This window comes from Streptococcus sp. 3167 (assembly GCF_013277175.1).
Lineage (GTDB): Bacteria > Bacillota > Bacilli > Lactobacillales > Streptococcaceae > Streptococcus > Streptococcus pseudopneumoniae.
Window position 1 is genome coordinate 1 of the sequence record NZ_VMML01000016.1, and the last position, 55,553, is coordinate 55,553.

Genomic DNA, 55,553 nt, shown 5'->3' on the forward strand with positions numbered 1-55,553 from the left:
TACATTTAGGAGAGAGAAAATAAGGAGTCTAAGACAAGCATTTCATTTGATAAGAGGCTTGGAGCTGTGAGGCTGGAGAGCCAAGGCTAAGACTAGCCTTGGTTTAGCTGAAAAAACAGCTTCAAGGGTTCCTCGTGTCAAATGAAAGCAAAATAATTGCCCTCAATCTCACCATTTTTTGGGGCATCATCACTTTCGATTGACACACCTTTTCCTATTTTTTTCATTTTTTTGCATTGCTTCTTACCGGCTACGGATGTCAAACTCTTTAAACACAATACGTAAGTCTCTTAACACTCTTTGACGCCCTCGGAATCGTTCATTTCTTAAAATGCGTTCTAGCTCTTCTTGTTTCTCTTTACTTTGTTTGTTTCTATAATCTCTTAGTGTTTCATAAAAGAGATAATAGTCATCTATCCACAGACCTCCCTCACTTATACGATGACTAATCTCACCTACTTCTTCATATGGTTCTTTATTATATCTTCGTTTGTGGCTTTCTTGCTTACGAAGATAATCTAAAATTCGATTCCGGAATTTTGTTTTGAAGTATTTACGTAAACGAGGAATATCTTCTGCCAGCTCTTCTTCTCTACTAATCAATTCATGTAGACATATCATTCCCTCTTGATCCCAATCCGACAATTCCCATAAATGAAGGTAATATTCATTTCTACACTTATACACAGTCCCTTGGACTTCTTCATACAATTCTTTAATCATAATTTTCCCCTTTCTAGATACAGTCTAACAGATTAGAAACACTTTTGGTACATTTCATCCATTCTGCACCCTTTAGCTCCTCAACTGCACAAAAAAGAGAGGTCTTGCCTCTCTTTGGGTTATTTTTCATCATTCATTTTTGACTTTACTTCATCATAAGATAATGCATGAGATTCCTCTTCTACTGCTTCAGGCATCTTTCCTGTTTCATAGAGAGATTTAATTTGTGTACTATCCAATGTTTCGTATTTCAATAGTGCTTCTGCAATCAACTTGTGAGTTTCACGATTTGACTGAATAATTTCAGCAGCTTTATTTCGTGCTTCATTCAATAATAAACGAACCTCTTCGTCAATTTCATAAGCTGTTTGTTCTGAAATTGATTTTTGAGGGCTTTGTGCACCAAACATAGCATGATTTCCTTCATATTGAACTGGACCAAGTTTTTCACTCATACCGTACTCTGTAACCATTGCACGCGCCATTTGTGTCGCCTGTTCAAAGTCGTTTGAAGCTCCTGTAGTTTGGACATTAAAGATAATTTCTTCAGCTACACGTCCACCCATTAAACCAGCCAATTGCTCTTTCATATCTTCTTTAGATAGAAGCATTTGATCTTCCTTAGGAAGTGCAATCATGTAACCCCCTGCACGACCTCTTGGTACAATTGTAACCTTATGAACAACGCGGGCATTCGATAAGACTAGGCCAACAATGGTATGTCCTGCCTCATGGTAGGCAACCAATTCACGTTCTTTTTGTGAAACTGTCTTATCTTTCTTAGAAGGTCCAGCAATCACTCTATCTTCTGCTTCATCAATATCTGAAGCATCAATTATCGATTTATTGCGACGAGCAGCAACCAAGGCTGCTTCATTCAAGACATTCTCTAAATCAGCACCAACAAAGCCTGGAGTTTGTTGAGCCACTAATTTCAAATCAACATCTTCTGCTAAAGGCTTGTTCTTAGCATGAACTTTCAAGATTGCTTCACGACCTTTAACATCAGGGCGACCAACCAATACTTTTCTATCAAAACGTCCTGGACGTAAAAGGGCCGGGTCTAGTACATCTGAACGGTTTGTCGCAGCAATGACGATAATCCCTTCATTTCCCTCAAAACCATCCATCTCAATCAATAGTTGGTTCAAGGTTTGCTCACGTTCATCATTTCCTCCACCGAGGCCGACACCACGTTGGCGACCAACAGCATCAATTTCATCGATAAAGATAATAGCTGGCGCTGCTTTTTTGGCATCTTCAAAAAGAGAACGAACACGACTAGCTCCAACTCCGACAAACATTTCTACAAAATCAGAACCTGAGATACTCAAGAATGGAACACCTGCTTCTCCGGCGACTGCTTTAGCAAGCAAAGTTTTACCTGTTCCCGGAGGTCCCTCCAGAAGGACACCTGCTGGAATACGAGCCCCAAGTTTTGTAAATCGTTTTGGATCTTTTAAGAATTCAACAACTTCAACTAGTTCTTGTTTTTCTTCCTCAGCTCCAGCAACATCTGAAAATCTTACTTTAATATCTTCTTTATTTGCAGCTTTAGCCTTACTACGTCCAAAACTCATTGGATTACGGCCATTTCCTCCTCCCATATTTCCCATCATAGAGAATAGGAAGAAGAATAAAATTCCAAATGGCACAATGGATACGAGTAGATTAATCCACATACCACTTGAACTTTCATGCTTAACAGTTACTTCTGCTTTATGGTCAGTAGCAAGTTTTTGCAATTCTGATACGGTAGTATCTGCAGGAAGAATAGTGCTGGTAAATTTCTCTACCTTAGTAACAGATGGCGTGAAAAACTGAATGCCTGTTTCTTCTCTACTTGTTTTAGGATTTTTATAAACACCCGAAACTTCGATAACACTGCCATTTGGTTGGTAGGTTAATTCTTTTACATTGTCATCGGTAATTTCTTTTACCAATTCTGTATAATTAATTTGCTCACTTTTCCCTGCAACACTACCTGTACTAAAATACTGGTAAGCTGTAACTAGGAAAAAAATAAGTAATAACCATAGAAATGGATTTTTAATTAAACCATTATTTTGTTTTTTCATTAAAAATTATTCTTTCTAATTTGAATACACGTCTTCTTTCAATACTCCAACATAAGGAAGATTACGATAATTTTCTTTGTAGTCTAAACCATAACCTACTACAAACTCATTTGGGATAGTAAAGCAGGTATAGTCTGCCTCAATTTCTACAACACGTCCTTCTGGTTTATCCAACAAGGTTGCAATCTTAACAGAAGCTGCTTCTCTTGCAATAAACATATCTCGCAAATTCTTCAAAGTTTGACCTGTATCAATGATATCTTCTACAAATAGAACATGTCTTCCTTTGATATCTTGAGTCACATCTTGTTTAATATTGATAACACCACTACTTGCTGTTCCACCATGGTAGCTAGAAACCATCATGAAGTCCATTTCAATATGTGTATCAATATGTTTAACCAATTCAGCCATAAAAGGAATAGATCCTTTTAAAATCCCGACTAAGATTGGATTTTTTCCTGCATAGTCTTTAGTGAGTTGAGCACCTAATTTTTTAGCAGCTTCTGTAATTTCATCGTGTGAAACGAGAATTTTTTTAATATCGTTTTCTAACATTTTTTTACCTATCTATTTTTTCTATATAAAGTACAGTGTTCATTATATCATTTTTCGTGTTTTTACTCAAATTACTGGTCGCAATTCCCAAAATTGAGACAATTTCACCAAATTGCTCAATAATCAGAGCAGATTTTCGCTTTTCCATAGGGATTTTCAAATCGATAAATAGACGTCTGAGTTTTTTTCTATGTCCATTTTGAATCAAAACATCTCCTGTTTTTCGATGACGAATGTGTATGGATGTTTCGCGTGAAACAGGTATTTGTTGAATTGATTCACCTTCTAAAGGAATTCCAAAGGAAAATGTGTATCCTTGATAAGATACCTGATTTTGATAGTGTAACACAAGTTCATCTTCCTTTTCATCAGCCTGCGGACTGATTTTACAAATCTGAAACTGTTGGTACTCTTTTATCAATTCATAACCATTTTTAAGCGGATGATGATACTGGCTTTTAGTTTTTAAAATTTGTCTAACTTCTTCAAACTGAGCTTTTGTAAGCTTCAAATCTGGAAAACGATTCAGATAAGTTTGAAGTAAAACTCTTTGTGTCGACTCAGAGTAAGACAATAGCTGATCTAAATTTTCTACATCAATATTGTTAGATAATTCAGCTATAGCTAAGTCATAATCTAAAATTTCATTTCCGATACTTAAGATTGCATCTCTAAATCGAGGATTTTCTTTTTCTAATTCTGGTAAATAAGCGTTTCGAATACGATTGCGAAAATAATGATTTTCCTGATTTGATGTATCTTCAAAGTGAAAAATTGATGGAAAGTCTTTTTTCTGAAAATGCAAGAAGGGACGAATGATTTCTATCTCTCCTACTACTTGCTTCTCCTTAATTCCTGATAGATAGCGCAAACGAGTGCCTCGAATCAAACGCATCAAAATCGTTTCCACCTGGTCATCAGCATGGTGGGCAGTAACTAAAGCTGTCGCACCTGTCTTTTTCATGACCTCTTGAAAAAAATCATAACGAAAATGTCGAGCACGCGCTTCTGAAAATTCTCCTGAAAAATCGCTGATATAAATAGGAAGCTCTGCTTCAGCAGCTAACTTCCTTAATTCCTGTTCTTCCCAATCTGATTCTACTCTCTGCTTATGATTCACATGAGCTAAGATCAATTCAATTTCTAACTCTTTTTGATAAGTAGACAATACCTTAAATAGAAACATAGAATCTAATCCACCAGAAAGAGCTAGCACCACCTTAGTATGCTTTTTAAAATATCCTCTCTTGAGAAAATGATTTAAAAAATCTTGTTCCCTCATTTTAGAACCTCATAAACATCCTTGGCTATCTGAGAAATTGTATCATAATCAGAATTCTTAGTGAAAATAGAAAGAATAAATGGAGAATCTGCGTAGACAACACCCGTATCATGCTTAAATTCGTCCGCATCCCCAATTTTATGAGCGACCTTCACAGAAACACCTTTGGCAATTCGCTGATTATCAAAATCTGTTTTAGTCAAAGACTCTAGCACAAATCCATTTTGATTATAAATGGCTTCCATAATCTTCCCAGCCATCTTGGAAGAAATCAATTTTTCTTTTAGATCCCAATCATCTCCCATAATGGCAGACATCTTGGATTTGAATGTGGCATCAGATTGGTTTGAAATGTAATAACCCAATAGATTATGAGCTACATTATCCGATTCTTTTGATACTTTTGTGATTAAGTCCTTGAGAGAATACTCTTTATTATCCTCTTTTTTAGGAAGACTACCACTTCCTTCTGGTTTATAAGAACCTGGAAAATCATTGACTGCTGATACGTATTTTACAGTCGTATCTAACTGATAAAGACCCTCATTTATTTTTTCTTGCGCATAATAGAGATAAGGGAGTTTCAAAATACTAGCTGCATACATCTTTTCATCTTGATTGATACCAGCTTCTTTTCCATTAGTCAGTTGCTTAACATAAATAGAGAATGAATTCTTCTGATATTTTTCAGATAACATTTCTTGAACTTTACTCATCCGATTATCTTCTTCAGAAGTTGATTCCTTATCTACCCATCCAGCCTGATCAATATGTAGAAATTCTTTTCCTTCTACAAACATGGTCTTATCGATTGATACTTGCGAATAAGCTGATGAGGATGATTTCACTTCTTTTAAATCATAAGGGCTATTATACAGTTTAAAGTCAGATTCTAACCATACTTGTTTTATTGTTGGAGTCACCTCTGACTGATCATATAAAAATCGTTTGTCTGCAGCAATAAATTGATGGTTGGATAGCTTAAATACCGGAATTCCTTGTTTATTTAAACGCCACTCGGTTATTTGAAAACTTGTTTTGGGAGTTAATTTTCCAGATTCCACTACTAAATCTTCATTCGCATAAACAGGAACCTCTCCATAAACCATAGGAGAACTTAATTTTTCTCTAAAATAAATACCAAAGTCAGATTGTGAAAGGTAATAAATTTCTTTCGAAGTATAGACGACTTCTTTTTCTGTGCTAACAACTTTTGAAATGGTCAAAAAACTTGGTAGCAACAAAATAATTAAGAATTTACGCATTCTTCCTTTCCTTTTCTTCTTGTAAACGCAATAATTGATTTTTATCAGCCAATTCTTCCAGCTTTTCATCTGACAAACTCAAAAATTGCTCTATTACGTCTAGTAAATTTTCCATTTTATCACCTTTGAAGCAAGTCAGGAATCGTATAAACTATTTCCCTCGACTTAGAATAATAGTACTTCGCTCGTGTATATTTGGCAGCATAATCCTCATCTTTCAACTTGGTAGCAAATGCTGTCTCCTTATCCTTTTCATCACTCAAAGTTTGATACTGAGTTTGCAATTCTGATAATTGCTGACGTCGTTGGAGTAATTGCTGATAACTCTGCGCTAAATTAAAAGTTGGCAAGATAAATAATAGCATAATCAAAATCAATACCCACCCCATAAAACGATTCCGTTTTTGTCGTTCTTTCATCAGGTAGCGACGACGTTGATATTCATTTTGGATAAAAGAATTATTCAATTGTACGATATTTTTAGACATTTTCTTCTACCCGTGTTTCACTGATAATTTCATACATGCCTGCTGCATCTTCTTTTTTTGTACTATCTTTCATCTCTAGTACTTTGACAAGTAGCAACTTATTGCCAAAGCGAATTTCAACTTGGTCATTAACTTTCAAGTCCGTTGAACTTTTGGCCAAGATTCCATTCACCTTGATTCTACCTTTATTTGCTACTTCCTTTGCGACTGTACGACGCTTGATAATTCGCGATACTTTTAAATATTTATCTAATCTCATCCTTATTACCTCAATTTATTATTGTACCATTTTTATCTATTTTATAGAAGAAAAATATCAAATGGAATTTTCTTTCTTAGACTCTTTTATCTCTAGTAAACTTTCTCCAAAAATCATCAGTCCTTCTAAAATTTCATAATCCTTCTTATTTCGAACATCAAATACAAGCTCCATTGATCCCTTATTCTCAGCGATGCCTGCTTTTAAGTTCGTTGCGGATAAAGCTTTAAAATAATCTTGAGCTAAAAACAGTCGTTGAGTGACTTTTTCAAATTGGATTGTAACTTTATTATCTTTTCTTTCCACACGTTGAACAAAGACCTTGTCCAAGTATGATTTGACCAAACCAATCTCTAAAAGATAGGCTACTACGTCTGGGTACTCTCCAAATCGGTCCATCAACTCTTCTTGTAACTCTTCATAGTTAACACGGTTGTCAATTTGACGAATTTTCTTGTAAATTTCAATCTTATGTCGTTGATCAGAAATATAAGTATCAGGAAGATAGGCATCAATTTGCAAAATCAACTCAGCATTCCCTTTGGTTCTTGTGTTAGCATTACCGTTTCGTTTAGCAATAGCTTCCTCTAATAACTGCGAATACAATTCAAAACCAACAGAATCAATGAAACCAGACTGGGATTTTCCTAGGAGATTCCCTGCTCCACGAATCGAAAGATCTCGCATAGCAATCTTAAATCCGGATCCCAATTCTGTAAATCCTTTAATCGCTTCTAATCTCTTTTCAGAGACTTCACTAATCGATTTTTCTGGACGATACATGAGATAGGCATAAGCAATACGATTACTACGGCCGACTCTTCCTCTTAACTGATACAAGGTTGACAAGCCCATATGGTCTGCATTTTCAATAAACAAAGTATTGGCATTTGGAATGTCCACCCCTGTCTCAATAATGGTAGTCGTCACCAAGATATCGTATTGTCCCTCAATAAAGTCTAGTAGAGTATTTTCCAACTGGATTTCACTCATTTGTCCGTGAACATAACCAATCGAAGCCTCTGGAATCAACTCCTGTAATTCTGAAACCTTCTGGTCAATCGTGTCAACTTTATTGTAAAGATAGTAAACTTGACCTCCACGCTCCATTTCACGCAAAACAGCATCACGAATGACACTATCATTCTTTTCCAAAACATAGGTCTGAACAGGATAACGATTAGTCGGCGGAGTTTCAATAACAGACAAATCTCTGATTCCCAACATAGACATATGGAGGGTACGAGGGATTGGCGTAGCGGTCAAAGTTAGGACATCCACTTGTTTCTTCAACTCTTTCAAGGTTTCCTTGTGCTTGACACCAAATCGTTGTTCTTCATCAATAATCATCAAGCCCAAATCAGAAAACACAACATCTTTTGACAGAACACGATGTGTTCCAATTAAAATATCGACTTGACCGTTTTTCAATTTTTCAAGTGTTTCAGTCTGCTCTTTTTTACTTCTAAAGCGACTCAACACATCAATATTAACTGCAAAATTTTGGAATCGTTCCTTAAAATTCGTATAGTGCTGTTGCGCTAAAACCGTCGTCGGAACTAGAACGACAACCTGTTTGTGATCATTGACAGCCTTAAAGGCTGCACGCATTGCAACTTCAGTCTTTCCAAAACCAACATCCCCAACCAATAGCCTATCCATTGGCTGAGAATCTTGCATATCCCTCTTGATTTCCTCAATACTACGAAGTTGATCATCCGTTTCAACATAAGGAAATGCATCATCAAAAGCATGTTGATCTTCATCATCAGCTGAAAAAGCAAAACCCTTCAACTGACTACGCTCAGAATAGAGTTTGATTAAATCGTCTGCTATATCCTCTACCTGGTTCTTAACTTTTTGCTTTGCTTTTTTAAAATGACCGTCATTTAATTTATTGAGTTTTGGAGCTTTCCCATCACTTGAAACATATTTAGACAGTAGATGAATCTGTTCTACTGGGATAGAGATTTGATCCCCGTTTTGGTATTGAACACTAACATAATCACGGTGAATCCCCTTGATTTCAATTGTTTCAATTCCTAGATATTGACCAATCCCATGAATATGGTGAACAACGTAATCTCCTTTTTCAAGTTCATTGTAATCTTTTAATCTCTCTGCGTTTGAAACATGCTGTCTTCGAAAACGACGTTTCAATTTCTTTTGAAAAATCTCATGTTCAGTTATCAATAAAATCTTTTCATCTACAAAATGAAAACCATGTCTTAGGTTACTCTCAATTAAGTTTACAGATTGTTGATAGATTCTTGACTTATCTCTGGAATCCAATTTAATCTGATATTCCTCTAACATATCCTCCAATGTTTTACTTCCCATTGAATTGCTAGATTGCAGGATAATAGTGTAATCCATTTTTTTGTATCGTTCAATTTCTTCTTTTAAAAAAGAAAATTGATTGAAAAACTCCTGCATAGGATATTGATTAAATTGATAAATTTGGTCAAACTTGAGATTTCCTAGTCCCTTTTGAAGATTAGAGAAAAAAGTCACCGGACTTTGTTTTTTATAGATTTGTTCAATATCAGCAAAATACTGCATATCAGAAAATGCTTTACTATTCTGTAATTCTTCTGTAAAGTACTGCGCTAATTCTCTTTCAAAGACTTCATACTGATTCATCAATTTTTGATAATCATCAAAGAATATTGGTATGTTTTTTTCAATATAATCAAATACAGTCCATGTCTTATCATAGCATAAAGATAAAAATTTCCGTGAATCAGAATGCATTTGTTTTTGGTGAAAACTTGAAAGAATTTCTTCTAAGTATGATTTTAAAATAGGTGATAACGTTTTTGAAATCTGTTTTTCTAAAGCTGACTGACCTCGTTGATAATCCTTTTCTCTCAAAATTATGTCGCTAGCTGGAAATATGGTGAGTTCTGTCTTATTTTCTTTCGATAATTGTGTTTCTACTTCAAATGACCTGATACCATCAATTTCATCACCAAAAAACTCAATTCGGCAAGGTTCTAACTGGGATATTTCAAAAATATCTAAAATATCTCCTCGAAGACTAAATTCGCCTTGAGTTTGTACTTGTGTAACTTTTCGATAGCCAATTTCCTTCAACTGATGGATAATCGCGTGTTGATCATATTCTTCACCGATTGAGATTTTTACAATACTATCTTTGAATACATTTGGAGACGGTAAAATCAATCGACTTGCTGCGATATTACAAACTAAAATCCCTTTCTTAGATGAATCAGTCAAAAAACGCAAGGCTTCAACCCGTGAAATGATTTTTTCTTGTGAAGACATCAAAAATTCTACCATAGGGGAGTCATCTACCAAAAATGGATAGACAAATTCCTCACCCAAGATAGATAGAAGATCACTAACAAGTCCTTCTGCTTCTCCATAAGTTGACGTCAATAACACAATCTTATCTTCCTGTCTCAAACTACTAGCTATTGCTAAAGCTTTTGTAGAAGTTGACAAACCTAACATTAATTGTCTTTTCTTATCTGTCAGATTTTGATGCCATTTTTTTATCTGATCATTTTCTGAGAATAAATCTAATAAGGTCACCATTTATCCGTTATACCTCTGCATCGTTTTTTCAAAGTTTTTCTCTTGTAAATAGTAGTTTACAGAGTCGTCAACTTTGTCAATAGACTGTAAAATACCGATATAATCATCCTTGTCAAAGGTACTCAAAACATGGTTAACAACTGACATGCCATTTTTAGGTCTTCCGATTCCAATCTTAACACGATTAAAGGTTTGGGTTCCAATATGTTGAATAATAGACTTGATACCATTATGACCACCTGCTGAACCTTTTGCTCTTAAACGAATCTTTCCAACTTCCATGTCAAGATCATCGTAAATGATGAGTAAATCTTCAATATCCAAACCATAATAAGTCAATAAAGCATGAACCGCTTTTCCACTTTCATTCATAAATGTCGTTGGTTTGACAAGATAAATTTTTTCTCCATTTAGGAAAAAGGATGCTAGGTCAGCTTGAAATATCTTATCATGTGTAAAAGTGACATTTTGTTTTTTCGCTAGTTGGTCAATCAACATAAATCCAACATTGTGTTTTGTTTCAAAATATTTATCTCCTGGATTTCCCAAGCCTACAAGTAATTTGGTCATTTATTTTTCCTTTCAAAAGCCAAAAGGGTTGGAATTTTTTTCCAACCTAATTGACACCATTTATTAATTTTTTAGACATTAAAGCGGAATTCCATGATATCGCCATCTTGAACGATATATTCTTTTCCTTCTTCACGCAAGCGTCCAGCTTCTTTTACGGCCTTTTCAGATCCGTATTTCACTAAATCCTCATATGACATGGTTACTGCACGAATAAATCCTTTTTCAAAGTCTGAGTGGATAATCCCAGCTGCTTGAGGAGCCTTCATACTACGTTTGAAAGTCCAAGCGCGAACTTCTTTTTCACCAGCTGTGAAGTAAGTTCCCAATCCAAGCAAGTGGTAAGCTGCACGCGTCAACTTATCTACACCTGATTCTGTCAAACCAATGGCTTCAAGAAACTCTTTTTTATCTTCATCGTCCAATTCAGAAATTTCTTCCTCAGCACGCGCAGAAATGACGACTACTTCAGCATTTTCTGTCGCTGCAAATTCACGAATTTGTTTGACATAGTCGATAGAGTCAGGTTCTGAAACCACATCCTCGTCAACATTAGCAACATAGAGCACTGGTTTAGTCGTCAAAAGGAAAAGACCTTTTACAACCTTTTGTTCCTCATCTGTAAATTCAATAGTTCGAGCTGATTTCCCATCTTCAAGGACTGGTTTAATCTTTTGAAGAACATTAAACTCAGCTACTGATTCTTTATCTTTTTGCGTACGTGCCATCTTTTCTACACGCGCATATCGTTTGTTCACCGATTCTAAGTCAGCAAGAATCAATTCTAGGTTAATGGTGTCAATATCGGCAAGTGGATCTACAAAGGCGTCTTCACGTCCTTGCTCGCGCATCACATTTTCATCATCAAAAGCACGAACTACGTGAACAATCGCATCTACTTCACGAATATTGGCCAAGAATTTATTCCCTAGCCCTTCTCCTTTTGAAGCTCCTTTTACAATCCCTGCAATATCTGTAAATTCAAATGTTGTTGGCACTGTCTTTTTAGGAGTAATCATTTCAGTTAGTTTTTGTAGGCGTTCATCTGGAACTTCAACCATTCCAACGTTTGGATCAATCGTCGCAAATGGGTAGTTTGCTGCCTCTGCTCCTGCTTTTGTAATTGCATTAAATAGTGTTGATTTACCAACGTTTGGCAAACCAACGATACCTGCTGTCAAAGCCATATTTCTCATTCTCCGTTTTCATTTCAATCCCTAATATTATAACACAAAAAGGGAAAACTTGCTAACCCTCTAACTAAGGGGGTTCAGTCAATAATTTTATTCATTTTTCGATCAAAATCATAGCGCCCCATCATGACAACATGGTCACAATTACTGCATTTGATTTTGATATCTGCTCCTACACGTGTAATTTCCCAACGATTGGCCTTTTTACCTGTTGACTTGATGGTGCAAGCATGTGGTTTTTTCATTTCAACAAAATTTCCAACTTGATACATACTATTCTCCTTTTCTTTTTCGATTATATCATAAAAGAGGCGAGCTAAGCTCAACCTCTTTCACTTAATTTGTACGAACTGGTGTAATGAGCTGCATGAAGTCTTCGTCAGTATCTGCTGGCACAAGAGTAAATGGACGAACAGCTGAGATAAAGCTAATGGTAACCTTTTCGCTATTTAAAGCTTTAAGAGAATCAATTAAGTAAGTTGGGTTGAAACTAATGGTCAAATCTTCACCAGTAACCTGATCAGTATCGATTTCTTCGTTTACTTTACCAACTTCTGGAGAGTGAACATGGGCGCTAACAATACCACCTTTAATTTCAAGTTTCACAGTACCATTTTGAGTCGCACTTGATAAAAGACGAGCACGCTCCATTGACTGGCGTAAGTTTACCACATCAAAAGTAATAGTAGTGTTAAAGTCTGTTGGAATCAAGCGATCTGTATCAGGATAGTTTCCTTCTAGGAGACGAGTATAGAAGCTAATATTTTCGCTTCTAAAGAGGATTTGGTTATTGGCAAAGAAAATCTCTACAGTTTCGATATCATCTGTAAATACCACTGAAAATTCGCGTAGAGAACGGCTAGGAATCACGACATCAAAATCATCACTATTTTTCTCAAGCATTAATTTTTTCTGGCTTAGACGATGAGAGTCTGTTGCCACTGTTTTTAGCTCCTTATGCTGACTCAATACAAAATGAACACCTGTTAAAATTGGACGACTTTCTTGTGTACTTGCAGCAAAAGCTGTTTCATTGATAATTTTCTTGAGCAATTTTGTTTCAAGAACCAAAGGAGTGCTTGCTGAAATTTCTTGGATTCGTGGATACTGTTCACTATCTTTTCCTTTTAAGGTAATTTCTGATTTGCCGCTGGTTAAAACAATTTGATTTTGTTCAATTTCTTTAAAATCAAGAGTTACATCAGGTAGGCTAGATACCACATTGATAAAGAAAGAAGCTTCAAGAAGGATCGAACCTAAAGAAGTAATTAATAGACCAGCATCTTCATTTTTTTGAGAAATAAAATTTTCAATTGAAATTTGACCATTTGAACCAATTAAAGTAACACCTTCATTGGTCACGTCAATTTTGACAGTTGATAAAATAGGAATGGCATTTTTAGAACTAATAGCTCTTTTAGTTGTATTTAAGGCTTGTAGAAATAAATTTTTATTAATTGAAAAATGAATCATGGATTCTCCTTTATTTATTTTTAGTATTAGAAGGATAATAGTAATAATAGAGTCTGTGAAATCTGTGGAAAACAGACTTTAAACAAGTCATATCAAGTTTTTTGGCTTGTTTAAAAAATGTGGATAAAAAAGATAATAAAGTAAAAGTTATCCACAACTTATTTGATTTTCTTTTTGATTGATTCAATTTCTAAGCGTAAATTATCGTCTTCATCAATCAAAGATTTAATTTTAGCATGGGCATGAATAACTGTTGTATGATCTTTTCCACCAAATTCCTTCCCAATTTTTGGAAGACTATTATCTGTTAGTTCTCTAGATAAATACATGGCTACTTGACGGGCTAACACAATGTTTTGAAGGCGTCTGCTTCCCTTCATTTCTTTGACACTAACTCCATAGAAGTTACCAACTTCATTTTGGATTTTGTCAATTGGGATGACGAGCATTTGGCTAACATCTTGTTTTCGAGCTCTAATAGCTTCTGCAGCAATATCAATAGTGATATCCTTGATATTTTTTACTCTGGCAATTAAAGTGATGTCGTTTATGGCTCCCTCAAGATCTCGAACATTTGAATCAAATTGCCCAGCTAGGTATTCTAGAGTATCACTTTGGAAATTGTAGCCTAAATGTTCCGTTTTACTTTGTAAAATGGCAATGCGTGTTTCAAAGTCAGGGGGTGTGATAGTTTGTGTCAATCCCCAACTAAAGCGCGTGACAAGCCTCTCCTCGAGCCCTTCTAAATGTTTTGGACTACGATCACTGGTTAGGACAATCTGTTTTTGCTTGTCATGAAGGGCGTTAAAGGTATTGAAAAATTCTTCCTGAGTTGCGACTTTTTTTCCGCTGAGTGACTGGATATCATCGATTAACAAAAGATCAAGACTACGATAGGTTTTTTTAAATTTTTCCATTTCCCCAAGTCTTAGGTGATCAAGAAAGTCATTAATAAAGCTTTCAGCAGGTATGTATTTGACACGTGCATTTGGAATATTTTTTAGAATTTCATTTCCAATAGCGTTTAATAAGTGAGTCTTACCAAGGCCTGGTCCTCCATAGATAAAAAGAGGGTTATAGGTCAGAGCCAAATCTTCAGAGACAGCTAAAGCGGCTGATACAGCCCAAACATTTCCATCCCCTTGAATAAAGTTATCAAAGGTATACTTTTCTTTTAATCCCGTATCTGAATAAGGAATAGATACTAACTTTGGACTATAGTCATAAAGAGTTAAATTTGTAGCTTCTTCAACTTGTGAGCTAGTCGTATCTTGAGGTTTGGTGAAAATATAGTGGGGAGTTATTTCAGCGTCATAAATTTCAAAACCAGCTACTACAATAATATCTTTTAGTTGTTTTTCCCAGACCATTTCCATTTCAGAGCGAGGTAGAAATATAGTGGCAACATTTTCCTCTACCTTGATGAGTTCAGCTTGAATAGCATAGAAATCATACATGGATCGAGTCAGTCTTTCTTGTGCAAATTCTAATATACGATTCCAAAATTGTTTTTCTTTCAATCTTTTCTCCTCCTTTACTATTTAAAAGTTTAATACTAGAGATATTTTACCATAGATAGCAAGAATTTTCCACAAGCTGTGAAAAATAATCCACAATGTTACCAAACTTTATCCACAGGTTGGGGATAAAAGAAGAAATTATTGATTTATTAAGCTTTTTATCGAAAAACATAGTGGATAACCTTGTGAGATAAAAAAATAAAAGAACAGCCTTATTTCAGGCTGTTGATAATTCTACTATATTCTTCTTGATTTGAAAAAGAAATAATGATTTTTCCACTGTCTTTTTTAGATAGTTTAATTTCTACATCTAATCCGAGTAGTTTTCTTAACTGTTTTTCTTCATTTTGTATGAAATGATTCGTTTTTTGCTGTTTCTTTTGTTTTTTCTCTGTCAGAAGAGCTTCTAACTTCCTTACAGAAATATCTTCTTCTATAATCCGTTGAAAGAAATAGTCTTGTTGTTCCTTATTTAACCCAACTAGGGAACGCGCATGGGCTTGTGATAGTTTGCCATTTTCTACTTCTGAGAGAATCTGTTCTGGCAAGGAAAGTAAACGAATGGAGTTGCTGATATATGGACGAGACTTGCCCATTTTATCTGCAATTTCAGCATGGGTGAATCCTTTCTCTACGAGAGATTCATAGGCGCGTGCTTCTTCTATTGGGTTTAAATTTTCTCTCTGTAAATTTTCAATAATGGACTGAACCATCATCTCTTGGTCTGAAATCTGTTTAACAACAGCTGGGATAGACCGTAGACCAGCTAAAAGTGAAGCCCGATAGCGTCTTTCTCCTGCAAGGATTTCATAACCAATAACAGGAGATTGACGAACAATAATCGGTTGAATGAGCCCATTTTCTTTGATAGACTGTGCTAGTTCATCTAGTTTTTCTCTATCAAATTCTTTTCGGGGTTGATAGGGATTTTTTTGTATATCTGTGATAGAAATCATTTCAAATTTTTCCATGATTCTACACTAACACATCTTTTCTCTTATGTAAAGCTTTCTTTACATAGATGTCAATTAAGATTCTAAATCACCTGAACTCTTGTCAAGTTTAATAGATGTAGTTTCTTCTTTACCGTTGCGATAGTAAGTGATCTTAATGGTGTCTCCGATAGAATGATTGTAAAGAGCACTTTGTAAGTCTGTTGATGAAGCAATCTCTTTGTCATCTACTTTTGTAATTACATCGTATTTTTCAAGGTGACCATTGGCAGGCATATTACTTTGTATCGAACGAACAACTACACCAGATGTAACATTACTTGGAATATTGAGTCTTCTGATGTCGCTTGTACTCACATTAGATAAATTAACCATCTGGATTCCCAAAGCTGGACGCGTCACTTTTCCGTTTTTTTCTAACTGTTCAATAATATTGATAGCATCATTTGCAGGGATTGCAAAACCAAGACCTTCTACAGATGTTCCTCCATTTGTGGCAATTTTACTTGAGGTAATTCCGATAACCTGTCCTTGGATATTGATCAGTGGGCCACCAGAGTTACCTGGATTAATAGCAGTATCAGTTTGGATGGCTTTTGTAGAAATGGCTTGTCCATCTTCAGATTTTAAAGATACATTTCGATTAAGACTAGATACGATACCTTGAGTGACAGTATTTGCATATTCAGAACCTAACGGACTACCAATGGCAATAGCAGTTTCTCCTACGGTTAACTTGCTAGAATCACCAAACTCAGCTACTGTTGTCACTTTTTCTGAAGAGATTTTGACGACAGCAATATCAGAGAAAGTATCCGCTCCGACAATTTCTCCAGGTACTTTAGTCCCATCTGATAATCGAATATCTACTTTGCTAGCGCCATTTATAACGTGATTGTTGGTGACGATGTAAGCTTCTTTATCATTCTTTTTATAAATAACGCCAGATCCCTCACTAGAGATTTGCTGAGAATCTGTATCAGTCTCATCATTGCCAAATACGCTATTTTGTCTATTTGCTGAATAAGTAATAACGGATACAACGGCATCTTTTACTTTATTAACAGCCTGTGTTGTTGAATTTTCGTTCTTATAGGCAGTTTGTGTAATAGTACTATTGTTGTTAGAGTTGTTTACACTACTTTTTTGAGTTAGTTGAGTTATTGAAAAACTACCCAAGGCTCCACTAAAAAAGCTAATGACGATAACGACTAATAATTGAAACCATTTTTTGTAAAATGTTTTTAGATGTTTCATATTTGCCTCCATATGTTTGAATTACTGAAAGTATAAACTGACTAGCTTAATTATAACTTAAACACAAAAGTTTTACACAAACTGTGGATAACTCTTTTGAAGCTGTGATTTTCTTAATTGAAATCTATTTTTTATTTTGTGAATAAGATGTGAAAAAATAGAGAATATGTTAGAATAGAGTCATGAAAATTAAAGTTGTAACAGTTGGGAAACTGAAAGAAAAGTATTTAAAAGATGGTATCGCAGAGTATTCAAAACGAATTTCTAGATTTGCTAAGTTTGAAATGATTGAGTTATCAGATGAAAAAACACCAGATAAGGCCAGTGAATCAGAAAATCAAAAGATTTTAGAAATAGAAGGTCAGAGAATTTTATCAAAAGTTGCTGACCGTGATTTTGTTATTGCATTAGCTATTGAAGGGAAAATGTTCTCTTCAGAAGAATTTAGTAAGCAGTTAGAAGAAGCTTCTATAAAAGGATTTTCTACTCTTACCTTTATTATTGGGGGAAGTTTAGGATTGTCATCAGCTGTAAAAAATAGAGCCAATCTTTCTGTCAGTTTTGGTCGCCTAACCTTGCCCCATCAGTTAATGAGACTAGTTCTTGTTGAACAAATCTATCGCGCTTTTACGATTCAGCAGGGATCACCCTATCATAAATAAATTGACTTTTAATTGAATTTTTGGTAGAATAATTGTGTTAGGTCTCATAGCTCAGCTGGATAGAGCATTCGCCTTCTAAGCGAACGGTCGCAGGTTCGAATCCTGCTGGGATCAATATAATAGCAAAGCTGGGAATTTTCCCGGCTTTTTTCTTAAAAAAGTACACTTTGGGAGAAAAAAATGACAGTTGAGAGAATTTTATCTAAAACGAAATTCCATTTTGTATAATGGTTTTTGTAAGTTAGCTTACAAGAAAAAACATTTTAGGAGATTTTATTATGAAAAACACAGTTAAATTGGAACAGTTTGTAGCCTTGAAGGAAAAAGACTTGCAAAAGATTAAAGGTGGGGAAATGAGACTTCCAAAAATCCTCCGTGATTTTATTTTCCCAAGAAAAAAGTAATAAAATAAGGGGAAAGAGTAATGAATTTATTTGGATTTGGGACAGTTATTGGTCATTTTTTAATTATTAGTCACAGTTACCGTTTAATTTGTAAAGGTCAAATAAAATCAAAGGAACTATATTTTTTTGGTCTCTATACATTACTAGTAGAAGCAGTACTTGAACTTTCCTTTTATCTTCTATATTTAGATGAAATAGTGATTGAAAGATTTTTATTTCCTTTGGGCCTATATTCCTATTTTCGATGGATTAAACAGTATGAGAGGGATAGAGGACTATTCCTAAGTTTACTACTATCTCTTTTATATGAGAGCACTCATAACTTTCTGTCCGTAACTTTCTCTTCTATAACAGGAGACAATTTTGTTTCACAATATCATGCCCCATTCTTTTTCGTTGTAACGGTGTTGACCTATTTTGTTGTCTTAAAAATCATTCATTATTTCCATTTGGAACTAGCCTATTTTGACAAAGACTACCTCTATCCTTTCTTGAAAAAAGTATTTTTTGCCTTACTACTGCTCCATATTGTATCTTTCGTTTCAGATATGGTAAGTACGGTTAAACATTTGAATAGTTTTGGAAGTATTTTGTCATCTATTGTTTTTATCTCGTTACTTTTGACCTTCTTTGCAATGAATTCGCATAAAGAACAAATGGAAAAAGAGATTGCTTTGAAGCAGAAGAAATTTGAACAGAAACATTTACAAAACTATACAGACGAAATTGTCGGACTGTATAATGAAATCCGTGGTTTTCGACATGACTATGCTGGAATGCTTGTCAGCATGCAGATGGCAATTGACAGTGGTGATTTACAAGAAATTGACAGAGTTTACAATGAAGTTTTGGTCAAAGCTAATCACAAACTGCGTTCAGATAAGTACACTTACTTTGATTTGAACAACATAGAAGATTCAGCTTTACGAAGTTTGGTTGCTCAGTCCATTGTCTATGCTCGAAATAATGGTGTAGAGTTTACACTGGAAGTAAAAGATACGATTACCAAGCTCCCAATTGAACTATTGGATTTGGTTCGTATTATGAGTGTTTTATTGAACAATGCTGTCGAAGGATCGGCTGATAGTTATAAAAAGCAGATGGAAGTAGCAGTTATTAAGATGGAAACTGAAACAGTGATTGTGATTCAGAATTCATGTAAAATGACGATGACTCCTTCAGGAAATCTATTTGCCTTAGGATTCTCCACTAAGGGAAGAAATCGCGGAGTCGGATTAAATAATGTGAAGGAACTACTAGATAAGTACAACAATATTATTTTAGAAACAGAGATGGAAGGCAGTACATTTAGACAAATCATTAGATGTAAGAGGGAATTTGAATGAAAGTTTTAATTTTAGAAGATGTTATTGAACATCAAGTGAGACTAGAGAGAATATTGGATGAAATTTCGAAAGAATCGAATATTCCAATATCATACAAGACAACGGGAAAAGTCCGTGAATTTGAAGAATACATTGAAAACGATGAAGTAAATCAGCTTTATTTCCTAGATATTGATATTCATGGAATTGAGAAAAAGGGATTTGAAGTGGCTCAGCTCATTCGTCATTACAATCCTTACGCTATTATCGTCTTTATCACCAGTCGATCAGAGTTTGCGACTCTAACCTATAAATACCAGGTATCAGCCCTAGATTTTGTTGATAAGGATATCAACGATGAGATGTTTAAGAAGAGAATTGAGCAAAATATCTTTTACACGAAGAGTATGTTACTTGAAAATGAAGATGTGGTGGATTATTTTGACTACAATTACAAGGGAAATGATTTAAAAATCCCTTACCATGATATTTTGTATATTGAAACGACAGGAGTCTCTCATAAATTACGTATTATTGGTAAGAATTTTGCCAAAGAGTTTTACGGTACTATGACAGATATTCAGGAAAAGGACAAACATACTCAGCGATTTTATTCTCCTCATAAGTCATTTTTGGTAAATATAGGCAATATTAGAGAGATTGATCGAAAAAATCTAGAAATTGTTTTCTATGAAGATCATCGTTGTCCTATTTCAAGATTAAAAATTAGAAAATTAAAAGATATTTTAGAGAAAAAATCTCAGAAGTGATTGACAATTAGCAAGAAATTGATATAATGGTTATATCTGCTACAGATAGAAGGTCCGTTGGTCAAGGGGTTAAGACACCGCCTTTTCACGGCGGTAACACGGGTTCGAATCCCGTACGGACTATTTTATCCGCCATAGCTCAGTTGGTAGTAGCGCATGACTGTTAATCATGATGTCGTAGGTTCGAGTCCTACTGGCGGAGTATAGATAAAAGGGAACACAGCTGTGTTCCTCTTTTTGTATCAATTTGTATCACCAAGCATTTTCATAAGGAAGTTTGTTATTTCTTGAGAACTTTCTTTTTTTCCATGTGCAATCCAAGTTTGGCAGACACCAAAAAGTGCATGAGTTAGATAGATGCTACTATATTCTAATTCAGTGGTATTTAGATTCAGTTGCATAAATCGCTTTTGTAAATCTGTACTGAGCATGATATGAAGTTTATTTCGTAAGAAATTTTGGATTTCTTTAGTCCCATTTTCAGAAAGAAGGGCAGCCAGAAGTGGTTCTGACTCTAGATATTCAAAAACTTCTAAAATAGCGTCTCTTTTGTGATGAGCATGTTTTTGAAAAATATATTCAAATGTATGAAATAGCTTGCTTTGATAGTGCTCAATCATATCATACTTATCCTTATAGTGCGTATAGAAGCTGGAACGGCTAATTCTGGATTTTTCTGCTAACTTGACAGTAGAAATTTGATCAAATGGCTGTTCCATTAGTAATTGTACCATAGCATTTTCAATAGTTCGCTTTGTTTTTAAGCGTTTGTTACTTTCTTGCATATTTCCTCCTTGTAAACAAATTAGACTATATGTCTAAAAATGGATTTTTTATATTGTAATTTAGATTTTTTATTGTATAATCTATTATATCAAAATTTTAGACAATATGTTTAAAAAAGGAGAAACTATGTTTAAAGAATGGAAAGCAATTTTTAAAAAACCAACCTTTATTATTGTCATGATAGGGATTTCTCTTATTCCAGCTCTGTACAATATCATATTTTTGTCATCAATGTGGGATCCATATGGGCAATTGTCTGACTTACCTGTGGCAGTTGTCAATAATGATAAAGAGGCTTCCTATAATGGTAATAGCATGTCTATAGGAAAAGACATGGTGTCCAATTTAAAAGAAAATAAAACCTTGGATTTTCATTTTGTAGATGAAGAAGGTAAGAAGGGTTTAGAAAATGGCGATTACTATATGGTAGTGACTTTACCAAGTGATTTATCTGAAAAAGCAGCTTCTATTTTAATGGATTATCCAGAGCAAATGCAAATCGATTATCAGACTTCAAGTGGTCATAGTTTTATTGCCAGCAAGATGAGCGATTCTGCTATGACACAATTAAAGCAGAGTGTTTCTACCAATGTAACCGAGACCTATACTAAAGCTTTATTCAACAAAATGGTCTATTTAAAGGATGGTATGAGCCAAGCAGATTCTGGAAGTGAAAAACTAACTGATGTAGCGAATCAGTTAGTGGCAGGAAGTCAAACATTAACTACTAACCTACACTCTTTAGCAGCTTCAAGTTTAACATTTTCAAATGGAACGGAGCAGTTTACTAAAGGATTATCCTCTTATGTCTCTGGTGTTGAACAACTTCATCTTGGCTTAGGGAATTTTAATAGTGGTTTAGTTACATATACTGGTGCAGTGAGTCAATTAGATAGCGGATTAGGTCAATTATCTTCTAAAAGTCCTGAATTAGTAGGAGGAATCAATCAGTTATATTCTGGTGTAGAATCCTATACTGGCGGTGTTTCTCAGCTTAATGCTGGTCTTAATCAATTTTCATCTGGTGTTAGTGCCTACACCAATGGAGTGGGAAGTCTTGCAACAGGTGCTAATCAGTTATCTAATCAATCAGCTACACTTCGAATAGGGGTGGAGCAATTAAGTGAAGGGATTCAACAACTTTCTAGCAAGTTAGATGCTTCGTCTGGGAAAAAAGATCAAATTAATCAATTATCTTCTGGTCTGAATCAGTTAAATCAAGCCATTCAAAATATTGATGTTGGAGATACAAAACAATTAGATTCTGTTTTATCAAGTATAGTATCTCTTTCTAATCAAATGTTAGCAAGTGCTCAGTCTGCTAAAGCGACTACATTAGCCAATATTCAATCGACAGCAGCTTATCAATCTTTGACAAGTGAGCAACAAGCTGAAATAAGTGCTTCTGTATCTCAAAATTCGACTGATAGTATTCAATCAGCACAGTCAATTGTAGCTGTAGTTAAAGGTTTACAGGGAAGTTTAGAAAACTTACAAAATCAATCTTCTAATCTTGCGACTTTAAAAAATCAAGCTAATCAAGTATTACCTATTGCTTCTACTTCTTTGACAAGATTGTCAAGTGGATTAACAGAGATACAAGGAGCTGTTACTAGCAAATTAGTTCCTGATAGTCAGTCGATTGCATCAGGTGTAAACGCATATACTACAGGTGTTGATAAAGTTTCTCAGGGAGCAAGTAAACTAAGTGAAAAAAATGCCACCTTGACAGGTAGTTTGGATCAACTAGTTTCAGGCTCAAACACCTTGACACAAAAATCTTCTAGCTTGACAGCAGGAGTTAGTCAATTAGTTGAAAAAACTCCAGAATTAGTATCTGGTATTGAAAAATTATCAACTGGCTCTAACCAATTGAATCAAAAGAGTCAAGAATTGATAGCAGGAGTTGATAAATTGCAGTCAGGATCTAGCCGACTAGCTGACAAATCCAGTCAGTTACTTTCAGGTGCTTCTCAATTAGAAAGTGGAGCTAATAAATTGGCAGATGGAGCTGGGAAATTAGCAGAAGGTGGAACAAAGTTAACTTCTGGATTGGAAGGTTTACAGACAGGAGTTGCTTCTTTAGGACAAGGACTAAGTAATGCTAGTGATCAACTCAAATCAGCATCTACGGAATCTCAAAATGCAGATATTTTGTCAAATCCACTCAATCTTTCCAAAACAGACAATGACCAAGTTCCTGTAAATGGAATTGCAATGGCTCCTTATATGATATCAGTTGCTCTCTTTGTTGCAGCAATATCAACGAATATGATCTTTGCGAAGCTGCCTTCAGGACGTCATCCAGAGAGCCGTTGGGCTTGGTTGAAATCTCGGGCTGAAATAAATGGTATTATAGCTGTTTTGGCAGGAATTTTGGTATATGGAGGAGTTCATCTTATTGGTCTAACGGCTAATCATGAGATGAGAACATTTATTCTCATTATCCTAACAAGTTTAGTATTCATGTCCATGGTGACCGCATTAACAACATGGAATAGCCGTATAGGAGCTTTCTTCTCACTTATTTTGCTTTTATTACAGTTAGCATCAAGTGCCGGTACTTATCCACTTGCCTTGACAAATGATTTCTTTAGAACTATTAGTCCTTGGTTACCAATGAGTTATTCAGTTTCGGGATTACGACAAACAATCTCTATGACAGGAAATATTCATCAGCAAGTCATTTTCCTAGATGCCATACTAGCTCTATTTACTGGTTTAGGTATGCTAGCCTATCAACCTAAGAAAATGGAAGAAGATTAAAAAAATCGACCGATTAATTGGTCGATTTTTTATGCCTTAGATGACTTTCGTCTGTGATTATAGGTTCCAAATAGTAAGAGAGAAGTAAAGGAACAAATTGCTCCAGTAATAAAACCATTGGGAATGAAGGAGAGTGTAATAGTTCCTTTCCCCTTGGGAACCTCAACTTTCATAAATCCAGTTTGAGCTTGTTTAATTTCTATTTTCTTACCATCTTGGTAGGCAGACCAACCTTTGTCATAAGGAATGGTGAAGAAAATGGACGTATCTTGTTTAACATCATATGTAGCAAAGACCTTGTTTTTAGAAGTTGATACTGTGACAGGTTGTTCTTTAATTTTTTGAATTGCCTCGGTGAATGTTTTGGTATCTAAACGGTAGAAGGTAGGAGATTCAAATGATACTTGTGAATTTCCAGGGAAACTAACATTGATATTGAAAGTTTTTTTCTCTTTTGTATAGCCTAGATTAAAGAAGGAGAAGATATTATCAGTTGTAAAAGTTTTCTTTTCTCCATTTACAAGGATGTCAACCTTTTTTTGTTTATCATTAGAAAAGTGAAGGTTTGTGAAAGAAAGATAAACTTGGCTGTTTTCTGGCACTTCAATTTGATACTGGATTGCTGCATCCTCATTTGAAGAACTTGTGACAATAATCAAATCATTAGTATTTTCTGTTTTGTCATAAGGGATTGTAGAAAAATAATCAAAATCGACGTTAGCAAGTTGATTTAAAAACGAGGCTTGATTATCTAAAGTATGTTCATTGAACTTGACATCATTGTAAACAGATTGACTAGCAAAGGCAATCGGAAGAGAGAATTGATTTTCATATAGGGTAAGATTATCTTTTTGATAGATATCTTTAAAACCATACTTATCACTAGGACTGTCTGAGATATTGTACTGGATACCAAATAAACTATCAGCCAAAATACTATTATTTGCATAGCGTAGATTGAGATTAGTCCCAGAGGATTTAAACCCAAGTTTATCCAAAGTAGAGCTTGCTGAACGATTTCGAACAGATGAAAATTGAGATATTCCATTGTAGTTGAATTTCATACTGTCATTTCCTGTTTGAGTCTCTAGTTTTTCAGTACGAGTAAATTGATTTCCAATATATGTTGAGAAAGATTTCATAGCTGGGATATCTCGATTATATGCACTTCGAGAAGCAAATCCCCATTCTTTAGCAATTCCGTCTATTTGAGATGAAGCATTTAAACTTATTTCAACCATTATAAATAAAGAGATTAGAATGGCAAATAGATTTACAGAGATAAACTTTTTGATAACTGCAAGGAGTAAAAGAGAATAGACAACTAAAAATTCAAGAGTCAGTAGAATATTCAAATCTGTTAAAAAAGAATAATGTGATTTTAGATAGATGGTAGCTAAAAATCCTGTTACTATAAGAAAAAGCGAAACTAAAAAATTCCAGATTTTAATTTCTTTCAGACGATTTAAGACTTCCGCTGCTGTGTAAATTAACAAGGTAGAGAAAATCCAAGAATAGCGATGTAAAAACATATTTGGAGTATGCATACCTTGCCAAAATAAGTCAAGAGCTTCTATGTAAAAGCTTGCAATTAGAAATGCAAAGAATATTACATATATGAGTTTCACGTGAAACTTAATAGATTTCAGCGTAAAAAATAAAATGGTCAAAATAAAGGGAAGTAGTCCAACAAAAATCATTGGGATGGCCCCATACTTTGTTGTGTCAAAGGAACCAATGAATTGCTTAGCAAAGAGATCAAGATACCAGCTACTTTCAGTTTGAAACTTTGTAACTTCAGTCAATTTTTCCCCATGTGTCTGTAAATCAAACAGAGTGGGAAGAGTCATAATCAAACTAGCCATACCAGCTAAAAAGGAGATAACTATGAAATCAAGAACAGATGATTTTCGAGTCTTAAAGTCCCACGAAATTTGACAGAGATACCAGAAAATAAGAAACAATACTGTCATATATCCAAAATAATAATTTTGAATAAATAAGATTGACAGACTTGTAAAGTACAATAGGAGTTTCTTTTCAGTTATCAGTAGATGTAAACCAGTTATAATTAAAGGAATCAAGATAAAAACATCTAGCCAGGTTTTTATCTCTAATTGACTGACAGTGAAACTCATCAGAGTATAGGAAGTAGATAAGGCTAGTTTTAAAGTCTGAGGGATAGATTGAAACAATTTATTCAAACTAAAAAAGGTTGACAGACCAATCAATCCAAATTTTAAGAGAGTGGTCAGATAGACAGCATCTGGCATATTCGTTAGATCAAAAAAGTAAACCAGAGGTGAAAGAAAACTACCCAAGTAATAACTAGATAGAGCATAGAAGTTTAGCCCTAGACCACTTGTAAAGGTGTAAAACAGACTACTATTTCCATGTAGGATATTTCTTAGAGCTATATCAAAAATAACGTATTGATGAAAGCCATCTCCTAATAGAGGAGATTTGTCGCTATTCCAGTAGATACCTTGAGATAGATATACTCCTATCATAATTACTACAGGAATGATGAAAGAAACAAAATAGATCCAATATGTTTTAAAAAATAATTTCATGTTACCTCATAAAATGTTAGAAAACTCAGCTGGTTAACCCAACTGAGTTTTGAATTTTTTTAGTCTTTCCAAAGTTCTTTAACTTTTGCTTGTACTTCTGCATTTTCTAGGAATTCATCATAGGTTTCATCGATACGGTCAATGACGCCATTTTTAGACAAGACAATGATATGGTTAGCTAGAGTTTGAATAAACTCGTGGTCATGGCTGGCAAAGATGATTGATTCTTTAAAGTTTTTCAATCCATCATTCAAGCTTGAGATAGATTCCAAGTCCAAGTGATTTGTTGGATCATCAAGTACAAGGACATTTGATTTTAAAAGCATGAGTTTTGAAAGCATGACACGAACTTTTTCTCCCCCTGACAAGACATTTACAGGTTTGTTAACCTCATCTCCAGAGAAGAGCATACGGCCGAGGAAGCCACGTAGGAAAGTATTGTCATCTTCTTCTTTACTTGCGAATTGACGCAACCAGTCAAGGATTGACTCTCCTCCTGCAAAATCTGCCGAGTTATCTTTTGGCAAGTAAGAACGGCTAGTAGTTACTCCCCACTTGACAGTTCCTTCATAGTCAATGTCCCCCATGATTGCACGAATTAATGCAGTCGTTTGGATGTCATTTTGACCAATAAGCGCTGTCTTATCACCTGGACGCAAGATAAAACTGATATTATCTAAAATAGTCTCACCATCAATCTTTACAGTTAGATTTTCTACTGTCAGGAGATCATTACCTATTTCACGCTCCGCTTTAAAGTTAATAAATGGATATTTACGACTAGATGGTACAATCTCTTCTAGTTCAATCTTATCAAGCATTTTCTTACGTGATGTTGCTTGTCTTGATTTAGAAGCATTAGCAGAGAAACGAGCAACGAATTCTTGCAATTGTTTAATTTTTTCTTCTGCTTTAGCATTACGGTCTGCTAGCAATTTAGCAGCGAGTTCAGAAGATTCCTTCCAGAAGTCGTAGTTTCCGACATAGAGTTTGATTTTTCCAAAGTCAAGGTCGGCCATGTGAGTACATACTTTGTTTAAGAAGTGACGGTCGTGGGATACTACGATAACTGTGTTATCAAAGTCAATCAAGAAGTCTTCTAACCATGTAATTGATTGGATGTCTAAACCGTTGGTAGGCTCGTCCAAGAGAAGAACATCTGGTTTACCAAAAAGTGCTTTGGCAAGGAGAACCTTTACTTTCTCACCGTTGGCCAATTCGCTCATGTTTTGGTAGTGTAATTCTTCTGGAATGTTTAGGTTTTGAAGGAGTTGAGAGGCTTCGCTTTCTGCTTCCCAGCCTCCAAGCTCAGCAAACTCTCCTTCGAGTTCGGCAGCACGAACCCCGTCCTCGTCTGAGAAATCTTCCTTCATGTAGATAGCATCTTTCTCTTTCATGATGCTATAAAGTTTTTCATTTCCCATGATAACAACATCAATGGCACGTTCATCTTCATAGTCAAAGTGATTTTGACGAAGAACAGAGAGACGTTCATCTGGACCAAGAGAGATGTGACCAGTAGTAGGTTCGATATCTCCGGCTAAAATTTTTAAAAAGGTTGATTTTCCGGCACCATTAGCACCGATTAATCCGTAAGTATTTCCTTCTGTAAATTTGATATTGACATCATCAAAAAGTTTGCGATCACTAAAACGTAGTGAAACATCAGATACTGTAAGCAATGTTTTTCTCCTATATGTGTAATATATTTATTCTACTAGAAAATACGGAAATATTCAAATTTTTATCTGTCAATTTTGTGTAAATTAATTTTACAGCATACTTTACACAAATCCGTGAATAGTAAGGTTGATTTATTTTGATAAATTGCGGTTATTTCATTAAAAAAATGCTATAATTGAAGGGACTATATCGAAGGAGAACAAAATGACTAAACCCATTATTTTAACAGGAGACCGTCCAACAGGAAAATTGCATATTGGACATTATGTTGGAAGTCTCAAAAATCGAGTATTATTACAGGAAGAGGATAAGTATGATATGTTTGTGTTCTTGGCTGACCAACAAGCCTTGACAGATCATGCCAAAGATCCTCAAACCATTGTAGAGTCTATCGGAAATGTGGCTTTGGATTATCTTGCAGTTGGATTGGATCCAAGTAAATCAACTATCTTTATTCAAAGCCAGATTCCAGAGCTGGCTGAGTTGTCTATGTATTATATGAATCTGGTTTCATTAGCACGTCTGGAGCGTAATCCAACTGTCAAGACAGAAATTGCTCAGAAAGGATTTGGAGAAAGCATTCCGACAGGATTCTTGGTCTATCCAATAGCTCAAGCAGCTGACATCACAGCTTTCAAGGCTAATTATGTTCCTGTTGGGACAGATCAGAAACCAATGATTGAGCAAACTCGTGAAATTGTTCGTTCTTTTAACAATGCATATAACTGTGATGTCTTGGTAGAACCGGAAGGTATTTACCCAGAAAATGAAAGAGCAGGGCGTTTGCCTGGTTTGGATGGGAATGCTAAAATGTCTAAATCACTCAATAACGGTATTTATTTAGCTGATGATGCGGATACTTTACGTAAAAAAGTAATGAGTATGTATACAGATCCAGATCATATTCGAGTGGAAGATCCAGGTAAGATTGAGGGAAATATGGTTTTCCATTATCTAGATGTTTTTGGTCGTCCAGAAGATGCTCAAGAAATTGCTGACATGAAAGAACATTATCAACGAGGTGGTCTTGGTGATGTGAAGACCAAGCGTTATCTACTTGAAATATTAGAACGTGAACTGGGTTCTATTCGTGAGCGCCGTATTGAATTTACTAAGGATATGGGAGAAGTTTATAATATGCTTCAAAAAGGTAGTGAAAGAGCACGTGAAGTTGCAGGTCAGACCTTATCTGAGGTTAAAGGAGCAATGGGACTTCATTACTTTAACTAGGTTTATTTTACAAGAAACTATCATTTCTATCTCAAAGAAAAGATAGTTTTTTATTTACCCCTGTAACATTTGACAAATTTTTATAGAATGGTATGATAGATACAATATAAAAAGAGTCAAGCTCAAAAAGAAAGAAAAGAGGAAACTTCGAATGTCTAATTGGGACACTAAATTTTTGAAAAAAGGTTTTACCTTTGATGATGTATTGCTTATTCCAGCTGAAAGTCATGTGTTGCCTAACGATGCAGATTTAACAACTAAATTGGCAGATAATTTGACTTTAAATATCCCAATTATTACCGCTGCCATGGACACAGTTACAGAGAGTCAAATGGCCATTGCTATTGCTCGTGCAGGCGGTCTCGGAGTTATCCATAAAAACATGTCAATTGCTCAACAAGCAGACGAGGTTCGTAAGGTAAAACGTTCTGAAAATGGAGTTATTATTGATCCGTTCTTCTTGACGCCTGAACATACAATTGCTGAAGCAGATGAGCTTATGGGTCGTTACCGCATCAGTGGTGTTCCAGTTGTTGAAACACTTGAAAATCGTAAATTGGTTGGTATTTTGACAAACCGAGATCTTCGTTTTATTTCAGATTATAATCAACCAATTTCAAACCATATGACTAGTGAAAATCTTGTTACTGCTCCTGTGGGTACGGATCTTGCAACGGCTGAGAGTATTCTTCAAGAGCATCGTATTGAAAAACTTCCGTTGGTCGATGAAGAAGGCAGTCTTTCTGGTTTGATCACTATCAAAGATATTGAAAAAGTTATTGAGTTTCCAAATGCGGCTAAAGATGAGTTTGGTCGTCTTCTAGTTGCAGGTGCAGTAGGTGTTACTTCAGATACATTTGAACGTGCAGAGGCTCTTTTTGAGGCAGGAGCGGATGCGATTGTTATTGATACTGCACATGGTCATTCTGCAGGTGTCTTGCGTAAAATTGCTGAGATTCGTGCTCATTTTCCAGATCGTACTTTAATTGCTGGAAATATTGCTACTGCTGAAGGTGCACGTGCTCTTTATGAAGCAGGTGTAGACGTTGTCAAGGTTGGGATTGGTCCAGGTTCTATCTGTACTACTCGTGTGATTGCAGGTGTTGGTGTTCCGCAAGTAACAGCTATCTACGATGCTGCAGCTGTTGCGCGTGAATATGGTAAGACTATCATTGCTGACGGTGGAATCAAGTATTCTGGAGATATTGTAAAAGCACTTGCGGCTGGTGGAAATGCTGTTATGCTTGGATCAATGTTTGCTGGAACTGATGAAGCACCAGGTGAAACTGAAATCTTCCAAGGACGTAAGTTCAAGACTTACCGTGGTATGGGATCAATTGCTGCTATGAAGAAAGGTTCAAGCGATCGTTACTTCCAAGGTTCTGTTAATGAAGCAAACAAACTTGTTCCAGAAGGAATTGAAGGTCGTGTTGCTTATAAAGGTGCGGCAGCTGATATTGTCTTCCAAATGATTGGTGGTATTCGCTCTGGTATGGGTTACTGTGGTGCAGCTAACCTTAAAGAACTACACGATAATGCTCAATTTATTGAAATGTCTGGTGCTGGTTTGAAAGAAAGCCACCCTCACGATGTACAAATTACGAATGAGGCACCAAATTATTCTATGTAAAAGAAATGAAAAGAACTCCTGCGAAAACAGGAGTTCTTTTACAATGCTGTTAAGTTTTATTTACAACAACTTTACCATCTTGAATAGTGAAAATACTTAGATTTTCTGGCAGATTTTGAAGATGGTCTAAGCTTGTTGTTGTGATAAAGGTTTGGATTGAATGAGAAATCGTTTCTAATAATTTTAGTTGTCTAGTGTTGTCAAGTTCACTCATCACATCGTCAAGCAATAATATCGGAGATTCTGTAGTAATACTTTCCATTAATTCGATTTCTGCTAATTTTATAGAAAGGACGAGACTACGATGTTGCCCTTGACTTCCGAAACTAGCATCCATCCCATTTATATAAAAAGAAATGTCATCTCGATGAGGACCGACACCAGTATTCTTTTTAAATAAATCTCTGGATCTACTTTTTTCTAAAGCAATTTTGAAAGATTCTGATAAGTCTTCTTTGTCAGTTATCTTTACAGAAGATTGATAGGATAGTGACAGTTCTTCAATCTGATTAGAAAGTTCAAAATGTTTCTTACGACCAAAATGCTCTAGTTTTTTTATGAAATCTAAGCGGTGATTCATTACACGACATCCATAATCAACTAGCTGATCATCTAAGACTGAAAGGAAGGTTTCATCTATTTTTTGAGCTGATTTTAGGTAAGTGTTTCTTTGTTTTAGGATGTGGTTATAATTGGTTAAATCTGATAAATAGATTGGCTTAATTTGCCCAAGCTCCATATCAATGAATTTTCGTCGAACTGAAGGTGCCCCTTTAATTAGTTGTAAATCTTCAGGAGCAAATAAGACAACATTCATGTGTCCTACATAGTCTGAAAGTCGTGCCTGTTTTAAGTGATTAACTTTTGTAACACGTCCTTTTTGTGTTAGTTCAATTTCGAGAGGAATAGATCCCGTTTTTTTCTGAACGAGACCTGAAAGATGAAGTTGTTCCTCATCAAAATGAATGAGATTTTTATCTGTTCGAGTTCGATGGCTACGTGTTAAGGCTAAAAAATAGATAGCCTCTAACATATTTGTTTTACCTTGTGCATTACGTCCTAAAAAGACATTTAATTTAGGATTAAAGTCTATTTTCGTCTCTTTGTAGTTACGAAAAGTTTTGAGAGATAGGTGTTGTAGCCACATGATTATCTACCAGGGAATCGTGGAGCTTGTTTGCTTTTTGGTGATGAAGCAGGTTTCGATTTGTCTTTTTTAACTCCCTTATTCATCTTTTTGACAAGTTTAGCGATCCGTTCTTTTTCAACTTTATCAGCTTGGTATTCATCTTGTTCTTCAGAAGTAGGTTGTGTCAACAAGATGTCAATGTTCATGTCAGGGATGTCAACTTTATCGCCAATACGAAGTTTTTTTCCACGACGACTCTCTAATTCCCTATTAAAGTAAACAGAATGTTCAGAGAGAAATGATTTAATAGCTCCTCCGCTATGTGTAATTCCAAGTTCTTTGAGTAGTGCTTGGAGGGTAATAAATTCTTCAAATAATTTGTATTCCATAATTCACCTCAATCTTTGGTATTATACCATATTTTCCTAAAAATAGTGAGAGAGACAGCTAGAAATGTAAGCGATTTTTATTTCAAAAGTGTTACAGGGAACAAGAAAATTTCAGGTTTTCGTGATATAATAGAAGTCTGTATATAAGGAGGTAAATCATGGAGTTAGTGCATGGAATTTCAACACATTTTATCCAATCAAAAAAGTTTAAAACAAACAAAATTACCGTGCGTTTTACCGCTCCATTATCCCTTGATACGATTGCAGGTCACATGTTGAGTGCAAGTATGCTAGAGACTGCTAATCAGATGTACCCCACTTCTCAAGATTTGAGGAGACACTTGGCCAGTCTATACGGTACAGATATGTCAACCAATTGTTTCAGAAGAGGGCAAAGCCACATTATAGAATTGACATTTACCTATGTTCGTGATGAGTTTTTAAGTAGGAAAAACGTGCTAACTTCTCAGATTTTGGAACTTGTAAAAGAAACTCTTTTTTCACCCGTAGTAGTTGATAATGGGTTTGATCCGGCCTTATTTGAAATTGAGAAAAAACAATTGCTAGCAAGTTTAGCAGCTGATATGGATGATTCTTTTTATTTTGCACATAAAGAATTGGATAAATTGTTTTTTCATGATGAACGTCTTCAATTGGAATATAGTGATTTACGAAATCGTATTTTAGCTGAAACTCCACAAAGTTCTTATTCTTGTTTCCAAGAATTTTTGGCCAATGATCGAATAGATTTCTTTTTCCTAGGTGATTTTAATGAGGTTGAAATTCAAAATGTATTAGAATCATTTGGCTTTAAAGCTCGAAAAGGAGATATGAAGGTTCAGTATTGTCAACCTTATTCCAATATCCTTCAGGAAGGTATGGTTCGGAAAAATGTGGGACAGTCTATTTTAGAGTTGGGATATTATTGCTCTGCTGAATATGGCGATGAGCAACATTTACCCATGATTGTAATGAATGGTTTACTTGGTGGATTTGCTCATTCTAAGCTCTTTACAAATGTCCGTGAAAATGCTGGATTAGCTTATACCATTTCAAGTCAGCTTGATTTATTTAGTGGATTCTTGAGAATGTATGCTGGTATCAATCGAGAAAATAGGAATCAGGCTCGAAAAATGATGAATAATCAATTACTTGATTTAAAAAAAGGTTATTTTACAGAGCTTGAGCTAGAGCAGACCAAGGAAATGATTCGTCGGTCTTTGTTGCTTTCTCAAGATAATCAAGGTTCATTGATTGAACGTGCTTATCAAAATGCCTTACTTGGAAAATCTTCAGCAGACTTTAAAGGTTGGATTGCAAAACTCGAGCAAGTTGACAAAGATGCTATTTGTAGAGCAGCTAATAATGTGAAACTACAGGCGATTTACTTTATGGAAGGAATAGAATGACAAAGGTTGTTTTTGAAGAAAAATACTATCCAGCTGTAAAAGAAATGATTTATCGAACTCGTTTGTCAAATGGATTAACAGTTGTTCTTTTGCCTAAAAAGGAATTTAAAGAGGTTTACGGGAGTGTCACTGTACAGTTTGGTTCGGTAGATACGCTTGTCACAGAAGTTGACGGAGATGTAAAAGAATATCCTGCGGGAATTGCTCATTTTCTTGAACATAAATTATTTGAGAGAGAAGATTCTAGCGATTTGATGTCTGCTTTTACGAGTCTAGGTGCAGATAGTAATGCCTTTACAAGCTTTACAAAAACAAGCTATCTTTTTTCAGCAACGGATCATTTTTTAGAAAATTTAGATTTACTTGATGAATTGGTAACATCAGCACATTTTACTGAAGATTCCATTTTAAGAGAGCAGGATATTATTCAGCAAGAACGAGAAATGTATCAAGATGATCCAGATTCGTGTTTATTCTTTTCAACCTTAGCGAATTTGTATCCAGGTACACCTTTAGCGACGGATATAGTTGGAAGTGAGGAGTCCATTTCCCAAATAAATCTAACTAATTTGCAAGAAAATTTTGCAAGATTTTACAAACCTGTAAACATGTCTCTGTTTTTAGTTGGTGATTTTGATGTAGAGAAAGTACAGGACTATTTTGAAAGAAAAAAACTGAAAGATTTAGATGTTCAGGAACTAGCAAGAGAAAAGTTTCTTTTACAGGCTGTAAAGCAAACAGACAGTATGAGAATGGAAGTATCTTCTCCCAAACTAGCGATTGGAGTTAGAGGTAAGCGAGAAGTTGCTGAGGCGGATTGCTATCGACATCATATTTTATTAAAATTATTGTTTGCAATGATGTTTGGTTGGACTTCGGATCGTTTTCAAAAATGTTATGAATCAGGTAAAATAGATGCTTCCTTATCTCTTGAAATTGAAGTAACAAGTCGTTTTCATTTTGTTATGTTGACAATGGATACGAAAGAGCCAGTTGCTTTATCCCATCAATTTAGGAAGGCCATTCGTAATTTTACAAAGGATTTAGATATTACAGAGGATCATTTAGATATTATCAAAAGAGAGATGTTTGGAGAATTTTTCAGTAGCATGAACTCTCTTGAATTGCTTGCAACGCAATATGATGCTTTTGAACATGGTGAGACAATTTTTGATTTGCCGAAAATTTTACAGGAAATTACTTTAGAGGATGTCCTTGAAGCAGGGCATCACTTAATAGATGAAGGGGATATAGTTGATTTCACAATATTCCCATCGTAGTAACCTATCATAATAGACACTAGAAAGAAGGGATGACAAGTATGAGAAAAAAAACAATTGGTGAGGTTTTACGATTAGCTAGAATCAATCAGGGATTGAGTTTAGATGAATTGCAGAAAAAGACAGAAATCCAGTTAGATATGTTGGAAGCAATGGAAGCAGACGATTTCGATCAACTTCCAAGTCCTTTTTACACGCGTTCTTTCTTGAGAAAATATGCATGGGCTGTTGAGTTAGATGACCAAATTGTCTTGGATGCTTATGATTCTGGGAGTATGATTACTTATGAGGAAGTAGATGTTGATGAAGACGAGTTGACAGGGCGCAGACGTTCAAGTAAGAAAAATAAGAAAAAACCATCCTTTTTACCTTTATTTTATTTTATCCTTTTTGCCTTATCTATTTTAATTTTTGTGACCTATTATGTTTGGAACTATATTCAAACTCAACCAGAGGGGCCTTCTCTTTCTAATTACAGTGTGGTTCAATCAACAAGTTCAATAAGTTCAACTAGCTCTGTTCCCCACTCCTCAAGTAGTAGTTCATCTAGCAGTTCTTCTAGTATAGAATCAGCTATAAGTGTATCAGGTGAAGGAAATCATGTAGAAATCGCTTATAAGACAAGTAAGGAAACAGTTAAATTGCAATTGGCAGTTTCAGATGTTACAAGTTGGGTCAGCGTTTCAGAAAGCGAACTTGAGGGCGGTGTAACCTTATCGCCAGAGAAGAAAAGTGCAGAAGCAACAGTTGCAACTAAAAGTCCTGTAACAATTACCTTAGGTGTTGTAAAAGGTGTTGCTTTGACAGTAGATAATCAGACTGTTGATTTATCGAAATTAACAGCTCAGACTGGACAAATCACTGTAACCTTTACTAAAAATTAAGGAAAAACGAATGAAAAAAGAACAAATTCCCAATCTTTTAACAATAGGTCGAATTCTCTTTATACCTATTTTTATCTTTATTTTAACGATAGGAAATTCGATAGAGAGTCATATAGTGGCAGCTATTATCTTTGCTATTGCTAGTATTACAGATTATTTAGATGGATATTTAGCTCGTAAATGGAATGTGGTCAGTAATTTTGGTAAATTTGCAGATCCTATGGCGGATAAGTTACTAGTTATGTCGGCTTTTATTATGCTGATTGAGTTAGGTATGGCTCCAGCTTGGATTGTTGCAGTGATCATCTGTCGTGAGTTGGCTGTGACAGGTTTAAGGCTTTTATTGGTTGAAACTGGTGGAACAGTTTTAGCAGCAGCAATGCCTGGAAAAATTAAAACTTTTAGTCAGATGTTTGCCATTATTTTCTTGCTATTACATTGGACTTTGCTTGGTCAAGTTCTACTTTATGTGGCCTTGTTTTTCACTATCTACTCTGGCTATGATTATTTCAAGGGTAGTGCCTATGTATTTAAAGGGACATTTGGTTCGAAATGAAATCAATAATTGATGTAAAAAATCTTTCTTTTCGTTATAAGGAAAGTCAAGAATACTATGATGTGAAGGATATTACGTTTCACGTGAAACGTGGAGAATGGCTTTCGATTGTAGGGCATAATGGTAGTGGTAAATCAACGACGGTTCGATTAATTGATGGCTTACTGGAAGCAGAATCTGGAGAGATTGTAATAGATGGTCAACGGTTGACTGAGGAAAATGTTTGGAAAATACGTCGTCAAATCGGTATGGTTTTTCAAAATCCAGACAATCAATTTGTTGGAGCGACTGTTGAAGATGATGTAGCCTTTGGTTTGGAAAATCAGGGTCTTTCTCGTCAAGAAATGAAAAAGAGAGTGGAGGAAGCTCTAGATTTGGTTGGCATGTTGGACTTTAAAAAGAGAGAGCCGGCGCGTCTATCAGGTGGCCAAAAACAACGTGTGGCCATTGCAGGTGTTGTAGCCCTAAGACCAGCTATTTTAATCTTAGATGAAGCAACGAGTATGTTGGACCCTGAGGGGCGTAGAGAACTGATTGAGACAGTACAGGGAATTCGGAAAGACTATGATATGACGGTCATTTCTATTACCCATGATTTGGAAGAAGTTGCCATGAGTGACCGCGTATTGGTCATGAAAAAAGGGGAAATTGAATCAACTAGTAGCCCAAGAGAACTTTTCTCTCGAAATGATTTAGATCAAATTGGATTAGACGATCCTTTTGCCAATCAAGTAAAATATTCTTTGAGCCAGAATGGCTATGATTTACCTGAAAATTATTTGACAGAAAGTGAGCTAGAGGATAAATTATGGGAATTGCTCTAGAAAATGTGAGTTTTACATATCAAGAAGGGACTCCCTTAGCTTCAACAGCTTTGTCGGATGTTTCTTTGACGATTGAAGATGGTTCTTATACGGCTTTAATTGGGCACACAGGTAGTGGTAAATCAACTATTTTACAACTCTTAAATGGTTTATTGGTGCCAAGTCAAGGGAGTGTGAGGGTTTTTGATACCTTAATCACCTCGACTTCTAAAAATAAAGATATTCGTCAAATTAGAAAACAGGTTGGCTTGGTATTTCAGTTTGCTGAAAATCAGATTTTTGAAGAAACGGTTTTGAAAGACGTTGCTTTTGGACCGCAAAATTTTGGAGTTTCTGAGGAAGATGCGGAGCAGATTGCGCGTGAGAAACTGGCTTTGGTTGGAATTGATGAATCACTTTTTAATCGTAGTCCGTTTGAGTTGTCTGGTGGACAAATGAGACGTGTCGCCATTGCAGGCATACTTGCCATGGAACCAGCTATATTAGTCTTAGATGAGCCAACAGCTGGTCTAGATCCTCTAGGGAGAAAAGAGTTGATGACCCTGTTCAGAAAACTCCACCAGTCAGGGATGACCATCGTCTTGGTAACACATTTGATGGATGATGTTGCTGAACATGCGAATCAAGTCTATGTGATGGAAAAGGGACGTCTAGTTAAGGGTGGTAAGCCAAGTGATGTCTTTCAAGATGTTGTCTTTATGGAAGAAGTGCAGTTGGGAGTACCTAAAATTACGGCCTTTTGTAAACGATTGGCTGATAGAGGCGTGTCATTTAAACGATTACCGATTAAGATAGAGGAGTTCAAGGAGTCGCTAAATGGATAGTATGATTTTAGGGCGTTATATCCCAGGGGATTCGATTGTTCACCGATTGGATCCACGTAGCAAATTGCTTGCTATGATGCTACTGATTTTGATTGTGTTTTGGGCTAATAACCCCTTGACGAATCTGATTCTTTTTATAGCGACAGGGATATTTATTGCCTTGTCAGGAGTATCTCTTTCATTTTTTATTCAGGGCTTGAAGTCTATGTTTTTCTTGATTGCCTTCACAACTATTTTTCAACTATTTTTCATTTCTAATGGGAATGTTTTATTTGAGTTTTCGTTTGTGAGAATCACGGATTATTCTTTGCAACAAGCTGGAATTATTTTTTGTCGTTTTGTATTGATTATTTTCTTTTCAACTTTGTTAACCTTAACGACCATGCCCTTAAGTTTAGCATCAGCTGTCGAAGCTTTGTTAGCGCCTTTAAAGCGTGTGAAAGTTCCAGTTCATGAAATTGGATTGATGCTGTCCATGAGTCTACGTTTTGTCCCAACATTAATGGATGATACGACGCGGATTATGAATGCGCAGAAAGCGCGTGGAGTGGATTTTGGTGAAGGAAGCATTGTTCAAAAAGTAAAGGCGATGATTCCCATTTTGATTCCTCTTTTTGCAACAAGTTTAAAACGTGCGGATTCCTTGGCTATCGCTATGGAAGCGCGTGGTTATCAGGGTGGAAAAGGCAGAAGTCAATACCGACAATTGAAATGGACTCTAAAGGATACGCTGACCATTCTTGTTATTATCGTACTTGGTTGTTGCTTATTTTTCTTAAAATCTTAGTAGCTTTCAGGAATTGATAAAAAAGTTACTGTAACAGTTCTTGATATAAAGGTAGGGATATGAACCGTTTTAAAAAATCAAAATATGTCATTATTGTTTTTGTCACTGTTCTGCTTGTCTCAGCTCTCTTAGCGACGACTTATTCAAGTACAATTGTGACAAAATTAGGAGATGGAATCTCATTGGTTGATAGGGTTGTGCAAAAACCTTTTCGGTGGTTTGATTCTGTCAAATCAGATTTGGCTCATTTGACACGAGCATATAATGAAAATGAAAGTTTGAAGAAACAGCTTTACCAGTTAGAAGTCAAATCAAATGAGGCGGAAAGTTTAAAGACGGAAAATGAACAACTGCGTCAATTGCTTGATATGAAGTCTAAATTGCAAGCCACAAAGACTTTGGCAGCAGATGTTATTATGCGTTCTCCGGTATCTTGGAAGCAGGAGTTGACCTTGGATGCAGGTAGATCAAAAGGTGCTTCTGAGAATATGTTAGTAATTGCAAACGGTGGTTTGATTGGGAGTGTTTCAAAAGTGGAGGACAACTCTACTATGGTCAACCTTCTGACAAATACGGAAAATGCTGATAAGATTTCTGTTAAAATTCAACACGGCACTACCACAATTTATGGTATTATTGTTGGCTACGACAAGGAAAATGAAGTTCTTAAAATTAGCCAATTAAATAGTAATAGCGATATTAGTTCAGGCGATAAGGTGACAACGGGTGGATTAGGAAACTTTAATGTTGCGGATATTCCTGTTGGTGAAGTGGTTGCCACAACGCATAGTACAGACTATTTGACACGAGAAGTAACTGTTAAATTGAGTGCAGATACTCATAATGTGGATGTGATAGAATTAGTGGGGAATTCATAATGAGACAGTTGAAGCAGGTTGGAGTATTTTTATTGCTTCCTTTCTTTGTTCTAATTGACGCCCATATTAGCCAGCTTCTGGGCTCATTTTTCCCCCATGTACATTTGGCTAGTCATTTTCTGTTTCTATTTCTCTTATTTGAGACGATAGAAGTATCAGAGTATCTCTATCTAGTCTATTGTTTTGTTATAGGCTTGGTTTATGATGTTTACTTTTTCCATCTAATAGGGATTGCAACTCTCTTATTTATCTTATTGGGAGCCTTCCTTCATAAATTGAATAGTGTTATTTTGTTGAATCGTTGGACAAGAATGCTAGCTATGATTGTGCTGACATTCCTGTTTGAAATGGGTAGTTATCTTTTGGCTTTTATGGTAGGGTTGACAGTAGATAGCATGTCGATTTTTATAGTCTATAGCTTGGTACCGACGATGATTTTAAATTTTTTATGGATTACTGTTTTTCAATTTATTTTTGAAAAATATTATCTATAAGAACGACATATAAATGTAACAAAGGCGTAATGTTTATTGGAATTTTTTTTGGTATACTAGTATTGTCTTAAACAGAAGGAGTATTTATTAGCCATGAAGAAAAAAATCTTAGCCTCGCTTTTATTAAGTACAGTAATGGTTTCCCAGGCAGCAGTATTGACGACTGCCCATGCAGAAACGACTGATGACAAAATTGCTGCTCAAGATAATAAAATTAGTAATTTAACAGCACAACAAGAAGAAGCACAAAAACAAGTTGATCAAATTCAGGAGCAAGTATCTGCGATTCAAGCAGAGCAATCTAACTTGCAATCTGAAAATGATAGATTACAAGCAGAATCTAAGAAACTCGAGGGTGAGATTACAGAACTTTCCAAAAACATTGTTTCTCGTAACCAATCTTTGGAAAAACAAGCTCGTAGTGCTCAAACAAATGGAGCTGCAACTAGCTATATCAATACCATTGTAAACTCAAAATCAATTACAGAAGCTATTTCACGTGTTACTGCAATGAGTGAAATCGTATCTGCGAACAACAAAATGTTAGAACAACAAAAGGCAGATAAAAAAGCTATTTCTGAAAAACAAGTAGCAAATAATGATGCTATCAATACTGTAATTGCTAATCAACAAAAATTAGCTGATGATGCTCAAGCATTGACTACGAAACAGGCAGAACTAAAGGCTGCTGAATTGAGTCTTGCTGCTGAGAAAGCGACAGCTGAAGGGGAAAAAGCAAGTCTATTAGAGCAAAAAGCAGCAGCTGAGGCAGAGGCTCGTGCAGCTGCGGCAGCAGAAGCAGCTTATAAGGCAAAACAAGTAAGTCAACAACAAACAGTTGTTGCTTCTGGAAATACGACTTTTGCAGCACAGGTTCAAGCTGTAGCTTCTTCGGAATCAACAACATATACTCCTGTGGCAGTCAAACAACGCCCAACATACAGTACAAATGCTTCAACTTATCCAATTGGTGAATGTACATGGGGAGTTAAAACATTAGCACCTTGGGCTGGAGACTATTGGGGTAATGGAGCACAGTGGGCCACAAGTGCAGCAGCAGCAGGTTTCCGTACAGGTTCAACACCTCAAGTTGGAGCAATTGCATGTTGGAACGATGGTGGATATGGTCACGTAGCGGTTGTTACAGCTGTTGAATCAACAACACGTATCCAAGTATCAGAATCAAATTATGCTGGGAATCGTACAATTGGAAATCACCGTGGATGGTTCAATCCAACAACGACTTCTGAAGGTTTTGTAACATATATTTATGCAGACTAATTATAGAGGGACTCGAATAGAGCCCTCTTTTCAGATTTTACCAGAGACAATAACTATTAAAAATCCCATCAAAATAGCTTGAAAATATCGAAAAAGTATGGTAGAATAAAAATTGTCGTATGAACGATAATACTCATTCTTGATGAATTGTGAAGCAGTTGCCCTTGGGTCGTTTTGCGAGTTGAAGTCAAGAAGAGGAAAAAACAAAAAGGAGAAATACTCATGGCAGTAATTTCAATGAAACAACTTCTTGAGGCTGGTGTACACTTTGGTCACCAAACTCGTCGCTGGAACCCTAAGATGGCTAAGTACATCTTTACTGAACGTAACGGAATCCACGTTATCGACTTGCAACAAACTGTAAAATATGCTGACCAAGCATACGACTTCATGCGTGATGCAGCAGCTAACGATGCAGTTGTATTGTTCGTTGGTACTAAGAAACAAGCAGCTGATGCAGTTGCTGAAGAAGCAGTACGTTCAGGTCAATACTTCATCAACCACCGTTGGTTGGGTGGAACTCTTACAAACTGGGGAACAATCCAAAAACGTATCGCTCGTTTGAAAGAAATCAAACGTATGGAAGAAGATGGAACTTTCGAAGTTCTTCCTAAGAAAGAAGTTGCACTTCTTAACAAACAACGTGCGCGTCTTGAAAAATTCTTGGGTGGTATCGAAGATATGCCTCGTATCCCAGATGTGATGTACGTAGTTGACCCACATAAAGAGCAAATCGCTGTTAAAGAAGCTAAAAAATTGGGAATCCCAGTTGTAGCGATGGTTGACACAAATACTGATCCAGATGATATTGATGTAATCATCCCAGCTAACGATGACGCTATCCGTGCTGTTAAATTGATCACAGCTAAATTGGCTGACGCTATCATCGAAGGACGTCAAGGTGAGGATGCAGTAGCAGTTGAAGCAGAATTTGCAGCTTCAGAAACTCAAGCAGATTCAATTGAAGAAATCGTTGAAGTTGTAGAAGGCGACAACGCTTAATTTATATAAATAGTAATTACCTAGGAGGGCGGGGCTTAGCCCGGCTCTCCTATTTTTAAAAAATATAGGAGAATCAAAATGGCAGAAATTACAGCTAAACTTGTAAAAGAGTTGCGTGAAAAATCTGGTGCCGGTGTTATGGACGCTAAAAAAGCGCTTGTAGAAACAGACGGTGACATCGAAAAAGCGATTGAATTGCTTCGTGAAAAAGGTATGGCTAAGGCAGCTAAGAAAGCTGACCGTGTTGCTGCAGAAGGTTTGACTGGTGTTTATGTTGACGGTAACATTGCAGCAGTTGTTGAAGTAAATGCTGAAACTGACTTCGTTGCGAAAAACGCTCAATTTGTTGAGTTAGTAAACGCAACAGCTAAAGCAATCGTTGAAGGAAAACCAGCTAACAACGAAGAAGCTCTTGCTTTGACAATGCCTTCAGGTGAAACTCTTGAAGCTGCATACGTATCTGCAACAGCAACTATCGGAGAAAAAATCTCATTCCGTCGCTTTGCATTGATTGAAAAAACAGACGCACAACACTTTGGAGCTTACCAACATAACGGTGGACGTATCGGTGTTATCTCTGTAATCGAAGGTGGAGACGAAGCACTTGCTAAACAAATTTCAATGCACATCGCAGCGATGAAACCAACAGTTCTTTCATACAAAGAATTGGATGAGCAATTTGTTAAAGATGAGTTGGCACAATTGAACCACGTTATCGACCAAGATAACGAAAGTCGTGCAATGGTTAACAAACCAGCTCTTCCACACTTGAAGTATGGATCAAAAGCACAATTGACTGATGAAGTGATTGCTCAAGCTGAAGCTGACATCAAAGCTGAGTTGGCTGCAGAAGGCAAACCAGAAAAAATCTGGGACAAAATTATCCCAGGTAAAATGGATCGCTTCATGCTTGACAACACTAAAGTTGACCAAGCTTATACACTTCTTGCACAAGTTTACATCATGGATGACAGCAAGACAGTTGAAGCATACCTTGAATCAGTTAACGCTTCAGTAGTTGAGTTCGCTCGCTTTGAAGTTGGTGAAGGTATTGAGAAAGCTGCAAACGACTTTGAAGCTGAAGTTGCAGCTACAATGGCAGCAGCCTTGAATAACTAATTATAGAAAGGAAGTAAATTTGCTTCCTTTTTTCTATGCAGTCGATCCTTATAGGGAGAGCTTCCTATTTTCAAGGTAAAAATAAAAAGCCCTATAATAAGGGCCAATTGTATTTAGGAGACTAAACTTCAAATTCATAGAGTGCTGTAGAGAGATAACGTTCACCGTTATCTGGTGCTAGAGCAAGGATTTTTTTACCTGTACCTAATTTTTTGGCAATCTCGATGGCTCCGTAGATAGCTGCAGCTGAGGAAATCCCTACAAGGAAGCCTTCTTTTCCACCAATTTCACGTCCGAGTGCAAGAGCATCATCTGATGTTACACGAACGATACCATCATAGGCTTTAGTATCAAGTGTATCAGGAATAAATCCAGCTGAGATACCTTGAATTTTGTGAGGACCAGGTTTTTCACCAGATAGAATAGCAGATTCATCAGCTTCCACTGCATAAACTTGAATGTTTGAATTTGCTGATTTGAGTGCATGAGAAACACCAGAAATCGTTCCACCGGTACCCACTCCAGCAACAAAGGCATCTAGTCCATCTTTACCGAAAGCAGCTAGTATTTCAGCTCCTGTTGTTCTTTCGTGTACTTCTGGATTAGCTGGATTGTCAAATTGAAGAGGAAGGAAGCCATCACGTTCAGCAGCGATTTCTTGAGCCTTAGCAATAGCACCCTTCATTCCTTCGCTACCAGGCGTAAGGACGAGTTCAGCACCATAGGCTTGGATAATCTTACGGCGTTCTACACTCATAGTTTCAGGCATAACGATGACAACTTTATACCCTTTAGCAGCCCCTACCCATGAAAGTCCAATACCAGTGTTTCCACTTGTTGCTTCAACAATAGTAGAACCAGGTTTCAGAATACCATCTTGTTCAGCTTTTTCAATCATGCTAAGGGCAATACGGTCTTTTACAGATGAACCAGGATTAAATGCTTCAAGTTTTACATAGACATCTGCAGCACCTTCTGGCACAATGTTGTTGAGTCTAACAATCGGTGTTTGACCGACTAGTTCAGTAATGTTGTTATAAATAGACATATGAATACCTCTTTGTATAAGATATTTCTAGTATAACGCTATCTATACCATTTGTAAAATATAGAAATCCTATCGAAGTGATAGGATTTTTTTATATCACAGGTCTAAGCCATTAATTTTTAAGCGATTGTGTTCAGCTAATTCTAGTAAATAGGTGTAAAGGAAAACGATATCAGGTTTCGTTTGAATTGCTTCATTTTCTAGTATATTTTGGTACGCATCTTTTTATTTTGCTAATTAAAGTAGCGGTGGAAATATCAGTGAAACACTGTATTATCTATTGTTTACACTAGGTTTACAGGAACCTCAACTTCGCGTAAACCTTGATCAGTTAAAGTGACTTTTCCATTAAAAAATTCTACCAGTGCATCTTTAATAGTTTCTTTTTCTTCTTTATCAACATAAATCATCGTATCGACTTGATCTGTAAAGTTTGTATCCAGCTCCATGAGATTATGTTCTTTAAGAAAGTTACTGTACTCTTGGTACTGAGCATAAGACATTTGAATAGCAATGCCCGCCTGTTCCTTTATTTCAATGATGCCAATTTCTTTGACAGCTAAGGCGACACTGCCGGCGTAAGCACGAATTAGTCCTCCAGCGCCTAGTTTAATACCACCAAAGTAGCGTGTCACAACCACACAGACATTGGTGAGATTGTGATTTTCTAGTACCCCAAGCATGGGAACACCAGCAGTACCACTAGGCTCACCATCATCACTTGTACGTTTAATTTCACTACGTTCTCCAATAATAAAGGCAGAGCAGTTATGTGTCGCTTTGTAGTGTTCTTTTTTGATGGCAGTAATGAAGTCACGAGCCTCTTCTTCGCTATAAACACGCTTGGCATGGCAGATAAAGCGAGATTTTTTGATTTCTTCTTGGACTTGACCGTCCTCTTTAATTGTTCTAAATTCCATGATTTAATTGTACTAAAAAATCATCTAAAGTGCTAGTTTTTACGAATAAAGAAGTATGAAAGTAAATCCAAATTATCTCGGTCGTTTATTTACTGAGAATGAATTAACAGAAGAAGAACGTCAGTTGGCGGAGAAACTTCCAGCAATGAGAAAGGAGAAGGGGAAACTTTTCTGTCAACGTTGTAATAGTACTGTTCTAGAAGAATGGTATTTGCCCATCGGTGCTTACTATTGTCGAGAGTGCTTGCTGATGAAGCGAGTCAGAAGTGATCAAACTTTATACTATTTTCCGCAGGAGGATTTTCCGAAGCAAGATGTTCTCAAATGGCGCGGCCAATTAACTCCTTTTCAAGAGAAGGTGTCAGAGGGACTACTTCAAGCAGTAGACAAGCAAAAGCCAACCTTAGTTCATGCGGTAACAGGAGCTGGAAAGACAGAAATGATTTATCAAGTAGTGGTTAAAGTGATTGATGAAGGTGGTGCAGTGTGTTTGGCTAGTCCTCGCATAGATGTTTGTTTGGAGCTGTATAAGCGCCTGCAAGATGATTTTGCTTGCGAGATATCTTTACTACACGGAGAATCAGAGCCGTATTTTCGAACACCACTAGTTGTTGCGACGACCCATCAGTTATTGAAGTTTTATCAAGCTTTTGATTTGCTGATAGTGGATGAAGTAGATGCCTTTCCTTATGTTGACAATCCCACGCTTTACCATGCTGTCAAGAATAGTGTAAAGGAGAATGGATTGAGAATCTTTTTAACAGCGACTTCGACAGATGAGTTAGATAGGAAAGTCCGTTTAGGAGAACTAAAAAGATTGAGCTTACCGAGACGGTTTCATGGAAATCCGTTGATTATTCCAAAACCAATTTGGTTATCGGATTTTAATCGCTACTTAGATAAGAAGTGTTTGTCGCCAAAGTTAAAGTCCTATATTGATAAGCAGAGAAAGACAGGTTATCCGTTACTTATTTTTGCTTCAGAAATTAAGAAAGGGGAGCAGTTAAAAGAAATCTTACAGGAGCAATTTCCAAATGAGAAAATTGGCTTTGTATCTTCTGTAACAGAGGATCGATTAGAGCAAGTACAAGCTTTTCGAGATGGGGAGCTGACAATACTTATCAGTACGACAATCTTGGAGCGTGGAGTTACATTCCCTTGTGTGGATGTTTTCGTAGTAGAGGCTAATCATCGTTTGTTTACCAAGTCTAGTTTGATTCAAATTGGTGGACGAGTTGGACGAAGTATGGATAGACCGACAGGAGATTTGCTTTTCTTCCATGATGGGTTAAATGCTTCAATTAAGAAGGCGATTAAGGAAATTCAGATGATGAATAAGGAGGCTGGTCTATGAAGTGCTTGTTATGTGAGCAGACTATGAAGACTGTTTTAACTTTTAGTAGTCTCTTACTTCTGAAGAATGATGCCTCCTGTCTTTGTTTAGATTGTGATTCTACTTTTGAGAGGATTGGAGAAGAGCACTGTCCAAACTGTATGAAAATAGGATTGTCAACAAAGTGTCAAGGTTGTCAATTTTGGTGTAAAGAAGGAGTTGAAGTCAGTCATAGAGCGATTTTTACTTACAATCAAGCTATGAAGGATTTTTTCAGTCGGTATAAGTTTGATGGAGACTTCCTTTTAAGAAAAGTGTTTGCTTCAGTTTTAAGTGAGGAGTTAAAAAAGTACAAAGAGTATCAATTTGTAGTCATTCCCCTAAGTCCTGATAGATATGTTAACAGAGGATTTAATCAGGTTGAGGGCTTGGTAGAGGCAGCAGGTTTTTCGTATCTGGATTTACTAGGGAAAAGAGAAGAGAGAGCCAGTTCTTCTAAAAATCGTTCAGAACGCTTGGGGACAGAACTTCCTTTCTTTATAAAAAGTGGAGTCACTATTCCTAAAAAAATCCTACTTATAGATGATATCTATACTACAGGAGCAACTATAAATCGTGTCAAGAAACTGTTGGAAGAAGCTGGTGCTAAGGATGTAAAAACATTTTCCCTTGTAAGATGAGGAAAAAATTTGCAAAAATAGAATGAAAGCGTTATAATAAAATCATAAAAACAAAAATGTTTAGAAAGAAGGTACTCATATGATTAAATATAGTATACGTGGTGAAAACCTAGAAGTAACAGAAGCAATTCGTGATTATGTAGTTTCTAAACTCGAAAAGATCGAAAAGTATTTTCAAGCTGAACAAGAGTTGGATGCTCGAGTTAACTTGAAGGTGTATCGTGAAAAAACTGCTAAAGTGGAAGTAACGATTCCGCTTGGCTCTATTACTCTTCGTGCAGAAGATGTATCTCAAGATATGTATGGTTCAATTGACCTTGTAACTGATAAAATTGAACGTCAGATTCGTAAAAATAAAACAAAAATCGAGCGTAAAAATAAAAATAAGGTAGCAACTGGTCAATTATTTACAGATGCTTTGGTGGAAGATTCAAATGTTGTCCAGTCTAAAGTTGTTCGTTCAAAACAAATTGATTTAAAACCAATGGATTTGGAAGAAGCAATTCTACAAATGGATTTATTGGGGCATGATTTCTTTATCTATGTGGATGTTGAAGATCAGACAACCAATGTGATTTATCGTCGTGAGGATGGCGAAATTGGTTTGTTAGAGGTTAAAGAATCTTAATTTCAATATGTGTAAAGGTAGGTTTACTGAATTGTAAACTACCTTTTTCTTATAATTGATAGAATTACTGATTACACTTTTAAAAAGTCGCTTTTTGAGGGGTATTATGGTATAATGGGTGCCAAGAGGTTTTGAATGAAAAAATTTTATGTAAGTCCAATTTTTCCTATTCTAGTAGGATTGATTGCGTTTGGAGTCTTATCCACTTTCATTATTTTTATTAATAATAATCTGTTGACGGTTTTAATTTTGTTTCTTTTTGTAGGAGGCTATGTTTTTTTATTTAAGAAACTGAGAGTGCATTATACAAGGAGTGATGTAGAACAGATACAGTATGTAAACCACCAAGCGGAAGAAAGTTTGACATCTCTATTGGAACAGATGCCTGTAGGTGTTATGAAATTGAATTTATCTTCTGGAGAGGTTGAGTGGTTTAATCCCTATGCTGAATTGATTTTGACCAAGGAAGATGGTGATTTTGATTTGGAAGCTGTTCAAACGATTATCAAGGCTTCAGTAGGAAATCCGTCTACTTATGCCAAGCTGGGTGAGAAGCGTTATGCTGTTCATATGGATGCTTCTTCCGGTGTTTTGTATTTTGTAGATGTATCCAGGGAGCAAGCCATAACAGATGAATTAGTAACGAGTCGACCAGTGATTGGAGTTGTGTCTGTGGATAATTATGATGATTTGGAGGATGCAACTTCTGAGTCAGATATTAGTCAAATCAATAGTTTTGTAGCTAATTTTATATCAGAGTTTTCAGAAAAATACATGATGTTTTCTCGTCGGGTAAGTATGGATCGATTTTATCTATTTACGGACTATACGGTGCTTGAGGGCTTGATGAATGATAAATTTTCTGTTATTGATGCTTTCAGAGAAGAGTCGAAACAGAGACAGTTGCCCTTGACCTTAAGTATGGGATTTTCTTATGGCGATGGAAATCATGATGAGATAGGGAAAGTTGCTTTGCTCAACTTGAACTTGGCTGAAGTACGTGGTGGCGACCAGGTGGTTGTCAAGGAGAATGATGAAACGAAAAATCCAGTCTACTTTGGCGGTGGGTCGGCTGCGTCTATCAAGCGCACTCGTACCCGTACTCGATCAATGATGACAGCCATATCTGATAAGATTCGTAGTGTGGATCAAGTGTTTGTAGTTGGGCATAGAAATTTAGATATGGATGCTTTGGGCTCTGCTGTAGGTATGCAGTTGTTCGCCAGCAATGTGATTGAAAATAGCTATGCTCTTTATGATGAAGAACAAATGTCTCCAGATATTGAACGAGCTGTTTCATTTTTAGAAAAAGAAGGAGTTACGAAGTTGTTGTCTGTTAAGGATGCAATGGGGATGGTGACCAATCGTTCTTTGTTGATTCTTGTAGACCATTCAAAGACAGCCTTAACATTATCAAAAGAATTTTATGATTTATTTACCCAAACCATCGTCATTGACCACCATAGAAGGGATCAGGATTTCCCAGACAATGCAGTTATTACTTATATCGAAAGTGGTGCAAGCAGTGCCAGCGAGTTGGTAACAGAATTGATTCAGTTCCAGAATTCTAAGAAAAATCGTTTGAGTCGTATGCAAGCAAGTGTCTTAATGGCTGGTATGATGTTGGATACTAAAAATTTCACCTCGCGAGTTACCAGTCGGACATTTGATGTTGCTAGCTATCTCAGAACGAGAGGAAGTGATAGTATTGCTATCCAAGAAATTGCTGCGACAGATTTTGAAGAATATCGTGAGGTCAATGAACTGATTTTACAGGGGCGTAAATTAGGTTCAGATGTACTAATAGCAGAGGCTAAGGACTCGAAATGCTATGATACGGTTGTTATTAGTAAGGCAGCAGATGCCATGTTAGCTATGTCAGGTATTGAAGCGAGTTTTGTTCTTGCGAAGAATACACAAGGATTTATCTCTATCTCAGCTCGCAGTCGTAGTAAGCTGAATGTACAACGGATTATGGAAGAGCTGGGAGGTGGAGGCCACTTTAATTTGGCAGCAGCTCAAATTAAGGATTCAACCTTGTCAGAAGCAGGTGAAAAACTGACAGAAATTGTATTAAATGAAATAAAGGAAAAGGAGAAAGAAGAATGAAAGTAATCTTTTTAGCAGATGTCAAAGGAAAAGGTAAAAAAGGCGAAATTAAGGAAGTACCAACAGGGTATGCGCAAAACTTTCTTATCAAAAAGAACCTAGCAAAAGAAGCGACTGCCCAAGCTGTAGGTGAACTTCGTGGTAAACAAAAATCTGAAGAAAAAGCTCACGCTGAGATGATTGCAGAAGCAAAAGCAATTAAAGCCCAACTTGAAGCAGAAGAAACGGTTGTAGAATTTGTTGAAAAAGTTGGTCCAGATGGTCGTACCTTTGGCTCTATTACCAATAAGAAAATTGCAGAAGAATTGCAAAAGCAATTTGGAATTAAGATTGATAAACGTCATATTCAAGTACAAGCTCCGATTCGAGCGGTTGGTTTGATTGATGTGCCAGTGAAAATCTATCAAGATATCACAAGTGTAATCAATCTTCGTGTGAAAGAAGGATAAGTTTACACCTTCTTGACAAGATTGTAAAAGGAAGGGAAGTCTGATGGCAGAAGTAGAAGAGTTACGAGTACAACCTCAAGATATCTTAGCTGAGCAATCTGTTTTGGGGGCTATCTTTATTGATGAGAGTAAACTTGTTTTTGTGCGAGAATACATTGAGTCTCGGGACTTTTTTAAGTATGCCCATCGTTTGATTTTCCAAGCCATGGTCGATTTATCCGATCGTGGTGATGCCATAGATGCAACAACGGTTCGCACCATTCTTGATAATCAAGGGGATTTACAGAATATTGGTGGCCTGTCTTACCTAGTTGAGATTGTCAATTCTGTGCCAACTTCTGCTAATGCGGAGTATTATGCTAAAATCGTTGCAGAAAAGGCTATGTTACGGCGATTAATCGCTAAGTTGACAGAGTCTGTCAACCAAGCTTACGAAGCGTCGCAACCAGCTGATGAAATCATTGCTCAGGCAGAAAAAGGCCTGATTGATGTCAGTGAAAATGCTAATCGAAGCGGGTTTAAGAACATTCGAGATGTGTTGAATGTCAACTTTGGAAATCTGGAAGCTCGCTCGCAACAAACGACCGATATTACAGGTATTGCGACAGGTTATCGTGATTTGGATCATATGACGACTGGTCTACACGAGGAGGAGTTGATTATTCTAGCAGCTCGTCCGGCGGTTGGTAAGACAGCTTTTGCCTTGAATATCGCTCAGAATATTGGGACTAAGTTGGACAAAACGGTTGCTATCTTTTCGCTGGAAATGGGTGCGGAAAGTCTAGTCGATCGTATGTTAGCGGCAGAAGGGTTGGTTGAGTCGCATTCTATCCGTACAGGTCAATTGACCGATGAGGAGTGGCAAAAATATACCATTGCTCAAGGGAACCTAGCAAACGCAAGTATCTATATCGATGATACGCCAGGGATTCGAATTACAGAGATTCGTTCTCGTTCTCGTAAACTGGCTCAAGAAACGGGCAATCTAGGTTTGATTTTGATAGATTACTTACAGCTTATCACGGGAACTGGGCGAGAAAACCGCCAACAAGAAGTTTCAGAAATTTCACGTCAGTTGAAAATCCTAGCCAAGGAACTGAAGGTTCCAGTAATCGCTCTGAGTCAGTTGTCTCGTGGTGTAGAACAACGTCAGGATAAAAGACCAGTCTTGTCTGATATTCGTGAATCTGGGTCTATCGAGCAGGACGCTGATATCGTAGCCTTTCTTTATCGCGACGATTACTATGAGCGTGGTGGTGAAGAAGAGGAAGGCATACCAAATAATAAGGTGGAAGTTATTATCGAGAAAAACCGTAGTGGAGCTCGTGGAACTGTGGAATTGATTTTCCAAAAAGAATACAATAAATTTTCAAGTATCTCAAAGAGGGAGGCATAAGATGTCAGATGCATTTACAGATGTAGCCAAGATGAAAAAAATCAAAGAGGAAATCAAGGCGCATGAGGGTCATGTAATTGAAATGACTTTGGAAAATGGGCGCAAGCGCCAAAAAAATAGATTGGGTAAGTTAATTGAAGTTTATCCATCCCTATTTATTGTGGAATTTGGGAACGTTGAAGGAGATAAACAAGCTAATGTTTACGTTGAATCCTTTACCTACTCAGATATCCTTACAGAAAAGAATTTGATTCATTATCTGGACTAAAGTGAGAAATTTTCTCACTTTTTCTTTTTTCTCCGAATAGTTTAAGTGAAGGCAATCTTCGATTTATATTATTTTTCAAGGAGGAAGAATGAAAATTTTACCGTTTATAGCAAGAGGGACAAGTTATTACTTGAAGATGTCAGTTAAAAAGCTTGTTTCTTTTTTAGTAGTAGGATTGATGCTAGCAGCGGGTGATAGTGTCTATGCCTACTCTGGAGGGAATGGATCGATTGCGCGTGGAGATGATTATCCTGCTTATTATAAAAATGGGAGCCAGGAGATTGATCAGTGGCGCATGTATTCTCGTCAGTGTACTTCTTTCGCAGCCTTTCGTTTGAGTAATGTCAATGGTTTTGAGATTCCAAGGGCTTATGGAAATGCGAATGAATGGGGGCATCGTGCTCGTCGTGAAGGCTATCGTGTAGATAATACACCGACGATTGGCTCCATTGCTTGGTCTACTGCAGGAACTTATGGGCATGTTGCCTGGGTGTCAAATGTAATGGGAGATCAGATTGAGATCGAGGAATATAACTATGGTTATACAGAAGCCTATAATAAACGAAGTATAAAAGCAAATACGATGACAGGATTTATTCATTTTAAAGATTTGGCTGGTGGCAGTGTTGGGACTAGTCAATCCTTAGCTTCAACAGGGGGCACACATTATTTTAAGACTAAGTCAGCTATCAAAAATCAACCTCTAGCTAGCGCAACTGTGATTGATTACTATTATCCTGGGGAGAAGGTTCATTATGATCAAATTCTCGAAAAAGATGGCTACAAGTGGTTGAGTTATACGGCTTATAACGGAAGTCGTCGCTATATACAGCTAGAGGGAGTGACTTCTTCACAAAATTATCAGAATCAATCAGGAAATAGCTCTAGCTATAGATCCAATAGTAGTCCAACTGTCGGTTGGAAGAAAATAAATGGTAGTTGGTATCATTTCAAATCAAATGGTTCTAAATCAACAGGCTGGCTGAAAGACGGTTCTAGCTGGTATTATTTGAAATTATCTGGTGAAATGCAGACAGGATGGTTAAAGGAAAATGGCTCGTGGTATTATCTGGATAGTTCAGGGGCAATGAAAACAGGTTGGTATCAAGTTTCTGGTAAGTGGTATTATTCTTACTCTTCAGGTGCCCTAGCTGTTAATACGACGGTGGATGGCTACAGAGTAAACAGTGATGGAGAACGAGTGTAGAAAATTGGAGTAGGAAATTTTTCCTGCTCTTTTCTGGTACGACGGGCATGTCGTGCATCTGAGGTGTAAGTCCTCGGTGGGCACCTGCTACCGGTGAACCCAATAGCGATTCCCAAGCCTGACTATCGTGAGGTAGCGGATTAAAACGGTCTGGGGATAGACCGTTTTAAGTCTGACACTGGAAATAAGAATCGTCAGAGGAAGGGATAGCGAAATCGTGGCTCTACGAACAGGAACGTGATAGTAAGGCGTATATAGCGGATAAGGGGGCCAGAAACTCTAAAGTCCAAAAAGGTAGTCGTAACCCATATGCGTAAATCACGAGAGTAATTGAATTCGGACTAAGGTTTGTGTGAAAAAGATAAATCTTTCTAGAGTCTAAAGACTCTGCGTCAGATTTCCTATTTTCACTCTAACCTTTTAACGTCCTCATATCTTGTATAAACGAGGAAAGATGTAGGACTTATCCCGTGAGGTCTCATGAGCGCTGAAAGCGTAGAACAAGGAATCATGAGAAGTCAGCTGAACCCATAGTAGTGAGGAAACTTCTGTAATGGAAGTGGAGCGAAGGGGTGAATACTCAAACAGTCTGGGGAGAGACTGTTTGAGGTCTGTCGCTAGAAAGAGAAAACGACAGATCGAAGTAATCCTACTTCACTTGTGTCTGTAAAACAAGCGGTCTGATAGAACTGGAGTCTGTCACGTATTGACTAGCTGAAGGCTCACCAATATAAGATGTCCCTCAGGCACCAAAACAAGAAAGGAATAGGCACATGTCAAAATTGCTAGATAAGATATTATCACGCGAAAATATGCTGGAAGCCTACAATCAAGTAAAATCCAATAAAGGCTCAGCTGGGATTGATGGAATGACTATAGAAGAGATGGATAATTATCTCAGACAAAACTGGCGCTTGACTAAGGAACTGATAAAACAGAGAAAATATAAGCCTCAACCAGTTCTTAGAGTTGAGATTCCTAAACCAAACGGAGGCATCCGTCAACTAGGAATTCCAACAGTTATGGATAGAATGATTCAACAGGCCATTGTCCAAGTCATGAGCCCCATTTGTGAACCCCATTTCTCAGATACGAGTTATGGCTTCAGACCAAATAGGTCATGTGAAAAAGCCATCAGGAAGTTCTTAGAGTACTTAAATGACGGCTATGAGTGGATAGTGGATATAGACCTAGAGAAATTTTTCGATAGGGTTCCTCAAGATAGATTGATGTCCTTAGTACATAATATTATCGAAGACGGAGATAGGGAATCCTTGATTCGTCAGTATCTTCATTCAGGTGTTATCATTAATGGTCAACGTCATAAAACGCTAGTTGGCACACCACAGGGAGGAAATGTATCTCCTCTCTTATCCAATGTCATGCTTAATGAATTGGACAAGGAATTAGAAAAGAGGGGACTTCGATTTGTGCGCTACGCAGATGATTGTGTGATGACGGTCGGAAGCGAGGCAGCCGCTAAGCGTGTGATGTATTCAGTTAGTCGTTTTATTGAGAAACGGCTAGGTTTGAAAGTAAATATGACCAAGACTAAGATTACCAGACCAAGAGAGCTGAAATACTTAGGTTTTGGGTTCTGGAAATCATCAGATGGTTGGAAAAGTCGTCCACATCAAGATAGTGTTCGGA

51 protein-coding genes, 3 tRNA genes and 1 pseudogene are annotated in these 55,553 nt (G+C 36.5%); 31 read left to right on the forward strand and 24 right to left on the reverse strand.

All coding sequences use genetic code 11. The annotated features are described in order from the left end of the window. Window positions 1-243 precede the first annotated feature (243 nt). From HT678_RS02415 to HT678_RS02485, 16 genes are all read right to left on the reverse strand, one after another. A complete protein-coding gene (locus HT678_RS02415) occupies window positions 244-723 on the reverse strand; it encodes a transcriptional regulator (RefSeq protein WP_050207750.1) in 480 nt (159 codons plus the stop codon). A 119-nt stretch (window positions 724-842) separates the two neighbouring features. Further along, window positions 843-2,801, reverse strand: coding sequence for an ATP-dependent zinc metalloprotease FtsH (gene ftsH, locus HT678_RS02420; protein ID WP_000744568.1), 1,959 nt, complete (start codon window positions 2,799-2,801; stop codon window positions 843-845). A 15-nt stretch (window positions 2,802-2,816) separates the two neighbouring features. After that, window positions 2,817-3,359 (reverse strand): hypoxanthine phosphoribosyltransferase, encoded by a 543-nt coding sequence (gene hpt / locus HT678_RS02425; RefSeq protein WP_000892174.1) that lies wholly within the window; start codon window positions 3,357-3,359, stop codon window positions 2,817-2,819. A 4-nt stretch (window positions 3,360-3,363) separates the two neighbouring features. Continuing rightward, window positions 3,364-4,641, reverse strand: a complete 1,278-nt coding sequence (gene tilS, locus HT678_RS02430; RefSeq protein ID WP_172924564.1) for a tRNA lysidine(34) synthetase TilS — start codon at window positions 4,639-4,641, stop codon at window positions 3,364-3,366. Continuing rightward, complete coding sequence (locus HT678_RS02435) at window positions 4,638-5,906, reverse strand: serine hydrolase (RefSeq protein ID WP_001224762.1); 1,269 nt, start codon at window positions 5,904-5,906, stop codon at window positions 4,638-4,640. The genes tilS and HT678_RS02435 overlap by 4 nt, the downstream gene beginning before the upstream one ends. After that, window positions 5,899-6,021, reverse strand: coding sequence for an SP_0009 family protein (locus HT678_RS11700; protein WP_000429334.1), 123 nt, complete (start codon window positions 6,019-6,021; stop codon window positions 5,899-5,901). The genes HT678_RS02435 and HT678_RS11700 overlap by 8 nt, the downstream gene beginning before the upstream one ends. Window positions 6,022-6,025: 4 nt before the next feature. Then, a complete protein-coding gene (locus HT678_RS02440) occupies window positions 6,026-6,394 on the reverse strand; it encodes a septum formation initiator family protein (RefSeq protein ID WP_000041914.1) in 369 nt (122 codons plus the stop codon). Then, complete coding sequence (locus tag HT678_RS02445; RefSeq protein ID WP_050254322.1) at window positions 6,387-6,653, reverse strand: RNA-binding S4 domain-containing protein; 267 nt, start codon at window positions 6,651-6,653, stop codon at window positions 6,387-6,389. Before HT678_RS02445 ends, HT678_RS02440 begins: the two co-directional genes overlap by 8 nt. A 57-nt stretch (window positions 6,654-6,710) precedes the next feature. Next, the gene (gene mfd, locus HT678_RS02450; RefSeq protein WP_050254323.1) at window positions 6,711-10,214 is read right to left on the reverse strand and encodes a transcription-repair coupling factor; all 3,504 of its coding nucleotides are present in this window, start codon (window positions 10,212-10,214) and stop codon (window positions 6,711-6,713) included. Beyond that, a complete protein-coding gene (pth, locus tag HT678_RS02455; protein WP_000163938.1) occupies window positions 10,215-10,784 on the reverse strand; it encodes an aminoacyl-tRNA hydrolase in 570 nt (189 codons plus the stop codon). Between the two features lie 71 nt (window positions 10,785-10,855). After that, a complete protein-coding gene (gene ychF / locus HT678_RS02460) occupies window positions 10,856-11,971 on the reverse strand; it encodes a redox-regulated ATPase YchF (protein WP_001218709.1) in 1,116 nt (371 codons plus the stop codon). An 83-nt stretch (window positions 11,972-12,054) separates the two neighbouring features. Next, the gene (locus tag HT678_RS02465; RefSeq protein ID WP_000285186.1) at window positions 12,055-12,249 is read right to left on the reverse strand and encodes a DUF951 family protein; all 195 of its coding nucleotides are present in this window, start codon (window positions 12,247-12,249) and stop codon (window positions 12,055-12,057) included. 64 nt (window positions 12,250-12,313) lie between these two features. Beyond that, window positions 12,314-13,450, reverse strand: a complete 1,137-nt coding sequence (gene dnaN / locus HT678_RS02470) for a DNA polymerase III subunit beta (RefSeq protein ID WP_023940601.1) — start codon at window positions 13,448-13,450, stop codon at window positions 12,314-12,316. 158 nt (window positions 13,451-13,608) lie between these two features. After that, window positions 13,609-14,970: a chromosomal replication initiator protein DnaA gene (dnaA, locus tag HT678_RS02475; protein ID WP_023936251.1), complete on the reverse strand. Its 1,362-nt coding sequence runs from the start codon at window positions 14,968-14,970 to the stop codon at window positions 13,609-13,611. A 212-nt stretch (window positions 14,971-15,182) separates the two neighbouring features. Beyond that, window positions 15,183-15,941: a ParB/RepB/Spo0J family partition protein gene (locus HT678_RS02480; RefSeq protein ID WP_050207760.1), complete on the reverse strand. Its 759-nt coding sequence runs from the start codon at window positions 15,939-15,941 to the stop codon at window positions 15,183-15,185. A gap of 57 nt (window positions 15,942-15,998) precedes the next feature. Further along, complete coding sequence (locus HT678_RS02485; protein WP_000681604.1) at window positions 15,999-17,180, reverse strand: S1C family serine protease; 1,182 nt, start codon at window positions 17,178-17,180, stop codon at window positions 15,999-16,001. A 182-nt stretch (window positions 17,181-17,362) separates the two neighbouring features. On the opposite strand from HT678_RS02485, the gene rlmH reads away from it, so the two are divergent. The 7 genes from rlmH to HT678_RS02520 all read left to right on the forward strand — a co-directional run bounded on the left by rlmH (window position 17,363) and on the right by HT678_RS02520 (window position 20,543). Next, window positions 17,363-17,842 carry a 23S rRNA (pseudouridine(1915)-N(3))-methyltransferase RlmH gene (gene rlmH / locus HT678_RS02490; protein WP_000695932.1) on the forward strand — a complete coding sequence of 160 codons (480 nt, stop codon included), beginning with the start codon at window positions 17,363-17,365 and terminating at the stop codon, window positions 17,840-17,842. 40 nt (window positions 17,843-17,882) lie between these two features. Next, window positions 17,883-17,956: transfer RNA gene (locus HT678_RS02495), tRNA-Arg, on the forward strand. Between the two features lie 164 nt (window positions 17,957-18,120). Further along, window positions 18,121-18,246, forward strand: a complete 126-nt coding sequence (comC, locus tag HT678_RS02500) for a competence-stimulating peptide ComC (protein ID WP_000799687.1) — start codon at window positions 18,121-18,123, stop codon at window positions 18,244-18,246. 20 nt (window positions 18,247-18,266) lie between these two features. Then, the gene (comD, locus tag HT678_RS02505; protein WP_001048117.1) at window positions 18,267-19,592 is read left to right on the forward strand and encodes a competence system sensor histidine kinase ComD; all 1,326 of its coding nucleotides are present in this window, start codon (window positions 18,267-18,269) and stop codon (window positions 19,590-19,592) included. Further along, window positions 19,589-20,341 (forward strand): competence system response regulator transcription factor ComE, encoded by a 753-nt coding sequence (comE, locus tag HT678_RS02510; protein WP_000866065.1) that lies wholly within the window; start codon window positions 19,589-19,591, stop codon window positions 20,339-20,341. The genes comD and comE overlap by 4 nt, the downstream gene beginning before the upstream one ends. Window positions 20,342-20,392: 51 nt before the next feature. Beyond that, window positions 20,393-20,464 (forward strand) — tRNA-Glu (locus HT678_RS02515). Between the two features lie 5 nt (window positions 20,465-20,469). Next, window positions 20,470-20,543 (forward strand) — tRNA-Asn (locus tag HT678_RS02520). Window positions 20,544-20,583: 40 nt separating this feature from the next. Here HT678_RS02520 and HT678_RS02525 read toward each other — a convergent pair. Then, window positions 20,584-21,126, reverse strand: a complete 543-nt coding sequence (locus HT678_RS02525) for a TetR-like C-terminal domain-containing protein (protein ID WP_001158278.1) — start codon at window positions 21,124-21,126, stop codon at window positions 20,584-20,586. A 127-nt stretch (window positions 21,127-21,253) separates the two neighbouring features. Between HT678_RS02525 and HT678_RS02530 the strand changes: the two genes are divergently transcribed. Further along, window positions 21,254-23,893: a YhgE/Pip domain-containing protein gene (locus tag HT678_RS02530; RefSeq protein WP_050207765.1), complete on the forward strand. Its 2,640-nt coding sequence runs from the start codon at window positions 21,254-21,256 to the stop codon at window positions 23,891-23,893. Window positions 23,894-23,922: 29 nt separating this feature from the next. On the opposite strand, the gene HT678_RS02535 is transcribed toward HT678_RS02530, so the two are convergent. Both HT678_RS02535 and HT678_RS02540 read right to left on the reverse strand, forming a co-directional pair. Beyond that, entirely contained in the window at window positions 23,923-26,466 is a 2,544-nt protein-coding gene (locus tag HT678_RS02535; RefSeq protein WP_050207767.1) for a YfhO family protein, read from the reverse strand. A gap of 59 nt (window positions 26,467-26,525) precedes the next feature. Then, a complete protein-coding gene (locus HT678_RS02540; protein WP_000958774.1) occupies window positions 26,526-28,148 on the reverse strand; it encodes an ATP-binding cassette domain-containing protein in 1,623 nt (540 codons plus the stop codon). A gap of 205 nt (window positions 28,149-28,353) precedes the next feature. Between HT678_RS02540 and trpS the strand changes: the two genes are divergently transcribed. Both trpS and guaB read left to right on the forward strand, forming a co-directional pair. Further along, on the forward strand, window positions 28,354-29,379 hold the full coding sequence (gene trpS / locus HT678_RS02545; RefSeq protein WP_023936262.1) for a tryptophan--tRNA ligase: 1,026 nt from the start codon (window positions 28,354-28,356) through the stop codon (window positions 29,377-29,379). 151 nt (window positions 29,380-29,530) lie between these two features. Continuing rightward, window positions 29,531-31,009 (forward strand): IMP dehydrogenase, encoded by a 1,479-nt coding sequence (gene guaB / locus HT678_RS02550; protein ID WP_000073428.1) that lies wholly within the window; start codon window positions 29,531-29,533, stop codon window positions 31,007-31,009. A 49-nt stretch (window positions 31,010-31,058) separates the two neighbouring features. Here guaB and recF read toward each other — a convergent pair whose 3' ends face one another. Both recF and yaaA read right to left on the reverse strand, forming a co-directional pair. Beyond that, window positions 31,059-32,156 (reverse strand): DNA replication/repair protein RecF, encoded by a 1,098-nt coding sequence (gene recF / locus HT678_RS02555; RefSeq protein ID WP_000266672.1) that lies wholly within the window; start codon window positions 32,154-32,156, stop codon window positions 31,059-31,061. A 2-nt stretch (window positions 32,157-32,158) separates the two neighbouring features. After that, window positions 32,159-32,527 carry a S4 domain-containing protein YaaA gene (gene yaaA, locus HT678_RS02560; RefSeq protein ID WP_000455902.1) on the reverse strand — a complete coding sequence of 123 codons (369 nt, stop codon included), beginning with the start codon at window positions 32,525-32,527 and terminating at the stop codon, window positions 32,159-32,161. Between the two features lie 158 nt (window positions 32,528-32,685). On the opposite strand from yaaA, the gene HT678_RS02565 reads away from it, so the two are divergent. The 12 genes from HT678_RS02565 to tsf all read left to right on the forward strand — a co-directional run bounded on the left by HT678_RS02565 (window position 32,686) and on the right by tsf (window position 43,865). Beyond that, complete coding sequence (locus HT678_RS02565) at window positions 32,686-33,936, forward strand: pitrilysin family protein (RefSeq protein ID WP_000424266.1); 1,251 nt, start codon at window positions 32,686-32,688, stop codon at window positions 33,934-33,936. Next, window positions 33,933-35,216, forward strand: a complete 1,284-nt coding sequence (locus HT678_RS02570; protein WP_000170199.1) for a pitrilysin family protein — start codon at window positions 33,933-33,935, stop codon at window positions 35,214-35,216. The genes HT678_RS02565 and HT678_RS02570 overlap by 4 nt, the downstream gene beginning before the upstream one ends. Before the next feature lie 41 nt (window positions 35,217-35,257). After that, window positions 35,258-36,100, forward strand: coding sequence for a cytoskeleton protein RodZ (rodZ, locus tag HT678_RS02575; RefSeq protein WP_023936269.1), 843 nt, complete (start codon window positions 35,258-35,260; stop codon window positions 36,098-36,100). 10 nt (window positions 36,101-36,110) lie between these two features. Further along, a complete protein-coding gene (pgsA, locus tag HT678_RS02580; protein WP_000712127.1) occupies window positions 36,111-36,656 on the forward strand; it encodes a CDP-diacylglycerol--glycerol-3-phosphate 3-phosphatidyltransferase in 546 nt (181 codons plus the stop codon). Then, on the forward strand, window positions 36,653-37,480 hold the full coding sequence (locus tag HT678_RS02585) for an energy-coupling factor ABC transporter ATP-binding protein (protein ID WP_000835726.1): 828 nt from the start codon (window positions 36,653-36,655) through the stop codon (window positions 37,478-37,480). Before pgsA ends, HT678_RS02585 begins: the two co-directional genes overlap by 4 nt. Beyond that, a complete protein-coding gene (locus HT678_RS02590; RefSeq protein WP_023936271.1) occupies window positions 37,465-38,304 on the forward strand; it encodes an energy-coupling factor transporter ATPase in 840 nt (279 codons plus the stop codon). Before HT678_RS02585 ends, HT678_RS02590 begins: the two co-directional genes overlap by 16 nt. Next, entirely contained in the window at window positions 38,297-39,091 is a 795-nt protein-coding gene (locus HT678_RS02595; RefSeq protein ID WP_050207771.1) for an energy-coupling factor transporter transmembrane protein EcfT, read from the forward strand. The genes HT678_RS02590 and HT678_RS02595 overlap by 8 nt, the downstream gene beginning before the upstream one ends. A gap of 59 nt (window positions 39,092-39,150) precedes the next feature. Continuing rightward, a complete protein-coding gene (mreC, locus tag HT678_RS02600) occupies window positions 39,151-39,969 on the forward strand; it encodes a rod shape-determining protein MreC (RefSeq protein ID WP_001078988.1) in 819 nt (272 codons plus the stop codon). Continuing rightward, window positions 39,969-40,463, forward strand: a complete 495-nt coding sequence (gene mreD / locus HT678_RS02605; RefSeq protein ID WP_023933023.1) for a rod shape-determining protein MreD — start codon at window positions 39,969-39,971, stop codon at window positions 40,461-40,463. Before mreC ends, mreD begins: the two co-directional genes overlap by 1 nt. A 93-nt stretch (window positions 40,464-40,556) precedes the next feature. Next, window positions 40,557-41,744 carry a CHAP domain-containing protein gene (locus tag HT678_RS02610; RefSeq protein WP_023936275.1) on the forward strand — a complete coding sequence of 396 codons (1,188 nt, stop codon included), beginning with the start codon at window positions 40,557-40,559 and terminating at the stop codon, window positions 41,742-41,744. 222 nt (window positions 41,745-41,966) lie between these two features. Next, entirely contained in the window at window positions 41,967-42,746 is a 780-nt protein-coding gene (rpsB, locus tag HT678_RS02615; protein ID WP_000268466.1) for a 30S ribosomal protein S2, read from the forward strand. Window positions 42,747-42,824: 78 nt separating this feature from the next. Further along, window positions 42,825-43,865, forward strand: coding sequence for a translation elongation factor Ts (tsf, locus tag HT678_RS02620; RefSeq protein WP_023936278.1), 1,041 nt, complete (start codon window positions 42,825-42,827; stop codon window positions 43,863-43,865). A 121-nt stretch (window positions 43,866-43,986) separates the two neighbouring features. Here tsf and cysK read toward each other — a convergent pair whose 3' ends face one another. From cysK to HT678_RS02630, 3 genes and pseudogenes are all read right to left on the reverse strand, one after another. After that, on the reverse strand, window positions 43,987-44,913 hold the full coding sequence (gene cysK / locus HT678_RS02625) for a cysteine synthase A (RefSeq protein ID WP_023936280.1): 927 nt from the start codon (window positions 44,911-44,913) through the stop codon (window positions 43,987-43,989). Window positions 44,914-45,009: 96 nt separating this feature from the next. Beyond that, a pseudogene (locus HT678_RS11430) lies at window positions 45,010-45,093 on the reverse strand (PH domain-containing protein); the annotation flags it as partial. A 104-nt stretch (window positions 45,094-45,197) separates the two neighbouring features. After that, window positions 45,198-45,833, reverse strand: coding sequence for a YigZ family protein (locus tag HT678_RS02630; RefSeq protein WP_055387779.1), 636 nt, complete (start codon window positions 45,831-45,833; stop codon window positions 45,198-45,200). A 55-nt stretch (window positions 45,834-45,888) separates the two neighbouring features. On the opposite strand from HT678_RS02630, the gene HT678_RS02635 reads away from it, so the two are divergent. The 9 genes from HT678_RS02635 to ltrA all read left to right on the forward strand — a co-directional run. Continuing rightward, the gene (locus tag HT678_RS02635) at window positions 45,889-47,187 is read left to right on the forward strand and encodes a DEAD/DEAH box helicase (protein WP_172924565.1); all 1,299 of its coding nucleotides are present in this window, start codon (window positions 45,889-45,891) and stop codon (window positions 47,185-47,187) included. Then, complete coding sequence (locus HT678_RS02640) at window positions 47,184-47,846, forward strand: ComF family protein (RefSeq protein ID WP_023936284.1); 663 nt, start codon at window positions 47,184-47,186, stop codon at window positions 47,844-47,846. The genes HT678_RS02635 and HT678_RS02640 overlap by 4 nt, the downstream gene beginning before the upstream one ends. A gap of 79 nt (window positions 47,847-47,925) precedes the next feature. After that, window positions 47,926-48,474 (forward strand): ribosome-associated translation inhibitor RaiA, encoded by a 549-nt coding sequence (gene raiA, locus HT678_RS02645; RefSeq protein ID WP_000599099.1) that lies wholly within the window; start codon window positions 47,926-47,928, stop codon window positions 48,472-48,474. A 135-nt stretch (window positions 48,475-48,609) separates the two neighbouring features. Continuing rightward, on the forward strand, window positions 48,610-50,583 hold the full coding sequence (locus tag HT678_RS02650; protein ID WP_172924566.1) for a DHH family phosphoesterase: 1,974 nt from the start codon (window positions 48,610-48,612) through the stop codon (window positions 50,581-50,583). Beyond that, on the forward strand, window positions 50,580-51,032 hold the full coding sequence (gene rplI / locus HT678_RS02655; RefSeq protein ID WP_000864214.1) for a 50S ribosomal protein L9: 453 nt from the start codon (window positions 50,580-50,582) through the stop codon (window positions 51,030-51,032). The genes HT678_RS02650 and rplI overlap by 4 nt, the downstream gene beginning before the upstream one ends. Before the next feature lie 43 nt (window positions 51,033-51,075). After that, entirely contained in the window at window positions 51,076-52,428 is a 1,353-nt protein-coding gene (gene dnaB / locus HT678_RS02660) for a replicative DNA helicase (RefSeq protein WP_000852490.1), read from the forward strand. Between the two features lies 1 nt (window position 52,429). Then, the gene (locus HT678_RS02665; protein ID WP_001278160.1) at window positions 52,430-52,696 is read left to right on the forward strand and encodes a Veg family protein; all 267 of its coding nucleotides are present in this window, start codon (window positions 52,430-52,432) and stop codon (window positions 52,694-52,696) included. A gap of 88 nt (window positions 52,697-52,784) precedes the next feature. Further along, the gene (gene cbpD, locus HT678_RS02670; RefSeq protein ID WP_000698583.1) at window positions 52,785-53,903 is read left to right on the forward strand and encodes a choline binding-anchored murein hydrolase CbpD; all 1,119 of its coding nucleotides are present in this window, start codon (window positions 52,785-52,787) and stop codon (window positions 53,901-53,903) included. A gap of 773 nt (window positions 53,904-54,676) precedes the next feature. Then, on the forward strand, window positions 54,677-55,553 hold an 877-nt coding region (gene ltrA / locus HT678_RS02675), incomplete at its 3' end, for a group II intron reverse transcriptase/maturase (protein WP_172924567.1).

Coding starts and splice junctions, on each gene's coding strand:
- HT678_RS02640 (WP_023936284.1), top strand. CDS start 47,184: ATGAAGTGCTTGTTATGTGAGCAGACTATGAAGACTGTTTTAACTTTT.
- HT678_RS02530 (WP_050207765.1), top strand. CDS start 21,254: ATGTTTAAAGAATGGAAAGCAATTTTTAAAAAACCAACCTTTATTATT.
- trpS (WP_023936262.1), top strand. CDS start 28,354: ATGACTAAACCCATTATTTTAACAGGAGACCGTCCAACAGGAAAATTG.
- HT678_RS02445 (WP_050254322.1), bottom strand. CDS start 6,653: ATGAGATTAGATAAATATTTAAAAGTATCGCGAATTATCAAGCGTCGT.
- HT678_RS02630 (WP_055387779.1), bottom strand. CDS start 45,833: ATGGAATTTAGAACAATTAAAGAGGACGGTCAAGTCCAAGAAGAAATC.
- ychF (WP_001218709.1), bottom strand. CDS start 11,971: ATGGCTTTGACAGCAGGTATCGTTGGTTTGCCAAACGTTGGTAAATCA.
- HT678_RS02585 (WP_000835726.1), top strand. CDS start 36,653: ATGAAATCAATAATTGATGTAAAAAATCTTTCTTTTCGTTATAAGGAA.
- mreC (WP_001078988.1), top strand. CDS start 39,151: ATGAACCGTTTTAAAAAATCAAAATATGTCATTATTGTTTTTGTCACT.
- HT678_RS11700 (WP_000429334.1), bottom strand. CDS start 6,021: ATGGAAAATTTACTAGACGTAATAGAGCAATTTTTGAGTTTGTCAGAT.
- HT678_RS02440 (WP_000041914.1), bottom strand. CDS start 6,394: ATGTCTAAAAATATCGTACAATTGAATAATTCTTTTATCCAAAATGAA.
- HT678_RS02465 (WP_000285186.1), bottom strand. CDS start 12,249: ATGTATCAAGTTGGAAATTTTGTTGAAATGAAAAAACCACATGCTTGC.
- HT678_RS02590 (WP_023936271.1), top strand. CDS start 37,465: ATGGGAATTGCTCTAGAAAATGTGAGTTTTACATATCAAGAAGGGACT.
- HT678_RS02635 (WP_172924565.1), top strand. CDS start 45,889: ATGAAAGTAAATCCAAATTATCTCGGTCGTTTATTTACTGAGAATGAA.
- cbpD (WP_000698583.1), top strand. CDS start 52,785: ATGAAAATTTTACCGTTTATAGCAAGAGGGACAAGTTATTACTTGAAG.
- HT678_RS02565 (WP_000424266.1), top strand. CDS start 32,686: ATGGAGTTAGTGCATGGAATTTCAACACATTTTATCCAATCAAAAAAG.
- HT678_RS02415 (WP_050207750.1), bottom strand. CDS start 723: ATGATTAAAGAATTGTATGAAGAAGTCCAAGGGACTGTGTATAAGTGT.
- rlmH (WP_000695932.1), top strand. CDS start 17,363: ATGAAAATTAAAGTTGTAACAGTTGGGAAACTGAAAGAAAAGTATTTA.
- raiA (WP_000599099.1), top strand. CDS start 47,926: ATGATTAAATATAGTATACGTGGTGAAAACCTAGAAGTAACAGAAGCA.
- yaaA (WP_000455902.1), bottom strand. CDS start 32,527: ATGGAATACAAATTATTTGAAGAATTTATTACCCTCCAAGCACTACTC.
- mreD (WP_023933023.1), top strand. CDS start 39,969: ATGAGACAGTTGAAGCAGGTTGGAGTATTTTTATTGCTTCCTTTCTTT.
- HT678_RS02570 (WP_000170199.1), top strand. CDS start 33,933: ATGACAAAGGTTGTTTTTGAAGAAAAATACTATCCAGCTGTAAAAGAA.
- rodZ (WP_023936269.1), top strand. CDS start 35,258: ATGAGAAAAAAAACAATTGGTGAGGTTTTACGATTAGCTAGAATCAAT.
- HT678_RS02480 (WP_050207760.1), bottom strand. CDS start 15,941: ATGGAAAAATTTGAAATGATTTCTATCACAGATATACAAAAAAATCCC.
- HT678_RS02485 (WP_000681604.1), bottom strand. CDS start 17,180: ATGAAACATCTAAAAACATTTTACAAAAAATGGTTTCAATTATTAGTC.
- cysK (WP_023936280.1), bottom strand. CDS start 44,913: ATGTCTATTTATAACAACATTACTGAACTAGTCGGTCAAACACCGATT.
- tilS (WP_172924564.1), bottom strand. CDS start 4,641: ATGAGGGAACAAGATTTTTTAAATCATTTTCTCAAGAGAGGATATTTT.
- HT678_RS02525 (WP_001158278.1), bottom strand. CDS start 21,126: ATGCAAGAAAGTAACAAACGCTTAAAAACAAAGCGAACTATTGAAAAT.
- HT678_RS02665 (WP_001278160.1), top strand. CDS start 52,430: ATGTCAGATGCATTTACAGATGTAGCCAAGATGAAAAAAATCAAAGAG.
- comE (WP_000866065.1), top strand. CDS start 19,589: ATGAAAGTTTTAATTTTAGAAGATGTTATTGAACATCAAGTGAGACTA.
- hpt (WP_000892174.1), bottom strand. CDS start 3,359: ATGTTAGAAAACGATATTAAAAAAATTCTCGTTTCACACGATGAAATT.
- comD (WP_001048117.1), top strand. CDS start 18,267: ATGAATTTATTTGGATTTGGGACAGTTATTGGTCATTTTTTAATTATT.
- dnaB (WP_000852490.1), top strand. CDS start 51,076: ATGGCAGAAGTAGAAGAGTTACGAGTACAACCTCAAGATATCTTAGCT.
- pgsA (WP_000712127.1), top strand. CDS start 36,111: ATGAAAAAAGAACAAATTCCCAATCTTTTAACAATAGGTCGAATTCTC.
- guaB (WP_000073428.1), top strand. CDS start 29,531: ATGTCTAATTGGGACACTAAATTTTTGAAAAAAGGTTTTACCTTTGAT.
- rpsB (WP_000268466.1), top strand. CDS start 41,967: ATGGCAGTAATTTCAATGAAACAACTTCTTGAGGCTGGTGTACACTTT.
- dnaN (WP_023940601.1), bottom strand. CDS start 13,450: ATGATTCATTTTTCAATTAATAAAAATTTATTTCTACAAGCCTTAAAT.
- HT678_RS02435 (WP_001224762.1), bottom strand. CDS start 5,906: ATGCGTAAATTCTTAATTATTTTGTTGCTACCAAGTTTTTTGACCATT.
- tsf (WP_023936278.1), top strand. CDS start 42,825: ATGGCAGAAATTACAGCTAAACTTGTAAAAGAGTTGCGTGAAAAATCT.
- mfd (WP_050254323.1), bottom strand. CDS start 10,214: ATGGTGACCTTATTAGATTTATTCTCAGAAAATGATCAGATAAAAAAA.
- rplI (WP_000864214.1), top strand. CDS start 50,580: ATGAAAGTAATCTTTTTAGCAGATGTCAAAGGAAAAGGTAAAAAAGGC.
- HT678_RS02650 (WP_172924566.1), top strand. CDS start 48,610: ATGAAAAAATTTTATGTAAGTCCAATTTTTCCTATTCTAGTAGGATTG.
- pth (WP_000163938.1), bottom strand. CDS start 10,784: ATGACCAAATTACTTGTAGGCTTGGGAAATCCAGGAGATAAATATTTT.
- HT678_RS02595 (WP_050207771.1), top strand. CDS start 38,297: ATGGATAGTATGATTTTAGGGCGTTATATCCCAGGGGATTCGATTGTT.
- comC (WP_000799687.1), top strand. CDS start 18,121: ATGAAAAACACAGTTAAATTGGAACAGTTTGTAGCCTTGAAGGAAAAA.
- ftsH (WP_000744568.1), bottom strand. CDS start 2,801: ATGAAAAAACAAAATAATGGTTTAATTAAAAATCCATTTCTATGGTTA.
- HT678_RS02535 (WP_050207767.1), bottom strand. CDS start 26,466: ATGAAATTATTTTTTAAAACATATTGGATCTATTTTGTTTCTTTCATC.
- HT678_RS02610 (WP_023936275.1), top strand. CDS start 40,557: ATGAAGAAAAAAATCTTAGCCTCGCTTTTATTAAGTACAGTAATGGTT.
- recF (WP_000266672.1), bottom strand. CDS start 32,156: ATGTGGCTACAACACCTATCTCTCAAAACTTTTCGTAACTACAAAGAG.